This window comes from Pseudomonas sp. KH_024_B2 (assembly GCF_057839965.1).
The window spans coordinates 3,668,157-3,725,827 of the sequence record NZ_CM174502.1 but is presented as its reverse complement, the minus strand read 5'-3'; the positions used below and the strand labels follow the sequence as shown (position 1 = coordinate 3,725,827).

Annotated in this window: 43 protein-coding genes, 1 tRNA gene, 4 pseudogenes and 2 riboswitches (2 of these 50 cut by a window edge); of the genes and pseudogenes, 25 read left to right on the top strand and 23 right to left on the bottom strand. The window is 58.1% G+C overall.

From position 1 onward, the window contains the following. The 5 genes from AC3I0A_RS17260 to AC3I0A_RS17240 form a co-directional block, all read left to right on the top strand. Positions 1-674, top strand: the 3' end of a protein-coding gene (locus AC3I0A_RS17260; RefSeq protein ID WP_489378529.1) for an adenylate/guanylate cyclase domain-containing protein. It extends 2,512 nt beyond the left edge of the window; only the last 674 of its 3,186 coding nucleotides appear in the window; its start codon lies off the left edge, out of view; its stop codon occupies positions 672-674. A gap of 117 nt (positions 675-791) precedes the next feature. Further along, positions 792-1,841, top strand: coding sequence for a patatin-like phospholipase family protein (locus AC3I0A_RS17255; RefSeq protein WP_489373350.1), 1,050 nt, complete (start codon positions 792-794; stop codon positions 1,839-1,841). Between the two features lie 875 nt (positions 1,842-2,716). Then, entirely contained in the window at positions 2,717-3,646 is a 930-nt protein-coding gene (locus AC3I0A_RS17250) for a malate dehydrogenase (RefSeq protein ID WP_258443365.1), read from the top strand. Between the two features lie 984 nt (positions 3,647-4,630). Beyond that, complete coding sequence (locus tag AC3I0A_RS17245) at positions 4,631-4,792, top strand: hypothetical protein (RefSeq protein ID WP_161594810.1); 162 nt, start codon at positions 4,631-4,633, stop codon at positions 4,790-4,792. Positions 4,793-4,829: 37 nt separating this feature from the next. Beyond that, positions 4,830-5,543, top strand: coding sequence for a reverse transcriptase domain-containing protein (locus AC3I0A_RS17240; RefSeq protein ID WP_489373348.1), 714 nt, complete (start codon positions 4,830-4,832; stop codon positions 5,541-5,543). Between the two features lie 164 nt (positions 5,544-5,707). On the opposite strand, the pseudogene AC3I0A_RS17235 reads toward AC3I0A_RS17240, so the two are convergent. From AC3I0A_RS17235 to tnpB, 3 genes and pseudogenes are all read right to left on the bottom strand, one after another. Beyond that, a pseudogene (locus AC3I0A_RS17235) lies at positions 5,708-6,286 on the bottom strand (tyrosine-type recombinase/integrase); the annotation flags it as partial. Between the two features lie 45 nt (positions 6,287-6,331). Then, entirely contained in the window at positions 6,332-7,042 is a 711-nt protein-coding gene (locus AC3I0A_RS17230) for a transposase domain-containing protein (RefSeq protein ID WP_489373346.1), read from the bottom strand. Positions 7,043-7,059: 17 nt separating this feature from the next. Further along, complete coding sequence (gene tnpB / locus AC3I0A_RS17225) at positions 7,060-7,416, bottom strand: IS66 family insertion sequence element accessory protein TnpB (RefSeq protein ID WP_489373345.1); 357 nt, start codon at positions 7,414-7,416, stop codon at positions 7,060-7,062. A 116-nt stretch (positions 7,417-7,532) separates the two neighbouring features. On the opposite strand from tnpB, the gene AC3I0A_RS17220 reads away from it, so the two are divergent. Next, a complete protein-coding gene (locus AC3I0A_RS17220) occupies positions 7,533-7,709 on the top strand; it encodes a hypothetical protein (RefSeq protein ID WP_489373344.1) in 177 nt (58 codons plus the stop codon). A 260-nt stretch (positions 7,710-7,969) separates the two neighbouring features. Beyond that, positions 7,970-8,780, top strand: a pseudogene (locus AC3I0A_RS17215) (DNA adenine methylase). Between the two features lie 68 nt (positions 8,781-8,848). Here the strand turns inward: AC3I0A_RS17215 and AC3I0A_RS17210 are convergent. From AC3I0A_RS17210 to AC3I0A_RS17190, 5 genes and pseudogenes are all read right to left on the bottom strand, one after another. Continuing rightward, positions 8,849-10,102, bottom strand: a complete 1,254-nt coding sequence (locus AC3I0A_RS17210) for a hypothetical protein (RefSeq protein ID WP_489373342.1) — start codon at positions 10,100-10,102, stop codon at positions 8,849-8,851. A gap of 370 nt (positions 10,103-10,472) precedes the next feature. Continuing rightward, complete coding sequence (locus AC3I0A_RS17205; RefSeq protein WP_489373340.1) at positions 10,473-12,887, bottom strand: hypothetical protein; 2,415 nt, start codon at positions 12,885-12,887, stop codon at positions 10,473-10,475. Beyond that, on the bottom strand, positions 12,884-13,813 hold the full coding sequence (locus AC3I0A_RS17200) for a PIN domain-containing protein (RefSeq protein WP_489373339.1): 930 nt from the start codon (positions 13,811-13,813) through the stop codon (positions 12,884-12,886). The genes AC3I0A_RS17205 and AC3I0A_RS17200 overlap by 4 nt, the downstream gene beginning before the upstream one ends. A gap of 282 nt (positions 13,814-14,095) precedes the next feature. Beyond that, positions 14,096-14,316: pseudogene (locus tag AC3I0A_RS17195) on the bottom strand (hypothetical protein). Positions 14,317-14,524: 208 nt separating this feature from the next. After that, positions 14,525-14,612: transfer RNA gene (locus tag AC3I0A_RS17190), tRNA-Ser, on the bottom strand. Positions 14,613-14,736: 124 nt separating this feature from the next. Here AC3I0A_RS17190 and AC3I0A_RS17185 point away from each other — a divergent pair. Next, positions 14,737-15,408 (top strand): Bax inhibitor-1/YccA family protein, encoded by a 672-nt coding sequence (locus tag AC3I0A_RS17185; RefSeq protein WP_489373337.1) that lies wholly within the window; start codon positions 14,737-14,739, stop codon positions 15,406-15,408. 98 nt (positions 15,409-15,506) lie between these two features. Here AC3I0A_RS17185 and AC3I0A_RS17180 read toward each other — a convergent pair whose 3' ends face one another. Further along, positions 15,507-15,944, bottom strand: a complete 438-nt coding sequence (locus AC3I0A_RS17180) for an Lrp/AsnC family transcriptional regulator (RefSeq protein WP_489373336.1) — start codon at positions 15,942-15,944, stop codon at positions 15,507-15,509. Between the two features lie 132 nt (positions 15,945-16,076). On the opposite strand from AC3I0A_RS17180, the gene AC3I0A_RS17175 reads away from it, so the two are divergent. Beyond that, the gene (locus AC3I0A_RS17175) at positions 16,077-16,970 is read left to right on the top strand and encodes a DMT family transporter (RefSeq protein WP_489373335.1); all 894 of its coding nucleotides are present in this window, start codon (positions 16,077-16,079) and stop codon (positions 16,968-16,970) included. 57 nt (positions 16,971-17,027) lie between these two features. On the opposite strand, the gene AC3I0A_RS17170 is transcribed toward AC3I0A_RS17175, so the two are convergent. Then, entirely contained in the window at positions 17,028-18,653 is a 1,626-nt protein-coding gene (locus AC3I0A_RS17170) for an NADP-dependent glyceraldehyde-3-phosphate dehydrogenase (protein WP_489373333.1), read from the bottom strand. A gap of 265 nt (positions 18,654-18,918) precedes the next feature. On the opposite strand from AC3I0A_RS17170, the gene AC3I0A_RS17165 reads away from it, so the two are divergent. The 9 genes from AC3I0A_RS17165 (at position 18,919) to AC3I0A_RS17125 (ending at position 28,456) form a co-directional block, all read left to right on the top strand. Further along, complete coding sequence (locus AC3I0A_RS17165) at positions 18,919-19,806, top strand: Dyp-type peroxidase (RefSeq protein ID WP_489373332.1); 888 nt, start codon at positions 18,919-18,921, stop codon at positions 19,804-19,806. 620 nt (positions 19,807-20,426) lie between these two features. Further along, a complete protein-coding gene (lexA, locus tag AC3I0A_RS17160; protein ID WP_489373330.1) occupies positions 20,427-21,044 on the top strand; it encodes a transcriptional repressor LexA in 618 nt (205 codons plus the stop codon). Beyond that, a complete protein-coding gene (gene imuA / locus AC3I0A_RS17155) occupies positions 21,044-21,661 on the top strand; it encodes a translesion DNA synthesis-associated protein ImuA (protein ID WP_489373328.1) in 618 nt (205 codons plus the stop codon). Before lexA ends, imuA begins: the two co-directional genes overlap by 1 nt. Before the next feature lie 7 nt (positions 21,662-21,668). Then, positions 21,669-23,084, top strand: a complete 1,416-nt coding sequence (locus tag AC3I0A_RS17150; RefSeq protein ID WP_489373327.1) for a Y-family DNA polymerase — start codon at positions 21,669-21,671, stop codon at positions 23,082-23,084. Next, entirely contained in the window at positions 23,060-26,158 is a 3,099-nt protein-coding gene (locus AC3I0A_RS17145) for an error-prone DNA polymerase (RefSeq protein ID WP_489373325.1), read from the top strand. The genes AC3I0A_RS17150 and AC3I0A_RS17145 overlap by 25 nt, the downstream gene beginning before the upstream one ends. A gap of 202 nt (positions 26,159-26,360) precedes the next feature. After that, on the top strand, positions 26,361-27,035 hold the full coding sequence (locus AC3I0A_RS17140; RefSeq protein WP_489378528.1) for a CsgG/HfaB family protein: 675 nt from the start codon (positions 26,361-26,363) through the stop codon (positions 27,033-27,035). A gap of 56 nt (positions 27,036-27,091) precedes the next feature. Then, complete coding sequence (locus tag AC3I0A_RS17135; protein WP_489378527.1) at positions 27,092-27,439, top strand: DUF4810 domain-containing protein; 348 nt, start codon at positions 27,092-27,094, stop codon at positions 27,437-27,439. After that, positions 27,436-28,095, top strand: a complete 660-nt coding sequence (locus AC3I0A_RS17130) for a DUF799 domain-containing protein (RefSeq protein ID WP_489373323.1) — start codon at positions 27,436-27,438, stop codon at positions 28,093-28,095. Before AC3I0A_RS17135 ends, AC3I0A_RS17130 begins: the two co-directional genes overlap by 4 nt. A gap of 127 nt (positions 28,096-28,222) precedes the next feature. After that, on the top strand, positions 28,223-28,456 hold the full coding sequence (locus AC3I0A_RS17125; protein ID WP_489373321.1) for a hypothetical protein: 234 nt from the start codon (positions 28,223-28,225) through the stop codon (positions 28,454-28,456). A 489-nt stretch (positions 28,457-28,945) separates the two neighbouring features. Here AC3I0A_RS17125 and AC3I0A_RS17120 read toward each other — a convergent pair whose 3' ends face one another. The 4 genes from AC3I0A_RS17120 to AC3I0A_RS17105 all read right to left on the bottom strand — a co-directional run bounded on the left by AC3I0A_RS17120 (position 28,946) and on the right by AC3I0A_RS17105 (position 32,523). Then, positions 28,946-30,052: an SMP-30/gluconolactonase/LRE family protein gene (locus AC3I0A_RS17120; RefSeq protein ID WP_489373320.1), complete on the bottom strand. Its 1,107-nt coding sequence runs from the start codon at positions 30,050-30,052 to the stop codon at positions 28,946-28,948. 299 nt (positions 30,053-30,351) lie between these two features. After that, entirely contained in the window at positions 30,352-31,215 is an 864-nt protein-coding gene (locus tag AC3I0A_RS17115) for a LysR family transcriptional regulator (protein WP_489373319.1), read from the bottom strand. 231 nt (positions 31,216-31,446) lie between these two features. Continuing rightward, entirely contained in the window at positions 31,447-31,761 is a 315-nt protein-coding gene (locus AC3I0A_RS17110) for an SCP2 sterol-binding domain-containing protein (protein WP_489373317.1), read from the bottom strand. 51 nt (positions 31,762-31,812) lie between these two features. Continuing rightward, a complete protein-coding gene (locus AC3I0A_RS17105) occupies positions 31,813-32,523 on the bottom strand; it encodes a histidine phosphatase family protein (RefSeq protein ID WP_489373315.1) in 711 nt (236 codons plus the stop codon). Positions 32,524-32,729: 206 nt separating this feature from the next. Between AC3I0A_RS17105 and sohB the strand changes: the two genes are divergently transcribed. Then, positions 32,730-33,752: a protease SohB gene (sohB, locus tag AC3I0A_RS17100; RefSeq protein WP_489373313.1), complete on the top strand. Its 1,023-nt coding sequence runs from the start codon at positions 32,730-32,732 to the stop codon at positions 33,750-33,752. Between the two features lie 313 nt (positions 33,753-34,065). On the opposite strand, the gene AC3I0A_RS17095 is transcribed toward sohB, so the two are convergent. Together AC3I0A_RS17095 and AC3I0A_RS17090 are read right to left on the bottom strand one after the other, a co-directional pair. Next, on the bottom strand, positions 34,066-34,560 hold the full coding sequence (locus tag AC3I0A_RS17095; RefSeq protein WP_489373311.1) for a DUF934 domain-containing protein: 495 nt from the start codon (positions 34,558-34,560) through the stop codon (positions 34,066-34,068). Next, positions 34,544-36,202: a nitrite/sulfite reductase gene (locus tag AC3I0A_RS17090; RefSeq protein WP_489373310.1), complete on the bottom strand. Its 1,659-nt coding sequence runs from the start codon at positions 36,200-36,202 to the stop codon at positions 34,544-34,546. The genes AC3I0A_RS17095 and AC3I0A_RS17090 overlap by 17 nt, the downstream gene beginning before the upstream one ends. Before the next feature lie 470 nt (positions 36,203-36,672). Between AC3I0A_RS17090 and AC3I0A_RS17085 the strand changes: the two genes are divergently transcribed. After that, on the top strand, positions 36,673-37,758 hold the full coding sequence (locus AC3I0A_RS17085) for an ABC transporter substrate-binding protein (RefSeq protein WP_489373309.1): 1,086 nt from the start codon (positions 36,673-36,675) through the stop codon (positions 37,756-37,758). A gap of 8 nt (positions 37,759-37,766) precedes the next feature. Here AC3I0A_RS17085 and AC3I0A_RS17080 read toward each other — a convergent pair whose 3' ends face one another. Together AC3I0A_RS17080 and metH are read right to left on the bottom strand one after the other, a co-directional pair. Next, the gene (locus tag AC3I0A_RS17080; RefSeq protein WP_489373308.1) at positions 37,767-37,982 is read right to left on the bottom strand and encodes a DUF2970 domain-containing protein; all 216 of its coding nucleotides are present in this window, start codon (positions 37,980-37,982) and stop codon (positions 37,767-37,769) included. A 202-nt stretch (positions 37,983-38,184) separates the two neighbouring features. After that, entirely contained in the window at positions 38,185-41,895 is a 3,711-nt protein-coding gene (metH, locus tag AC3I0A_RS17075; RefSeq protein WP_489373306.1) for a methionine synthase, read from the bottom strand. Positions 41,896-42,048: 153 nt separating this feature from the next. Here metH and AC3I0A_RS17070 point away from each other — a divergent pair. After that, a pseudogene (locus AC3I0A_RS17070) lies at positions 42,049-43,685 on the top strand (fatty acid cis/trans isomerase). Between the two features lie 7 nt (positions 43,686-43,692). Here AC3I0A_RS17070 and AC3I0A_RS17065 read toward each other — a convergent pair. Next, positions 43,693-47,802, bottom strand: coding sequence for a dermonecrotic toxin domain-containing protein (locus AC3I0A_RS17065; RefSeq protein WP_489373305.1), 4,110 nt, complete (start codon positions 47,800-47,802; stop codon positions 43,693-43,695). A gap of 207 nt (positions 47,803-48,009) precedes the next feature. Between AC3I0A_RS17065 and nfuA the strand changes: the two genes are divergently transcribed. Next, entirely contained in the window at positions 48,010-48,594 is a 585-nt protein-coding gene (gene nfuA / locus AC3I0A_RS17060) for a Fe-S biogenesis protein NfuA (protein ID WP_489373303.1), read from the top strand. 140 nt (positions 48,595-48,734) lie between these two features. Here nfuA and cobM read toward each other — a convergent pair whose 3' ends face one another. The 4 genes from cobM to AC3I0A_RS17040 all read right to left on the bottom strand — a co-directional run bounded on the left by cobM (position 48,735) and on the right by AC3I0A_RS17040 (position 50,880). Next, a complete protein-coding gene (gene cobM, locus AC3I0A_RS17055; RefSeq protein ID WP_489373301.1) occupies positions 48,735-49,481 on the bottom strand; it encodes a precorrin-4 C(11)-methyltransferase in 747 nt (248 codons plus the stop codon). A gap of 81 nt (positions 49,482-49,562) precedes the next feature. Continuing rightward, on the bottom strand, positions 49,563-49,976 hold the full coding sequence (locus tag AC3I0A_RS17050) for a cobalamin biosynthesis protein (RefSeq protein WP_489373299.1): 414 nt from the start codon (positions 49,974-49,976) through the stop codon (positions 49,563-49,565). Between the two features lie 5 nt (positions 49,977-49,981). After that, the gene (locus AC3I0A_RS17045; RefSeq protein ID WP_489373297.1) at positions 49,982-50,674 is read right to left on the bottom strand and encodes a CbtA family protein; all 693 of its coding nucleotides are present in this window, start codon (positions 50,672-50,674) and stop codon (positions 49,982-49,984) included. An 11-nt stretch (positions 50,675-50,685) separates the two neighbouring features. Beyond that, positions 50,686-50,880 carry a CbtB domain-containing protein gene (locus tag AC3I0A_RS17040; protein ID WP_489373296.1) on the bottom strand — a complete coding sequence of 65 codons (195 nt, stop codon included), beginning with the start codon at positions 50,878-50,880 and terminating at the stop codon, positions 50,686-50,688. Positions 50,881-50,979: 99 nt separating this feature from the next. After that, positions 50,980-51,207: riboswitch (cobalamin riboswitch) on the bottom strand. A gap of 189 nt (positions 51,208-51,396) precedes the next feature. Next, a riboswitch (cobalamin riboswitch) is annotated at positions 51,397-51,613 on the top strand. 93 nt (positions 51,614-51,706) lie between these two features. Here AC3I0A_RS17040 and cobW point away from each other — a divergent pair. From cobW to AC3I0A_RS17025, 3 genes are all read left to right on the top strand, one after another. Next, positions 51,707-52,783 (top strand): cobalamin biosynthesis protein CobW, encoded by a 1,077-nt coding sequence (gene cobW / locus AC3I0A_RS17035; RefSeq protein ID WP_489373294.1) that lies wholly within the window; start codon positions 51,707-51,709, stop codon positions 52,781-52,783. Positions 52,784-52,786: 3 nt separating this feature from the next. Next, complete coding sequence (gene cobN, locus AC3I0A_RS17030) at positions 52,787-56,560, top strand: cobaltochelatase subunit CobN (RefSeq protein ID WP_489373292.1); 3,774 nt, start codon at positions 52,787-52,789, stop codon at positions 56,558-56,560. Between the two features lie 257 nt (positions 56,561-56,817). Then, positions 56,818-57,671: the 5' portion of a magnesium chelatase ATPase subunit I gene (locus AC3I0A_RS17025; RefSeq protein WP_489373290.1), read on the top strand. Its footprint extends 154 nt past the window's final position; 854 of the gene's 1,008 nt are visible here — the first part of the coding sequence; it begins with the start codon at positions 56,818-56,820; the stop codon falls past the right edge of the window.

Here is a 57,671-nt window from a genome sequence, read left to right as displayed (position 1 = left end):
GCCTGGCCTTCACCCTGTCTGCTACGTCGATACTGGGACAGTTTCGGCACGACGTACAACTTGCCGAAGAGTGTGCTGATGCCGCCATCAAGCTTTCACTCGAACAAGGGTTTCCGTTTTATTTGGCGTGGGGGACTATTCTCCAGGGTTGGGCTCGCGCCGAGCAGGGAAACATTGACGAGGGAATCGCTCAGATAACCAAGGGTATCGCCACTTACCAGGCAGCCGGAGCAGAGCTTGGATGCTCTTATTTTCTGGCCCTGCTGGCCGCAGCTCACGGGCGCGCCGGGCAACCGCAGGCAGGATTGGCTGCCGTGACCGACGCTCTGGCGATGGTGAACAGAACAGGCGAGCACTTTTACGAAGCAGAACTGTACCGGCTCAAGGGAACGTTTAGCCTCCAATGTCCGGGCGAAGACAGCCAGGATTCTTCCGTGCAGCAGCAAGCGCAAGCATGCTTTCAAAAGGCGATCTCGGTCGCTCGACAACAAGGGGCAAAGTCACTCGAGCTACGAGCCACAGTGAGCCTTGCTCAGCTATGGGAAACACGAGACAAGGAGGCGGCCAGGCAGATGCTGGCCGACATCTATAGTTTCTTCACCGAAGGCTTCGACAGCGTTGATTTGCTACAAGCCAAGGCGCTGCTCGATGCATGGGCACCAAGCGGGGGGTGAACGATCGATGACGCATGGCGCTCAATGGAGCATCGGCGTGTCGTCGGCAAGCGCGTGACGGGGCGAAGCACCGCGCCAAGCGCCCGATGCGGCTCGGCACCGACGAGGAGACCAGGAATGACCACGAAGAATGGTAATCGTCGGGGCAGTGATGAGCGTAAGCCGGTCGCTCTGGCTTTGCAGGGCGGCGGGATGCACGGGGCGTTCACCTGGGGCGTGCTCGATCGGTTGCTCGAGGACGGCAGGCTTGCCATTGAAGGGGTGAGCGCAACCAGTGCCGGCGCGATGAATGCCGTCGTGCTGGCCCACGGCATGCTGCAGGGCGGCGAGGCCGGCGCGCGCCAGGCGCTGCACGATTTCTGGCACGCCGTGGCGCAGTCCGCCGAGCGTCATAACCCGTTGCGCTGGATGCCATGGCTGAAAGGGACGCACAGCTTCGGACTGGACCATTCGCCCATGTATGCGTTCGCGGACATGGCGCTGCGTATCTTCTCGCCTTACCAGTTCAATCGCGACAACTTGAATCCGCTGCGTGAGGTGCTGGAGAGTCAGGTCGATTTCGCCGCCTTGCGAAAGCAATGCCCGCTCCACCTCTATCTGTGCGCGACCAATGTCGAGACGGGGAAGATACGCATCTTCTCGGGCGAGGACGTCTGCGTCGAAGCGGTGCTTGCTTCGGCCTGTGTGCCGACATTGTTCCAGGCGATCACGATCGACGGCCAGCACTACTGGGATGGCGGCTATATGGGCAACCCGGCCATTTTCCCGTTGATCTACCACTGCAATGCGCGCGATGTGGTGATCGTCCACATCAACCCGCTCATTCGCCCGGGCGTGCCCATTACAGCTGCCGACATCCTCAATCGCATCAATGAAATCAGCTTCAACTCGTCGCTGATGCGTGAGATGCGCACCATTGCCTTTGTCACCGACCTCATTCAGCAAGGCAAGATCGATCGCGACGAGATGAAGGAGATGCTGATCCACTCCATTCGGTCTGACGAAGCGATGTGCGCGCTCAGCGTGTCCAGCAAGTACAACGCGGGCTGGGATTTCCTTTGCGGACTACGCGATAACGGACGACGCGAGGCCGAGGCGTGGCTCACGGAGAACTACCGGAATATTGGCGAACGGTCGAGTATCGACATCCGAAAGGAATTTCTTTGAACGTCGCCATGAGACGGCGCAACGCGCCATGCCTGGCGCACGCAACAAAAAGCCCGCACGTAGCGGGCTCTCTGCCGATGGGGCCAAATCATTTGGCTGGATGTAGCCTGCACCTCAGGTTGTGAAGAAAGCGTGAAAAGGTGCAGATACCAAAAGCCCGGCATCAGGCCGGGCTCTCTATGGATGGGGCCAAATCCTTTTGGCTGACCGCAGTGTGCTTGGCAGGTGTGACGAAGGTATGACAGAGCAGATACGATTGGCGAAATATCGTGAAGAAACCCAAACCCAAGAAACGAAAAAGCCCTGAAAAATCAGGGCTCTAACGTACAAATATGGCGGAGGCGATGGGATTCGAACTCATGGACCTGTTACAGTCGACGGTTTTCAAGTCCGAGATACAAGCGCCCGTAATTCGTGGCCTGTTGCTTGATTTCGTTCTAATACGATCATTTTTTGGCTCCGCTGTAGGCCGCATTCTGCAAGGGGTGGCATCAGCGTTTTGTAACGCGTTTTTTCGTTATTTTGACGGTTTCGCAATGGCGCCGACGCGACGGTAAACACGTTCAGATATGTTGCCCCCGGTATGCCCCAAGAGCAGGCACGCTTCTGGCCGACTACTGCTTGTCACGAACGACCGAGTTCGACCCATTGCGGACGATGGCAAAGGGCTGCGATAGACCTGGAGCAGTCCGCTAAGGCCGCACGGCTTGGCCTATGGGAGTTATCAGAGGCTAAAGTAATGCCGCCATGGGAATGGCGAAAAGCAGGTAAAACAACTACAGGCCACCTTCGGGTGGCATTTTAGCATTAGCGGGTAATACTTCTCTGTATAGGCGGGCGTGTTGCTGGTGGCGCGAGCCGCGGGGAGGTGTGAGGTGAACAAGCTATCAATTGTGGGTGCCGGTATGGTGGGTGAGGCGGCGGCTCAGATCATCGCCCGGGAAGAGTTCTGTCGTGAGTTGATGTTGATTGATGTGCAGGGTGAGTTGGCACAGGGCAAGGCGCTGGACGTCTGGCAGGCGGCAGTTGAGTCAGGTTCTGATACCAGGGTTTACGGCGGGTCCAATGCCGAATTGCTGCAGGATTCTGACCTGGTGGTGATTACGGCGGGTGTGCCCCGCAAGCCTGGTCAGTCGCGTCAGGATGTATTGAGTATCAATCTGCCAATTCTCGATAGCATCATGCTGGATATTAATCGTCATGCTCCGGCGGCGACGGTGTTGGTGGTGTCGAACCCGGTCGACGTGCTGACCTATCGGGCTTGGTGTCTCAGTGGGCTGGGACGCAACAGGGTGTTCGGGCAGGCGGGGGTACTGGATACAGCGCGCATGAAGTGTTTCATTGCCGAGGAGACAGGGTTTTCTGCTCGGGATATCACGGCGCTGGTGCTGGGAGGGCATGGCGATAGCATGGTGCCGCTGATGCGATACTGTGCGGTCGGTTCGGTGCCGCTGTCTCACTTCCTGTCCAATCAGCAGATAGAGCGGATTGTGGAGCGCACACGTCAGGGTGGCGGCGAGATTCTGGGTTTGAAGAAGGTGGGGAGCGCCTGCGATGCGCCGGGCGTGGCAATTGCACAGATGGTGGATGCTATCGCCAATGGGCGAAACCGCATTTTGCCGACGGTCGCGATTCTCGAGGGCGAGTACGGGCGAACAGGTATTGCCATGGGTGTCCCCTGTGTGCTGGCAGAGGAGGGGGTTGCGCGGGTGATCGAGTTGTCTCTGGATGCGCAGGAGCAGGCGATGTTCGACCGCTCTGCAGATCAGGTGGTGCGTGATATTGCTGAAATGAATGCTTTGTGAGCGGGGCTATATGAGGGGGGGCGCAACGGGGAGTGGAGCGCCGGTCCCTGGCGCTCGGGGTCATGGTGTTACCTGGTGTCAGGCAGTGGCACTATGATCTTTTATGGGTCTGAACAGGCGGGAGTGTCTCGTTTCTTCAAACCGGTATACAGCTGGCGCGGACGACCGATGCGTGTTTCGACTGTCCCCATACCCTATCAGGCCAATCCTGTTTGATCGTCCTCGCAGCTCCGGTTTCAATAGTTCAACACCGCTTCGTAGTCTTCTCTAACCTCTGTTCCAAGCGCATCCAGTGCGCGCAAATATGGCGCCCTTGAGCTAAGGGGGCCTGAGTTTCTGCTTTAACTTCAGCACACATTACGGGGGTTCGATGCTCGTCTAGAGTTCTCTGTGGTGCTGACCCTGTGCGGCGCGGCTCGACCAACATAATCCTTCATGATGCAGCGTGGTATGACGATGATCGCCACGGTGTGTGAATCGCCCCTGAGTCAGTGGACATTCGATGGCCGCTTTTGGCCGAGGCTGTGTAAAAACGATTTTCAATCGGTACGGCTGAGCGGAATCACTCGAAAAGTCCTGTTCCTGCGCAAATTTCAGGTCTGCTGAGCATCCGATCGTCAGTAGATTTCGCGTAGGAACGCATGCATCAACACCTGCAGCGCGTTTTTACACAGCCTGGGCCGATTTCTGCCCGTCTCGAAGGGCTGCAACCGACCCACGGCAGCCATTTGAGGTACCTAGAAAACCACGCGTACTCACAGAGCTATGAGCCTGAGTGTTAAGCCATTGCGGCTTATCAGCGCGAGATGATAGGATCCAACCTTCCTGGCGACAGGCTGCCTCGCAGCGTGTCCCTCATCGCGTCACTATGTGATCTCTGGGTTATCCGATATGACTCCTTTTCGTCTCATCGGTCTCCTCGTTGGTTGTAAAGCCATGCGCTTAGCGCTCGGTCAGCCAGGAATTTAGATGAGGTACGTAATCATGAAGAAATTTGATTACAGCCAAGCTCAGAAGCGTATTGAGTTTGCTACCAAGATCTTCACTTTGGCTACGGTCATTTTGAAGTTCGTGGATGCAGCTCTTCCGCTCTTGAGCGTGGCTTTTAACTATTCCGAGTCTATGCCTGATGCAGAACTCTCATAAGTGGCTCAGCAGATTTCGACTAAGATCTAACACTTGGGTGTATATCCCGACTTTAGAAACTGTAAAGGAGGGAAAGCTTTTCAAGAAAGTTATTGAATTCAAATGGCACCCCCCGGCCAACTACTATCACTTAAAAAGTGGCGGGCATGTTGACGCAGTAAAATATCACTTGGGCGGAAAATTTTTTGTTCATGCCGATATAAAAAAATTTTTCAATAGCATAAATAGAAGTCGAATAACTCGCGAACTAAAACCGTATTTTGGATACGAAAAATCAAGAGCTATAGCCATGGAGTCAACTGTTTCGATACCGTCAGACTCAGGGCAGGTTTTCGCTTTGCCATTTGGTTTTGTTCAGTCGACAATTATAGCGTCGCTATGTTTGCGAAAAAGCTCACTTGGAAACACGATTGACATACTGAACAAGACTGAGGGTGTAAGGGTAAGTGTTTACGTTGACGACATTATCGTATCTACTCAATGCCTCAAAAAGGCAGAAACTGCTCTCTTGATGATCCAGAAAAGTGCAGAACGGTCAGGGTTTGCATTAAATAAAGAAAAATCACAAGGTCCATCCGATAAAGTCACTGCATTCAATATAGACTTGAGACAAAGCTTTATTGAAATAACTAGCTGGCGATTCAATGAGCTTTTATCAAATTATAAGAATGCAACAAGTGATAAGCAAAAAAGCGGAATATGGGGGTACGTTAACTCGGTAAATCCTGCACAGGCATCTATGTTGGTGTAGATTTATTATCCCTCTTTAGCAGCACTGAGTCGCACCTGATTTACTAGGAACGGTGCATGACCGGTTGAATCCACAGCCGAAAGTAGTCATTGCGGCGACGACCTGAAGCTGGCGTCACCACCAGCGTTATCTTGATGAACTCAGCGTCTTGTAACGCGTTTCCGCTATTTTGACGGCTTCGCAATTGCGCCGACGCGACGGTATACGCGTTCAGTTATGTCACCCTTGGTATGCCCAAGGAGCAGGCTCGCCTCTCCGATGTCAGTAATTTCCGACGCGGCTTTTGGCCTGATGTCCCGAAACTGAAAGCTGCTGATTCTTCCGGCAAGAAGCGTGTCACCAGTCTCGATCGCTTCTTTCTTGGCCTTTTCCCGGGCCTTATCCCAGCGGTCGCGAAGCATCTTGGCAGTCATACGCTTCCCGCGCGCACTCACAATCAGGTAGCTCGAAACGTGCTGAGTGTTTCGCTCTGCGATTTTTGCGATCAGCATACCCAGGCTGTTTGCCGAGCCGCTGGCAGTTATATGGATACGTAGCTTCTTGTGTGTTTTGTTTTGCTGCACCATCAAATACTCCCCATCGATATCGTCCTTGCGCATAACCAGGACGTCGGCCGGCCGTTGCCCTGTCAGGTAGGCAAGATCCATCGCATCCTTCAGCTCTTGAGCTGCTTTCTTGTAAACAGCATCCCAAACCACATCGTTCGCGTAATAGTCCCGAGGCGTCTCTTTGTTCTTGCGTAGTAAGCGACCCATAAACCACACATGGCAAAAAACCGATGTGTGCATTTAGCGCGAGATAGTCGGCGAGCAGTTCCACGGCAGCAAGGCTTCGAAGTCTTCTACCGAAGTAGCTTGCGGCAGGCGTTCAAGTACGTGGCGCAGCCACGTATAGGGCTCTTGGCCGTTGGCTTTGGCAGTTTCGACCAGGCTATAGATTTGCGCACTGGCCGTGGCGCCCTTGGGCGTGTCGCTGAACATCCAATTTTTGCGACCGATCACAAAGGGTTTTACTGCTCGCTCGGCCCTATTGTTATCAATGGGCAGGAAGCCGGCCTCGATGTAACGCTCGATTTCCAGCTGTTCGCTGACCTCTTCGCCGATGGTGTGTTTGCGGCAGCCGCACGCGCAAGTCAGTTCGTGTTCGGGCAGTTCGTGGATGACTTCAATGCGTGGCAGGTCGGCGGACAGCGGTTTGCGTTTGCCACGGCGCTGGGTCGGGGCAACAACTTCTTCGTCAGACTCATCGGTGACCGGAACCGCGAGGCTTTCGGGCTCATTAAAGAGCGCGAGCTGCGGCGTCTGCGGATCGACTGTTTGTTCTGATTTGCGCCCGAACAAGCGCTGACGTAGCAACTTGATCTGTTCTTTCAAGTCAACAATCTGACCTTGTTGAGCCAGAAGCGCTTCAGCTGTTTTGGCCTGCTGAGCAAGAGACTCAAGCAGCAGTTGCTTGAGTCGTACAGGGTCATCAGGAAGGTTGTCGGGCATCGAAATCATGCCCGGATTATACCCAACTACGCGACAAATCGCGGCGTCAAAACCTGATGTGGGCGGTTGCGCCACAGATCGAAACCGTCGAGCAACCAGTTCAGCTCCTGAACCGTTAGTACAATGGCCTCGTCGGTTGCGTCGGGAGATGTTTTAAAGCGCTCAGACTCAAGGCGCTTCAGCCAGAGGCAGAAGCCGTTGCGCTCCCAGTACAACACTTTGACCCGATTGCGGGTCTTGTTGAGAAAAACGAAAAGCACAGGATCGAACACCGCGACCTTGATATCCAGCTCGACCAAAGCGGTGAGACCGTCGATGGACTTCCGAAAGTCCACAGGCTTGGGGTAGAGGTACACTTTTTCAACTTTGGCGTCGGGACGCATCATGGTGGCTGGCTCCTGAAAAGAGATCGGGAGCCCAGCATCAGGCTTCAACTGGTGGGGTTGAATGTGTACTCGGTGGATCGCTTACCTTGCGTACACCCTGACAGGGATTTTCTTTGGAGGTCAGACCCCACTCACGCGCCATATTGAATGGCGGCACGATTGCAGCATTGGGTATTGCTGAGCAGATGCTGCCTCAGTTGCAGGCGGCACTGCCGCCTGCAGCCTATGGCGTTCTGGGCATCCTGGTGATGCTGGCTCGGGTGATCCTGCAGCCAAAGCTGAGCAACTAAGCCAGGGCGGTGGACGCTCAAAATGTCGCCATTTCCGGCAAGGTGATCAGAGATCGACCGCCTCTGGCGGCATTTCAGGCCTACGTCAAAGAAGTACCAATACGAAGTAAAAAAGAGCGACCGGGTTGGATGCGTCAACATCCAATCCGACCGCCGTTCCTGCAGAATGTCCCTGCAAGTCCAGCCAAGGCTCTTGCTCCGTGCACAAAGCGCGGTGAGCCTAGCACCTGTTTATCCACACAGTAATGGTCTTGCTATCAATGTCTACACCCATCATCCCCTGGATGGGCGGCAAACGCCGCCTGGCCGACCGCCTCATGCCGCTCTTCCCACCTCACGAATGCTACGTCGAAGTCTTTGCTGGCGGTGCCGCGCTCTACTTCATGCGGCCCCAGGCAGCGCCGGTCGAAGTCCTCAACGACATCAACGGCGATCTGGTGACGCTGTACCGCGTCGTGCAGAATCACCTCGAAGAGTTTGTGCGCCAGTTCAAATGGGCGCTCAGCTCGCGCCAAGTGTTCGAGTGGCAGAAGATGACCCGCCCCGAAAGCCTCACCGACATCCAGCGCGCTGCCCGTTTTTTCTACCTGCAGCACCATGCCTTCGCCGGTAAGGTCACCGGGCAGACGTTCGGTACCGCCACTACCGGCCCGGCCATCAACCTGCTGCGGATCGAGGAAAACCTCTCGGCCGCCTGGCAGCGTCTGTCCGGCACCTACGTCGAAAACCTCCCCTGGCTTGAATGCGCTGAACGCTACGACCGTGCCCATACCTTCCATTACATGGATCCGCCTTACTGGCAGACCGCCGGCTATGGGGTGGACTTTCCGTTCGAGAACTACGAGCGCATGGCCGACTTCATGCGTCGCTGCAAAGGCAAGGTGATGGTCAGCATCAACGATCACCTGGATATTCGGCGTGTTTGAGGGCTTCCACTTCGAGACTCTGGACATCCGCTACACCACAACCAACCAGCGCCAAGGAAAAGCTGATGTCAGCGCGGAGCTAATTATCATGAACTGGGAGCCAAATACGTTTGGGGTCTATTTTGAGTTCAATCGGACCTGCTAGGAGATTTCTTTAAATTTGTATAATGCTTTCTAAGTCGAGTGCGTCAACTCTTGCTAGTTAGTAAGATTCTAATTGTTGTCGATGAATTTCTGCACGGTTTTCAAACGAGATATTTGCTCGGATATACTTATCGCATCGGTTGTCAAGGAGATGAATGCTTCAATTTCTCTGGCGGTTTTATGCTTGAATGGGTTTCCCAGAAAAAATCTGAGCAGATGTTCGGTATAAATGCAGATTTGGAAAATTTTCATTTCTATGTTTGTTGGCGATTTTCCAGCGTGGATATATGTGTTGCGTGACTGTCGTAAAGATTTTAATGTAAGTTTATGCAGCGATGGATTGGAGTAGAAGAATGATATTCGTTTTATAAGTTTCTCGGTGTCGTCGGTCATGGCTAGCTGTTCAAGTGTAACCCACAGTTTTAAAAATCGTAGTTCTAGATTTTGGTGGGTGAGGGCAGTGGTGTAGTTTTTAAGGCCATTTTTTAAGTGGTTTTGGTAAGGGAGCTTCTCCAGTTTCTTTAACTGTTTTTTTAGGTGCGATATTGTGTTGTGCTGGTTTTTCAAAGTGGTTGGTTTGCGATCGATGTGATCGGAGTTTTTCCAAAGTGCATTTGGCCAGCAGGTTCCATTTGCTTTATGTATGGTTTGGAAGATGCCATAGTTGATTACGCTGCGTGATGGATATTTTGCGCTGTCGTCCATGGCAAGAAAGTTTATGCTTTTTTTGAACCCAATCTGAAGTAGGGCAATTATTATGTCGAAGGCTTCGTTCGCCTGTGTAATTGCGGCTTCGGTATTTGCGGCTGAAGTTGAAATTGTAGCGATAGTTAGTTCTTTCTCTTTGCTAATCTCCTCTGAGTAGCTAGCGGCTAACTCCGTCTCCCTAGCTTTTCTGTATTTTTTAGGGACTGAGTTGTAAAAATTGATTGTGCAGTTATTTATGAAAAGTCGTGGTAATGAATATATGTTCTTTATAGTGATTGGCGTAACTATGATGAATTTTTCTTTTGTGTTGTATTTGTAGCACAGCTTGTCGAATTCCAGAAGGAGGTTTTCAGGTTTTTTCAGTTGCTCTTTTTTATAGCAAAAAAATATTGATTCTTTGAATAGGCGAAATAATTCTGTGTTGTCTAGATTGTGTTTGTGGTCAATCAAGCCGTATAGGTTGTCGAAGTTAAAATCTGCTCCCATTCGAAAAGAAATTCTTCCGTCACTCGTTAGGCTCAATAATTCGATCGTGTCCTCTATGAGCGCAGTTGGGCATGTCTGAATCCATTTTGATGCCATTTCTCGTTCCTTTTCGCTTTCAAATATATTCATCGTCCTTACCCATCACACGATTATGCGTAAGCTTAAAATGTCTCAACTTCTAAGGATGGATCGAATGTCTGGCCGTATATATGCTTTGCGAGATTTAGGCACGCTCCGATGTCGGTGAGGATTGTCGGTCGCTCTCTAACATACCACCGCTACTGCTGCGATAAAAGGTGATGGCGGTGCTGGATCAATCAACGACCGTTGGGGCAGAGGCACACTCTGTGCAGCCAGCCAGCCAGCCAGCGTGCCAGCGTGCCGAGCCATCCGGATTGGTCCATGCGCCGCGAAATGATGGGCAGAGCTTCCCGACTAACATCAATCAATTATGGGTGGTGCACTGCAAGTAGTATCTTTCAGTGCGCGGGTCCGCTACTTAACTCCAGTCCTTGTCAACACCGTACTGGTATTTGCGAAGAGCTAAATTTTGATCAGTGCGTTGGCGCTCTTGTTCGATCAAGCTCTGCAAGTTTCCGATAAGCCATTCTGCGAATGCTCGAACGCGCTCGTCGTCATCATTAATCCAGCTTGATAGCTCCAGCACCTTGCTCTCATACGCTTCAACCATACCGTACTCGCCCCGAACAACACCAGTCGACTCAAGAGCTGCCGCAACTTCGTTCCAAGTTTGCGAGCGTTCTGGCACTGTTTTAATAATTTCCTTGCAGACGTTTTGAATTTTAGGCAAGCCTTCGTATGTCCGCAAAATGCCAATGACGAATTCAATATTAAGTTCTTCTCTGCTCTCGATGTACTTCAGCAGCAGTATCTCGAGCGAGTCATCAAACTCTGGGAACGCCGATTTGATGATTCGCGCGCCGCGATAGCTGAACATGGTGCTGGATTCCACGTCGAAGTCACGCCGCAGGGCTGCCAGTAACGCATCAGGCACCTGCGCTAGAATTTCGTTCAGCTTATTGAGTTTGTAGGGGATAGGCTCGAATCGGTCATTTTCATTCTTGCCGGTCTGACGGGTTCGCTTTGCCAACACCCTAGCATGCTGTAACCGGCCTACTAAGAAGTCGAGAACAGCGTGTAGGTCATGCTTCGCAATTTCATAGAGAAGGTCTTCGGTTTGGTAGTTCAGTTCAGGCAGCAGTGTCAGAGTGGCGAGCAACTCGGATCGCTCGTCAGCCTCCATCGCATCTATCAGGGCTCGGAAATCCTGACTGAGCCACAAAACGTTCGCCCAGCTAGCATCATCACGCTTGGACATTTCACGCAACGACCGCATGAAAATAGCTTTTGATTCCGAAGCGCCTTCTAAAAAGAGGTTTGTGGCGACGCTCATAGCTTGCACGAGAGCTTCTCGATCATCGACTACTGTAGCGCGGTCGACTACTGCCGCAAGCACGTCCAATCGTGACGTGCCAACTTGGTATAGTGATTTGGCAATTGAAGCCAGGTGCCGCCCATTCTCAATCCAGCATTTGGCGATCGACTCAACATCGGACTGGTCCGCACTGATCCAAAGACCATTCAATAGAGCTATGAGGAATGGTTTCATGAGATCTTCGTGATTGGACAAAAGATCCAAAGCGAGTCGTGGACGTTTCTCGCCGATCGATTTCAGGAAATCGTAATAAACGGGGAACGTAGCTAGATCATTTGATCTGGTACGTGAGAATTCGAGGATCCTGTTAAGCCATGTTGCATAGCTAGTGTCATTGATTTCCTCAAGGTATTTACGGGCAGCTTCACGACGCTTCTGATCACTATAGTCCCACGCTGCTTCGGAGCGGCTTAAGTCTTCCCATTTTCCGAAGATTCCTTCGAATCCGATGAGCTGCTTGTAAATCTGATACTCGGCATGCGCATTCACAGCGTCGCGTATTTCCAACGCTTTGTTTTTAATCGCCGGGGTCGCACCATGGAAATAGATCCAGTAGCTTTGGTGTTCGATCTTTTGAATCAGTGGCAGTGCCTCGGTTGCCACAAGGTCACGCATAAACTCCAACACTATGATCGCGTCCCGCTCGAACATGGCGGACGTTTTTTCATCGCTAGCGGGAGCCTCGCGTCGTGTGGCAGAGTCCAGGGTTTGTAACACATGTCGTCTATGTTCAACGGATGTGTCGAGACTGTAGATCCGCTTCGCTAAGCTGATGGCTTCGGAACGCAAGGTGGCAATGCCGCCGCCACTACCTATTGAGCCTCTACGAATGGTGACACTATCGTACGACCAAGAGTGTCCTTCCATGCTTGGCGAAAGCACAGTGCTTAGGACTCGGAGGATGATGTTTGCGTTGGCTAGCAATGACTCATCTTGAAGCCCTGCGAAGTAGGCAACCATACGAGCCTGCGGTTCTGCACCCAAGGGTGGGTCGCCGTAGAATATGTCTAGGTCGAACGTGGCTAGTGCTACGAGCACTCCCTCAGCCTTGGCTTTGACATCTTTATCAGAGGCTCGTGACATCTCCAATAGGAAGCCTACTACCTGCTCAGTGTGCAAAAATCGAATATTCTCCACGACGTCGATTGTTTCGCGAATCAGACTCTCATTGGAGCGGTAGCGATGCCGGGCACTGGTGATTGGAGAACCGCTTTCGGTTAAAACTCTATTTGGCAACGAGCGTACGAAGGTCTCCAGCAACGGTAGCGTTGCCATATGAAACCGAGGAACCAACACCGAAAGTGTTTTCAAAGCATCTGATAGTTCAGCGTATTCATTACTGTTTTGGAAGATACTCTCGATGCGGCTGAATTCGTCGCTCAGGTGTTGATCCACCGCCGCCGACTTGATGTCCACCAGTTTCGAAAGCGCCGCCAGGCGCACGTCGAGTTGGCTCATAAGGCTATCCTCAAAAGCACATTGGTCACTACATCCATCGCCGCCGCTTGTTGGGCGAGAGTACGGTCCGTCGGAATGAAGTGCGTGCCGGTTTCGGTGAGTCTACCGGACAGCACCATCGTACGGGCTTCATGCTCAGCAATATCGGCATTCAGGCCTGCCTTTGATATTGCTGCGAGTAGATCGTCTTTGGAGGGAGTCCCTAGAGCATCGATCAAGCCCAACACAATAACGTCCATGTCCTTGAAGTCTGGACTACGAAGTTGATCGAGAGAAACGGTTTGGTCCTCGGCGGCGGCCTGTCGAATGGGGATCACAGCGGTAGACTGTTCGATGTCATCGAGCAATATCTGGACGTCCCTGTAGACCTTAAGGCCTTCTGTCTCAAATACATCGGCCAGTTTGTTGTCGCCGACCAAAGCACAATGCTGTCCTTTTCTTGTTTTAATCTCAATCCCGGCCTCAAGTATCCACGAGTCTGGTATGTCCTTACGCCTGGTTTCACGATCTTCTCTTGGGTTGAACGGCGGGGCCGCGTTGAAATATCTGCCCCAAGCCTTGGGAGCGTGCTCCCTCGAAATCTCAATCACCTCGATCTTATTGCTAGCCATGAACAGAGTGAAAGCCGCCTTCGAGCTGCGCTCCACATCTTCTGCATCCCATAATTCAAGATGAGGCTCAGCAAGGCCCTCCACTAACATTCCAAGCATGCCGCGTTGCAGTTTTTCAAACCTCGATTTCATTTCTTCGACAAGCTTCACATGCTCCGCAAGCTTTGCGGTTCGCTCTTCCTCAATGACAATCTGCGGAATGTAGATCTTGAGTTTGCCCATTTGCGACTGGAGCAGCAGGCGCTCGAAGTCTGGATGCTTGAAATGCAGTCTACGCAACATGCTCGTGTCGATAACGAGGTGAAAAACATCCATGATCGGCGAGCCTTGGGATTGACTTGTTAAAGAGGATCACAAATTTTGGCGTTTGGATGATAGCAGGATGAATCATGTCGTGGTTTTGAGAAGTAGGGATTTACAGTGGAAAGTTTAGGGCAAAATTAGGGCATATCCGAGGCCGCTACAGCCCGCAGAGCGCCGAAGGGAAAGGGCGAAATCTCCATTTTTTCTGGTCTGAAGCGGTTTGCACTGTCGTAAGAAGGGGTTCGAATCCCTCTTCGCTATATCAGCAATGCTTCACGAACTCGAGGCTGGGAGTCACTCCGGCGTCATGAGCACTGCCAGCGTCATCTTAATGAACTCCTCATTTTGGCCGAATTTTGGCCGATCGTGTCCAGGGCGCCGCGCACGTTGTCGGCGACGTCGGCCGACCCGCGCTGCTCAACCCAGTTTGAAAGCTCCATGATGGCGGCCTCAAGCGCGAGCTGGTTTTCGTTGATCTTGAATAGCAGGGAAGGGAGCAGGTCTGAGTTTGGCATCGTGAATCCTCCGTGGAGTTTTCAGCGTAGCAGCAGGATTTCTGCATGGGATCAGAGGGTAATCAACAGGACGCCGGAAGGCAGGAAAAACGGGATAGTTTTGTAACGACACCCGAAAAGTTTTGTAACGCTTCGGGTGTGGTCGGATTTTTACCAAAATCCCAGAAACGAAAAAGCCCTGAATAATCAGGGCTCTAACGTACAAATATGGCGGAGGCGATGGGATTCGAACTCATGGACCTGTTACAGTCGACGGTTTTCAAGACCGTTGCCTTAAACCACTCGGCCACACCTCCGTATTGCGTTGCGGGCGCCATAATACCTGAATGAAACACACTGTCAAACTCTCTGCATAGCTAGTTGCAGGGCGTCTGTTATGATCTTTGCGACTGAACGTTTCAAACCTACAGGAGTGTCGCCATGCGCGAACAGGATTACGCAGTTAATAACAGCGTGCAGGCTGGGCAGCTAGAGGTTAGCCGCGTCCTGCGCAACACTTACGGCTTGCTCGCACTCACCCTCGCATTCAGCGGCGTGATGGCATTCGCGGCGCAGCAGATGCGTGTCGGCTACCCGAACATCTTTGTGGTGCTGATCGGCTTCTATGGTCTTTTCTTCCTCACCAACAAGCTCCGTGACTCGGCCTGGGGCCTGGTGTCGGCTTTCGCCCTGACCGGTTTCATGGGGTTCTTGCTGGGCCCGATTCTCAATCGTTACCTGGGCATGCAAGGCGGCGCTGAAGTAGTCAGCTCGGCCTTTGCGATGACGGCATTGGTATTTGGCGGCCTGTCCGCTTACGTGCTGATCACCCGCAAGGACATGAGCTTCCTCGGTGGTTTCATCACTGCCGGTTTCTTTGTCCTGCTGGGCGCAACGCTGGCCAGCTTCTTCTTCCAGATCAGCGGCCTGCAACTGGCGATCAGCGCGGGCTTCGTGCTGTTCTCCTCGGTCTGCATCCTGTTCCAGACCAGCGCCATCATTCATGGCGGCGAGCGTAACTACATCATGGCGACGATCAGCCTGTATGTATCGATCTACAACCTGTTCGTCAGCTTGTTGCAGCTGTTCGGCATCATGAGCCGCGATGATTAATCGCAAGCCTTGAGCACAAAGCCCGCTTCGGCGGGCTTTTTGCTGTCTGGGTGAAAGCTGCTCAGGAATAACGCGGTTCTCTTGCGCAAATGCAGCTTTTACCCCATCGGCGGCAATCGTCGTTTCACCGGGGTCTTCTTGACGATGGCGGTATTGGTTTCTGCATGGCTGTTAAGCCGGTCGAGCAGGGTGTCCAGTTGTTCCATCGAGCGAACGTGCAGGCGGGCGATGAAACAGTCATCGCCGGTCACTTTGTCGCATTCGGTAAATTCGGGGATGGCCTGGATCTGCCGTTCGACTTCCTGCAGCCGGCCGGGCAACGGGCGGATGCGGACGATGGCCTGGAGCTGATAACCGAAACATTTGGGATCTATCTCGACGGTGTAGCCCTTGAGCACGCCGCGTTCTTCGAGTCTGCGCAGTCGCTCCGCAACGCTGGGTGAAGACAGGCCGCTGATCTGCGCCAAGGCTTTGAGTGAGCGCCGGGAGTCTTCCATCAGTGCCGCGATCAATACCTGGTCAATGTCATCGGTCATACAAACCTCATTAGGCAAAGGGTTCAATCTGCCTTGATAAGAAAGGCAGAAATGGATTTTAGCCTGCTATTGGCTCTGGAGCTGCCTCACTGTGGATCGTCATACTTTGGGCACTTGCTGAGGAGCCTGATGATGGACAAGTCGATACGTCGTGGGTCGTTTGAAATGACCGCAGCCATGCTGATTTCGGGAACCATTGGATGGTTCGTGCTGGTTTCCGGGCAGCCGGTGCTGGATGTGGTGTTCTGGCGCTGCGTGTTTGGCGCTGCGACCTTGTTGGTGATCTGCGCGGTACTGGGTTTTCTGCGGCCCGGTATTTTGACTCGCACCACATTCCTCCTCGCAGTGCTCAGCGGTGTGGCGATTGTCGGTAACTGGGTGCTGCTGTTTGCCTCTTATTCCCGAGCGTCGATTGCTATTGGTACTGCGGTCTACAACGTTCAACCCTTTATGTTGGTGGGGTTGGCGGCGTTGTTTCTCGGAGAAAAGATCACTGCGCAGAAACTGTTCTGGCTCGGCGTGTCGTTTCTCGGGATGTTGGCGATCGTCAGCGCTCATGGTGAACAGGGCGCAGGTGGTGGCGATTATCTATTGGGTATCGCTCTGGCGTTGGGCGCCGCGCTGCTTTATGCCTTCGCTGCACTGATCATCAAGCGTTTGACCGGTACTCCACCGCATTTGATCGCCCTGATTCAGGTCTGCACTGGCGTTCTGTTGTTGGTGCCGTGGGCGAATTTTGCTGCCCTGCCGCAGCAGGCGGGAGCTTGGGCCAGCCTGCTGACACTGGGGGTGGTGCACACCGGTGTGATGTATGTGTTGCTTTACGGCGCGATTCAAAAGCTGCCGACCGCACTGACCGGTGCGCTGTCATTTATCTATCCGATTGCGGCGATTTTCGTCGACTGGTTCGCCTTCGGTCATCGCCTTGAATTGATGCAGTGGCTGGGCGTGATCGCGATTCTGCTGGCGGCGGCAGGTATGCAGCAGGGCTGGGGATTTGGTTTTCGCCGAGCGGCGGTGCAGTGATCGATGTTCAAATCTTCCACTGCACCTCGGTCTTCACCAGGCGCTGACGCCGATTGCTCAGAAGATGTAATCAGTGGTCAGAAAGCTCGACTCACGATTACGGATGATGTCGCTGATGAGCTCTTTATTGCTCTCCTGGAATTTCGTCGCGACCAGGGTGCGGATCGAAAATACCCTGAGCGCGTCGTGAACCGAAAGCGTGCCTTCGGCCGAGTTTTTTCGGCCATTGAACGGGTAGGTGTCCGGGCCGCGTTGGCACTGGGCGTTGAGGTTGATGCGTCCGACCTGATTGGCGAAGGTATCGACCAGACGACCGACCTCGGTGGAGTTATTGCCGAAGATACTCAGCTGTTGGCCGAAGTCCGATTCCAGTACGTAGTCGATCACGGTTTCCAGGTCGCGGTAGGGGACGATGGGCACCACCGGGCCGAATTGCTCCTCTTGATACACACGCATCTCGGTGGTGACCGGGTAGAGCACCGCCGGGTAGAAGAATGACCCGCGCGATTCGCCGCCGTTGGCGTTCACCACTTTCGCGCCTTTACTGACGGCATCGGCCACCAGCGAATGCAGGTAATCGACCTTGCCCGACTCCGGAAGTGGCGTCAGTGCCACGCCGCTTTCCCAAGGCATGCCCGGTTTGAGGGACTGGAGTTTGTGGTTGAATTTCTCGATGAAGCGGTCGACCACCTGTTCGTGGACGAAGAGGATTTTCAGAGCGGTACAACGTTGCCCGTTGAACGACAGCGAGCCAGTCACCGCCTCGTTGACTGCGTTGTCCAGATCGACCTCGGGCAGCACGATACCGGGGTTCTTGGCATCCAGTCCCAGCGCCGCACGCAAACGGTGGGGCCTTGGGTGCAGTTTTTTCAGGTCGCTGGCGGCTTTATTGGTGCCGATAAAGGCAAAGATATCGATCTTGCCGCTGGCCATCAGCGCGCTGACGGTTTCCCGGCCGCTGCCGTAGATCACGTTGATGACACCGGCCGGGAAGCTGTCGCGGAAGGCCTCCAGCAATGGACGAATCAACAGCACGCCCAGCTTGGCCGGTTTGAATACCACGGTGTTGCCCATGATCAAGGCCGGAATCAGCGTGGTGAAGGTCTCGTTCAACGGATAGTTGTAAGGCCCCATGCACAGTGCCACGCCCATCGGTACGCGGCGGATCTGGCCGAGGGTGTCCTGCTCGAGTTCGAATCGGCTGGAACGACGGTCCAGTTCCTTTAGGGCATTGATGGTGTCGACGATGTAGTCGCAGGTGCGATCGAATTCCTTTTCCGAGTCTTTCAGATTTTTGCCGATCTCCCACATCAGCAGTTTGACCACCGCTTCACGCTGTTCGCGCATGCGGCCGAGGAAGGCTTCGACATGCTGAATACGTTCGGCAACACGCATCGTCGGCCAGATTCCCTGACCTTTGTCGTAGGCACGAACGGCGGCATCCAGAGCGGTCAATGCAGTGTCGGCGTCCAGCAGCGGCGTGCTGCCGAGGATGACTTGTTCATCAGTATTTCCATTGACCAGATAGACCGGGCTGCGCACCAGCGCGAGTGGGCCGGACCAAATTTTTAATACGCCATCGACGAGATATTCGCGTTGTTCGATCTGGCCATTGAGGCGGTACTTTTCCGGGATATCCGCGGCGCTGGGGAACAGGTTGTCGAGAATGTTATCTGTGGTCATGGCGCTACCCCGTATGGATTGGGTGATGCAGATAAGGTTGGTTATCACGGAGCGTTGCCAGACGGTCAAGGCCACGCACCATGATCAGCATTGCTGAATCGTTTTACCTGATTGCGGCAAGGGTTGTCATGCTCTATCCATCGAACGATGTCCGCCCTGGAATCCTGGTCGCGGTTTTTTGTCGTGGATTGCTCATTGCCCTTGAAACCGCAAGCACATACTCCCGTATGCCGGTTAAACTTTGTGCTTTCTAAAAGGAGTTCTCATGAGTTACTACCAGCCGGGCATCCTTGCCACTCCCGTACCGCCTCAGGCACGCCATATGTTTTTCGCGCTCGAATCCGCCGAGGCATTGCCGGCCGCGATCGATAAGCTGGTGCAACTGGTAGACGGGAAATCGGCGGTAGTCGGTTTCGGTGAGTCGCTGGTACAGGCGCTGGGCGGTCAGATTGGGGGGCTGCGCACGTTCCCTGCGTTGGCCGGCGTCGGCGTGGACAACCCTTCGACCCAGCACGCACTCTGGTGCTGGCTACACGGTGAGGACCGCGGCGAGTTGCTGCATCGCAGCCGCGCTATCGAAGCTGCATTGGCCCCGGCGTTACGCCTGGTGCAGATGACCGAGGCCTTTCGCTACAAGACCGGGCACGATTTGACCGGTTACGAAGACGGCACTGAAAACCCCCACGATGAAGCGGCCGTGGCGGCAGCGTTGGTGGGCGAGGGCACAGATGGCCTGCACGGCGGCAGCTTCGCCGCGATTCAGCAGTGGCAACACGATCTGGATGGCTTCGCCGCGATGCCTGCCCAGGAGCAGGATCACATCATCGGTCGGCGCAAGAGCGATAACGAAGAGCTCGAAGACGCGCCGGAGTCTGCCCACGTCAAACGCACCGCTCAGGAAAGCTTCGCGCCTGAAGCCTTTGTCGTGCGCCGCTCCATGCCGTGGGTGGAAGGTGATCGGGCCGGTCTGATGTTTCTGGCCTTCGGGTATTCCCTTGACGCCTTCGAAGTACAACTGCGGCGCATGAGCGGCCTGGAAGACGGCATCGTTGATGGTATTTATCGGATGAGTCGGCCGATTACCGGTGGCTATTACTGGTGCCCGCCGCTCAAGGATGGCCGGCTCGATTTGCGGGCGCTGCGGATCGGCTGATTGGCGCAGCTGGCATATCTGGCGGGTATGTAGGAGCCGAGCTTGCTCGCGAAGGCGGCCTGACAGCCGACCTGGCTCTTGCGGATGTACACAGATTAAATGTGGGCTGGCTTGCCTGCGAAGGCGGCCTGACAGCCGGCCTGTCTTTTGCAGATGTACACAGATCAAGTGTGGGAGCTGGCTTGCCTGCGAAGGCGGCCTGACAGCCGACCAATCTCTTGCGGGTGTACATATCCATTCCTGCGGTAACGGCCACTTAGGGTTCCGCCCTTACGGCGTGTCACTTTTTCAGACGCCAAAAAGTAACCAAAAGGCTTTGCCCCAAGCGTTCGGCACCTCGCCAAGGCTCGGTGTTCCCTCGCTCCGGTGTCCATCAGGGGTGCGCCCTCCGGTCTGCTGCGCGACGACCTCCATGCGATGTCCTCGGCTTCGCCGAGGGGCGCTGCGCGCCAGTCCCCTGATGAACACCTCCGCTCGGCCTGCCGAAGGGGCGGGCAGATCAAAAGCACAGATCAAAAGCAAAAGCGAGGCGGCCTGCCGGCCGGCCTGTGCAGTGGTCTCGCCCGCGCCGATGTTGACGGACTGGCGGCTCTTGTCAGAAAAACCCGACAGGAGTACAAATGTACTCCATGACGACTTTAAGCCCCCGCCGTACTGCCATCCTGACTTTTATCCGCGACCGCATCGCGCAGCAAGGTCAGCCCCCGAGCCTCGCCGAGATCGCCGAGGCCTTTGGTTTTGCTTCGCGCAGCGTGGCGCGCAAGCATGTGGTGGCCCTTACCGAAGCCGGTTTTATCGAGGTCAATCCCAACCAGGCGCGGGGCATTCGCTTGCTGAATCAGCCACCTCGGCCCGAATTGCTGGATATTCCGGTGCTGGGCCGGGTAGCTGCCGGTGCGCCTATCGGTGCGGATGCCGAGGTTCACAGCCGCTTGATGCTGGACCCGGCGATGTTCTCGCGGATTCCGGATTACCTGCTGCGGGTGCAGGGTGATTCGATGATCGAGGATGGCATTCTCGACGGTGACCTGGTGGGCGTGCGGCGCAGTGCCGAAGCTGAAAACGGTCAGATCGTGGTGGCGCGGCTCGACGGTGAAGTCACGATCAAACGCTTTGAACGGGTTGCAGGGGCTGTGCGTTTGCTGCCGCGCAACCCGGCCTATGGGCCCATCGTTGTGCACGCCGATCAGGACCTGGCCATCGAAGGGGTGTTCTGCGGTCTGGTGAGGCAAGGATGATGGGCGCCGTCGTTGCTCTGGACACGCTGTTCAATGGCGGTCAGGTCTGGAAGGGCCGGCCCGCCGCACCACCGGTCAGCCCTCAACCGACGGGTCATTCGGCCCTGGACGCGGCGTTGCCCACGGGGGGCTGGCCGGAGTCGGCCTTGACTGAAATTCTCATCGCCGGGCAGGGCGTCGGCGAGTTGCAACTGGTGTGGCCGACGTTGGCGCGGTTATCCGCCGAGGGCGAGCGGATTGTCTTGGTGGCGCCGCCCCATGTGCCGTATCCGCAGGCCTGGCAGAACGCCGGTGTGGATCTGCGTCAGCTGTCGGTGATCCAGGCCAGCGAACGCGATGCCCTGTGGGCCGCTGAACAATGCCTGCGTTCGGGTAGTTGCGGCGCGGTCTTGTGCTGGCCGCAGAAGGCCGATGACCGTGCCTTGCGCCGCCTGCAAGTGGCCGCCGAAACCGGTCAGACCCTGGCGTTCGCCTATCGCTCGATCAAGGAGGCGATCAATCCTTCGCCGGCCGCCTTGCGTATCGCCATCGACGCCCGGCCCGCGCAATTGCGGATACTCAAGTGCCGTGGCGGCCTGGCCCGATCGGCGCCGATTGCCTTCGCGACAGGGCATTGAGGTTGGCATGCGCTGGGTCTGCATACTCTTTCCGCAGCTGGCGCTGGATGCTGCGCTGCGTCAGCGGCCCGATCCCGAAGAACCGCTGGCGCTGCTGACGGGCTCTGCGCAGCGCCGGGTATTGCAGGCGGTGAACGCTTCCGCTCGGGCGCTCGGCCTGCGGCCGGGGCAATCGCTGACTGCCGCCCATGCCTTGAGCAAAGCCTTTGCCAGCGCCGAATACGACCTTGTCGAGATCGAGCGCTGGCAGCAATTTCTCGCGGCCTGGGCCTACCGTTTCAGCTCCCAGGTCAGCGTGTTTTATCCCCGCGCCTTGTTGTTTGAAATCGAATCGAGCCTGGGCCTGTTCGGGCCCTGGCCGCAGTTCGAGGCGCGGCTGCGGGCGGAACTCACGGAACTGGGCTTTCGCCATCGCATCGTCGCCGCGCCCAATCCGGCAGCTGCGCGGGTCCTGGCTAACGCTTGTGACGGCTTGGCGGTGGCGGACAATGAAACCTTGCGCCGGGTCTTGGGGCAGATGCCCATCGACCGGGTCGGGCTGGCGCAGGAGGTCGCCACGGCCTTATCGCGCATGGGCTTGCGGACCTTGAGGCAGGTACAGGCGTTGCCGCGTCATACGTTGGCGCGACGCTTTGAGGCTCAGGTGCTCAAGCACCTCGACACGCTGCTGGGGGACCGCTCGCTGGCCCTGGCGTTTTACTTGCCGCCGGATCGTTTTGACGTGCGCATCGAGTTGAATTTCGATGTCCTGTCCCATCAGGCGCTGTTGTTTCCGTTGCGCCGGCTCACCGGTGATCTGTCGGCGTTTCTCTGTGGGCGCGATAGCGGCGTGCAACGCTTCGATCTGCTGCTGGAACATGCCGGGTTGCCTGATACGCAGATCAAGGTCGGCTTGCTCAGCGCCGAGCGCGATCCGGCGATGCTTTTCGAACTGGCTCGCGGTCGACTGGAACAGGTGCAAGTCGAGTCGCCGGTACGGGGTTTTCGCCTGGTGGCCCATGACTTGCCGCGGTTCGTCCCGCAGCACCGCGAACTGTTCGACGAGCGCCCGCAGCAATCCTTGCCCTGGGAGCAACTGCGCGAACGCTTGCGGGCGCGACTTGGAGATGATGCGGTGCAGGGTCTGCGCTGGCAGGCTGATCATCGGCCGGAGCACAGCTGGCAGCCGAGCGCCGATAGCCAGGCGTGTCCGCCGAGCCTTGGTCTGCAACGTCCGGGCTGGCTGCTCACGGAACCGCAGCAGCTGCACGAAGGTGCGGCGCGGATCCTCATGGGACCGGAGCGGATCGAGTCCGGCTGGTGGGATGGCGGCGATGTGCGTCGCGATTACTACCTGATCGAAACCCGTTCCGGTCAGCAGGCCTGGGCCTGGCGCACGGTGGGCGAGACCGGGCCTTTGTGGCTGCAAGGCTGGTTCGCATGAGCGTCGACTATGCCGAACTGCACTGCCTGTCGAACTTCAGTTTCCAGCGCGGTGCCTCCAGTGCCCGCGAGCTGTTCGAACGGGCCAAACGTCAGGGTTATCAAGCGTTGGCGATTACTGATGAATGCACGCTGGCCGGTATCGTCCGTGCCTGGCAGGCCGCTAAAGAACTGGAGTTGCCGCTGATCATCGGCAGTGAAATACGCATCGAAAATGGCCCGAAACTGGTGCTTCTGGTGGAGAACCTCGAGGGTTACCAGACGCTTTGCCGACTCATCACCCGAGCCCGCCGTCGGGCGGACAAGGGCCAGTATCAGGTGCTGCGCGAGGACCTCGACGAGCCGTTGCCGGGGCTGCTGGCGTTGTGGATGCCCGATAGTCTCGAGGTTGACGGGGAAGGGCGCTGGTTGCGCAAGGTCTTTGCTGACCGGCTGTGGTTGGCCGTCGAACTGCACTGCGGCCAGAACGATGCCCGACGGCTGGCGGGGTTGCTGGCCTTGGCCGCTGCACTGGATATTCCGGCAGTGGCCAGCGGCGATGTGCACATGCACGCCCGTGGGCGCCGGGCCTTGCAAGACACCATGACCGCGATCCGTCATCACGTGCGTGTCGCCGAGGCCGGGCAACGCCTGCACCCCAACGGCGAACGACACTTGCGCAGCCTTGATGCCTTGCAGGCACTCTATCCGCCGCCACTGCTTGAAGAATCCGCGGGCATTGCCCGGCGCTGCACCTTCGACCTCGGCCAATTGCGCTACCAATACCCGCGTGAACTGGTACCAGAAGGTCAGGCGCCGGCCTCCTGGCTGCGCGAACTGACTGAACGGGGCATGCGCTGGCGCTGGCCTGAAGGTGTGGAAGACAAGGTGCTGGCGCTGATCGAAAAGGAACTGACGCTGATCAGCGAGATGGGTTACGAGAGTTACTTTCTCACTGTCCACGACATCGTGCGCTTCGCCCGCAGCCGCGACATCCTCTGCCAGGGGCGCGGTTCGGCGGCCAACTCGGCGGTGTGTTATGCCCTGGGCATCACCGAAATCAACCCCAGCCTGATGAACATGCTGTTCGAGCGTTTCCTCTCCAAAGAGCGCAACGAGCCGCCGGACATTGACGTCGACTTCGAGCACGAGCGCCGTGAAGAGGTGTTGCAGTACGTGTTTCAGCGCTACGGCCGGACCCGGGCGGCGCTCACGGCAGTCGTCAGTACCTACCATGGCGCCGGAGCGGTGCGCGATGTCGCCAAGGCCCTTGGCTTGCCGCCGGATCAGGTCAATGCACTGGCCGATTGTTGCGGTCACTGGAGCGACGAACCGCCCTCGGTGGAGCGCCTGCGTGAAGGCGGTTTCGACCCGGACAGCCCGGTGTTGCGCCGGGTGCTGAGCCTGACCGGACAACTGATCGGCTTCCCCCGGCATCTGTCCCAGCACCCGGGCGGTTTCGTGATTTCCGAGCAACCGCTGGACACTCTGGTGCCGGTGGAAAACGCCGCCATGGCCGAGCGTACGATTATTCAGTGGGACAAGGACGACCTGGACATGGTCGGCCTGCTCAAGGTCGATATTCTCGCCCTTGGCATGCTCAGCGCCATTCGCCGCTGTTTCGACCTGCTGCGTCGTCACCGTGGCCTGGATCTGAGCCTGGCGCAGGTGCCGAAAGAGGACCCGAAAACTTACGAGATGATCGGCCGTGCCGACACCATCGGCGTCTTCCAGATCGAATCCCGGGCGCAGATGTCGATGCTGCCAAGGCTCAAACCCGTGAAGTTTTACGACCTGGTGATCGAGGTGGCTATCGTCCGTCCCGGTCCGATTCAGGGCGGTATGGTGCATCCGTACCTGCGACGGCGTAATAAAGAAGAACCTGAAACCTATCCGTCGGAAAAACTGAAAACAGTCCTGGAGCGCACTTTGGGGGTGCCGCTGTTTCAAGAGCAGGTCATGCAGATTGCGATCGTTGCCGCCGATTACAGCCCCGGCGAAGCCGATCAATTACGTCGCTCCATGGCCGCCTGGAAACGTCACGGTGGTCTGGAGCCGCATCAGAAACGCCTCAAGGACGGCATGCTGAAAAATGGTTACACAGAAGCATTCGCCGCGCAGATCTTCGAGCAGATCAAGGGCTTTGGCAGCTATGGTTTTCCCGAGTCCCACGCCGCCAGTTTTGCCTTGTTGACCTACGCCAGTTGCTGGTTGAAATGCCACGAACCGGCGGCCTTTGCCTGTGCGCTGATCAACAGCTGGCCGATGGGTTTCTACAGCCCGGATCAGATTCTGCAGGATGCCCGTCGGCATCATTTGCAGATCCGTCCGGTGGACGTGCGCGCCAGCGATTGGGATTGCAGCCTGGAACCGATCCACGGTGAGCAGCCGGCGATTCGCATGGGTTTGCGGATGATCCGTGGTTTTCGCGAGGACGATGCCCGACGCATTGAAACGGCACGCCTGGCCGGTAAGTTTGTCGATATCGCCGACCTCGGGGCGCGGGCGCGGCTCGACTCCCGGGCTCAGGAGCAACTGGCCGACGCCGGAGCTTTGCGGGGTTTGGCCGGGGATCGCCATCGGGCGCGCTGGGAGGTGGCCGGGGTGCAGAAACAGCTGGGCTTGTTTGCGGGTTTGCCGAGTCAGGACGAACCCCCGGTGTCCTTGCCCAAGCCAACTGTGGGTGAAGACCTGCAAGCCGATTACGCCAGTGTCGGCACGACCCTGGGCCCGCATCCGCTGGCCTTGCTGCGCAGCGAATTGAAAGCCCGGCGCTGTCGCAGTTCGCGGGAATTACTCGAGGTCGAGCATGGACGCAATGTCAGCGTCGCCGGATTGGTGACTGGCCGGCAACGACCCGGGACCGCCAGCGGCGTAACCTTCGTCACCCTGGAAGATGAGTTCGGCAACGTCAACGTGGTGGTCTGGCGTGACTTGGCCGAGCGTCAACGGCAGGTATTGGTGGGCTCGCAATTGTTGAAAGTCGACGGCACGCTGGAGACCGAGGGCGAGGTGCGGCATTTGATTGCCGGGCGGTTGAGTGATTTGAGTTCGTTGCTGACGGGGATCAGTGTTCGTAGCCGGGATTTTCGCTGAGATGTAGGTCATTAGGGCTTGTCCCGTTTTACTCCTGTTCGCAATGATGGCATTTTGTCATAATCGCCGGCAGTGACATCCAGGACGTCAACTTCGATTCAATTCCCACGCACATTCAATGGCCGCGCTTCGCACTGTTGTCTGTGCCATGGCTGAATAAAAAATCGCTATTCATTGGGTTTCAGGAGAAATGCAAGTGAGAATGATCTCGCGAATCGTGTTGTCAGGAATGACAATTGCAGTATTGGGTGCGATCGCCGGGTGTGCGACGGAAAGTTCCAGGGCACTGCCTGTGACACAAGTCGAAAGTGCCAGTCGCGCCTGGTCCGGTGTGCGGGTTCCGATGGCGGTCGGCAAGTTCGATAACCGTTCGAGCTATATGCGCGGGATATTTTCCGATGGTGTGGATCGCCTCGGCGGTCAGGCGAAGACCATTCTGATCACCCACCTGCAGCAAACCAATCGGTTCAGCGTGCTCGACCGCGACAATATGGGCGAGATCCAGCAGGAGGCGGCGATCAAAGGCCAGGCCCAGCGACTCAAGGGCGCTGATTATGTGGTGACTGGCGATGTCACCGAGTTTGGCCGCAAGGAAGTCGGCGACCATCAGTTGTTTGGCATCCTTGGTCGTGGCAAGACCCAGGTGGCCTACGCCAAAGTGAACCTGAATATCGTCAACATCAGTACCTCGGAAGTCGTCTATTCCACTCAGGGCGCGGGTGAATACGCCCTGTCCAACCGCGAGATCATCGGCTTCGGTGGCACCGCCAGCTACGACTCGACACTCAACGGCAAGGTGCTCGACCTGGCCATGCGCGAGGCGATCAATCGTCTTGTCGGCGGAATTGATTCAGGATCCTGGAAACCAGGCAACTGACGAACATCGTTTACAGGGAGAAGTAACGCATGATCAAGGCGCTTGAGTCACGGGCAATGATGGCGGCAATGCTGGTCGGGAGCGGGTTGCTGGCTGGATGCAGCAGCGGTCCGAAGACGCTTTACCAGTGGGAAGATTACCAGCCACAGGTTTATGAATACTTTAAAGGAGAAACGCCCGCGCAGGCTCAGGTCGAGGTGCTCGAGCGTGATCTGCAAAAGATCGATGCCACCGGCAAGACCCCACCTCCGGGCTACCACGCTCATTTGGGAATGTTGTATTTGAGCATGGGCAAGGATGACCAGATGGTGCAGCAGTTCAAAACGGAGAAGGTGTTGTTTCCTGAGTCGACGCCTTACATGGATTTCCTGCTCAAGAACGCTAAAACCGGAGACAGCAAATGACCCCGCGCACTGTTAAAACGCTGCTCGGGTTGTGTGCGCTGGCATTGCTCGCTGGCTGTGTGGCACCCAGGACGGTCGATTATTCGGCATTCAAAGAGAGTCGGCCCCGGACCATTCTGGTATTGCCAGCGCTGAATGAGTCACCGGACGTCAAGGCCTCCTACAGCTTGCTCTCGCAGGTCACTTTCCCGCTGGCCGAGGCGGGTTATTACGTTTTGCCGGTTGCCTTGGTCGATGAGACCTTTCGGCAGAACGGTCTGACCACGCCAGCGGATATCCATGAAGTGGCACCCGGTAAACTGCGCGATATCTTCGGTGCTGATGCGGCTTTGTACATCACGGTCAAGGAGTACGGCACCCGCTATATGCTGATCTCCAGCGAAACCGCGGTGACCGCGAGCGCGAAGCTGGTCGATCTCAAGACCGGGACCGCGCTGTGGACAGGTACCGCCAGAGCGTCGAGCGAAGAGGGTGGCAACAGCAATGCAGGCGGCCTTGTCGGCATGCTGATCACCGCTGCGGTCAAGCAGATCATCAACAGCTCGACAGATGCCGGTCACCCGATTGCCGGTGTCACCAGTCAGCGTCTGCTGTCGGCTGGGAAACCTGCCGGACTTTTGTATGGGCCGCGCTCGCCGAAATACGGCACAGACTGAGCAGGCATGAGTCGGGAGCACCACTGGTCTGATTGACGGTCGACAGAAGGGCATAGGCGAGGCCATGCTGATACTTGGTAATTGCGATAAAACGCGGTTGCCACCGATCAACAAACGGAGGTGTTCCATGCCGGTGAACCATGACCTTTATCAGGATTTGCACTTCACGAAGGAAGAGATTCAACAAAAGCGCGCCAACGACCCCCATCTCCACTCGTTGCTCGATCAATACTCACGCCTCGATACCGAAGTGCTGAAGGCTGAGGCTGCGGCGCTCGCTGATGATGAACTGAGGAAGCTCAAGGAGAAGCGTGTGTTTATCAAAAGAGAGATTTCCAAAAAGTTGATGACCAAGTCCTGAATCTGCGAAGCCCTGAGCGGGGCTGCACAGGCTCCTGCGCACCCCGCAAGATTGGCTCGATGACCGATGAACAAGTAAATGGAACGGCCATAAATGCTAACGCATCAGGGACTGATTCTTCAGGTTCCATGGGAGGTGCTTATGAGCAATCCAAAACTCCCCAGCGAAGAGCAGGGGGGCTATGATCCGATGCAGAAATCCCCTCAACCCTTGAGTCCAGGACGCACGACGGTTCATCCGGACAACGAGCCGGATATTGATGAACTGCCGGACGATGAAGCGCTGCTTGAGCTGGATGAGGACGATGACGCGGCGAGCGATGCGGATGTGTGGCGAGGGAGCTTGCTCCCGCTCGGCTGCGCAGCAGTCGTAAAATCGGTGAATGCGGTGTGTCTGATACAACTCCTTTGCAGTTTTAGGGCCGCTCCGCGCCCCAGCGGGAGCAAGCTCCCTCGCCACAAGGTTCTGCGTTCGACGTTTCTACATGGCCTATTCCGCGCTCTGCATCGCCCGACTCAGCGGCAGACGCGCCATATTGCTGGCCTTGAGCGACCCCAGATACAGCCAGTCACCGTACTCACGGACTGTGGTAATCGGTGAGTAATTGCCTTTGCTGCTGTCCTGCAAATTGGCGATGACTTTGCCTTCGGTGTCCAGGCCAAGCGCGAATGCCCGTTTCTCTATCGGTTTGGGAAGGACCATCATGGCCCGCACGATCATCTTGCGCAGGTACGGATGGCCGGCCGTGCCATCGAGCAGCGCACTGCGCGGGGCGTAGAGGGCTACCCAAAAGCGGTCGCGGCCGTTGAAGCTGAGGTTGTCGGGCAGGCCTGGCAGGTTGTCGATGAACACATCATGGGTGCCGGCCTTTGCGCCGGTAAGCCAGTAGCGGGTGATGCGGTAGGCACCGGTTTCGTTGACCAGCACAAAATCCTCGTTCGGCCCCAGTGCCACGCCATTGGCGAACTCAAGCCTGTCCAGCAACTGCTCGGTTTTTCCGCTCTGGAAGTCGTAGCGCAGCAGTCGTCCGTCGCCGTCGTGCTCGATGATCGCCTCGCCATCCTTGCCATAACCCCAGCGGCTGGAGGCATCGCTGAAATACGCATAACGACCGACCGCATCCACCGTGACGTCGTCGGTGAAGCCAAATGGAAGACCGTCAGCCGTGCTGGTCAGGGTGGTCAACTGGCCTTGAGTGTCCAGTGCCAGCAGACCCTTGATCCCGTCGGCGATAATCAACCGGCCGTCCGGATGCCGGGCCAGGCCCAGTGGACGACCGCCGGTGTCGGCCAGCACTTTGAGTATTTTACCATCGAGGCTGGTGCGGATAACCCTGCCATCGTGCAGGCCGGTGATCAGAGCGCCATCCTCCAGCAACAATGCTTCAGGCCCGGCAATATCCAGGGTGCCCACCGGCTCCACACCTTTGAGCTTCTGGTTTTCGGCGTAGACGCCGGTAGTCAGCGACGGCGCGGCGGAAGGTGTCCAGCCGACTGGTTGCACCTTGGTGGGCACCAGTAGCAGAAAAGCTGCGATGGCAATCATCAGAAGCAGAACAATGTGGTGAAATTTGACTCGACGGGGGGAGCGACTCATCAAGCGATAACTCCTGTCTGGACCGCAATGGCACGCTGCGCCATTTCACACAATGCCAGCATGGACGCTGCCGACTCGCGCTCTATTGACAGAAGATTAACCCCGGCCGAATTATTCAGCTAATGGATATTCGGAATGGGCGTTCAAGCGCAATGATTCAAGGTGCTGGCCGAGTGGCTGGAATACGAACTTGATCGGGGTGGGGACTGTGGGAGCCGAGCTTGCTCGCGATAGCATCACCGCGGTGAAACAGACAGACCGCGCTGCCTGCATCGCGAGCAAGCTCGGCTCCTACAGAATCAAATCATCGGATCCCAGCGCTGAGACCAGTCACTGTCGGCCTTGACCACTTCTCTGAGCAAGTCGAACGCCAACTGCAAGGTGGTCGAGTCACGATCCCGTGAGTAGACCAGATAAGTCGGGTAACTGAACTCCGGCGCTTTGGGCACCCGCTCCAGCACGCCGCTGTCGAGATAGCTTTGCACCACTCGGGTCCGGAAATAGCCGCAGCCGCCATTTTCGAGGATGTACTGCAACGCCAATGGCCCAAGGTTGAAACTGATGGCAGCCTTCGCCTTGTCTGGCAGCGCGGCGTCGTGTTGCCGCCGAAAGTCTTTGCCCCAGTCGACATAGACATAGGGTTGCGGATTGGCCACCAGGCGAATCTGAATGAGCTTTTCTTCCAGCAATTGCTCGACTTGCAGGCGTGGCCAATATTCGGGTTGATAGACCAGGGCTGCATCCAGCACACCCAGCTCAAGCTGGCGCAGCAGATGTTCGCCGTCGCGAATTTCCGTGCGCAACGCATGGCCAGGAATCTTCTCGCGCAACTCGCGAGCCCAACTGAGCATCAGCGGATTGCACAGGCTGACCTCACCCCCGATATGCAGCACGTTACGGTAACCGTCAGGCAGCGGCAGATCGCGACGGGCCGCCTCCCATGTCTGCACCAATTGATTGGCATAGACCACAAAGGCTTCGCCATCCGGGGTCAGCCTGGCACCGGCGCGATTGCGCACGAACAAGGTGCTGGAGAGCTGGCTCTCGAGCTTCTGGACCCGTGCGGTGATGGCAGTCTGAGTGACATGCAGCTTCTCGGCTGCCAAAGCGAGACTTCCGTGGCGAACGATCTCCAGGAAGGTTCGGGCCAGATCGATGTCCATGGGCATCCCGGTATTCAAAGGGGGGTGCAGTGTAGAGCAACAGGCGCTGTTTCGGTTTGCCTGACACAACTCAGTGTCCGATTTGGGGCTGCTTCGCAGCCCAGCGCGAGCAAGCTCGCTCGCCACAGGTGAAACGTTTGGAGTGGAATCCTTGAAAACACGAATCCCGCCATAAAGGCGGGATTCGTTTGCAGCCGCAAGACGTGCTCCCGAATGTCGGGAGCCGCGTGCTTAGGCCGGGAACAGTTCGCTCAGCTTCATCGCCAGCATCATGTCGCCTTCAGCGCGCAGTTTGCCGCCCATGAACGCCTGCATGCCGTCGGTCTCGCCGCTGACGATGCCTTGCAGGGTTTCGCTGTCCATGACCAGGGTCACGCCAGCATCAGGGTTCACGCCTTCTTGCAGCTCGCAGGTGCTGTCTTTGACGACCAGCGAGAAATTCTTTTCTTCGTCGATGCGAAAACCGAAAACCAGATCCAGGCCCGCAGCAGCGGCTGGGTTGAACTTGGCTTTCATTGCTTGTACGGCATCAGCTACGGAGGTCATGGTTCGATCCTTTTATGGGTGATTGCAACAAGGGTCACAGTTAGCCGGCACTCAACGATAGGTGATGAGCTCCGGGGCCTTCAGCAGTTGCAAGTGCGCATGACTGTTGAAGGAAGCCAGGGCCACCTCGCGACCACGAAACTTGAGCAGGTTGAGCGAGGTGTTGACGATTTGCCAATTCAGTTCAAAGGCCTGTGCGGCAGGCATTTGAGTAATCAGGTGGAGCAGGGCGGTGATGGTGCCGCCGGAAGTGAACACGGCGATCTTCTGGGTGTTGTCCGCCTGTTCGAGAATGCGCTGCAAACCGGCCTGGACACGACCGACAAACCCCAGCCAGCTTTCCAGCCCCGGTGTGTCATAGGTGCCGCTGAGCCAGCGTTCGATGATCAAGGCGAAGATCCGCTGAAACTCCGTGCGGTTCTGTGTGGCATTGCGCAGGATGTTCAGCGCTTCGGGTTCGTCCGGCAGCAGGCCTGGAAGCAGGGCACGGATGATGGCGTCGGCATCGAACTCGTTGAAGGCAGAATCGATCTCCAGGGGCGGCACCGGCATGCCGACTGCGCTGAACTGTTCCAGCGCCGAGTTGGCGGTGTGCTGTTGTCGACGCAAGTCGCCAGACAGGCAACGATCGAAGCTCAGGCCCAGTTCAGCCAGGTGGCTGCCGAGCACTTGCGCCTGGCGAACACCGGTCGGCGACAGCACGTCATAGTCGTCTGCACCGAAGGAGGCCTGGCCATGTCGAATCAAGTAGATGCTGCCCACGTCCGCGTCGTCCCGGTACGTTGTAAGTTTTGCGAGGTTATGAGGATGCCGGTGGGCTGTCAATGAAAAAACATACGCTTGTTTGAAATGTTCGTTGGAGGCCCGTTACAACAGGTTTCTCGGCTGGCCGCGAGGCGGGCGCATGGGTATGCTGGAGATATCCCGCGACCGATTGTCCAGCGGCGCACAGTATTTAAGGAGTCCCTGTGGAGTTTTTTGCGGAGTACGCAAGTTTTTTGGCTAAAACCATCACCCTGGTCATCGCTATTCTGGTGGTCCTGGCCAGTTTCGCGGCATTGCGCAGCAAAGGCCGGCGCAAGACTGCGGGCCAGTTGCACGTCAGTAAACTCAACGATTTTTATAAAGAGCTGCGTGAGCGACTTGAGCAGACCTTGCTCAGCAAGGATCAGCTCAAGGCCCTGCGCAAATCCCAAAGCAAGCTCGAGAAAAAACAGAAGAAACAACCTGAGGCCAAACCACGGGTGTTCGTGCTGGATTTCGACGGAGACATCAAAGCCTCTGCCACTGAAAACCTGCGCCACGAAATCACCGCGCTGCTGACCCTCGCGACGCCCAAGGATGAAGTGGTGCTGCGTCTTGAGAGCGGCGGCGGCATGGTCCACAGCTACGGTCTGGCCTCTTCGCAACTGGCGCGGATCCGCCAGGCTGGCGTGCCATTGACCATCTGCATCGACAAGGTCGCAGCCAGCGGCGGCTACATGATGGCTTGTATCGGCGAGAAGATCATCAGCGCGCCGTTTGCCATCCTCGGCTCGATTGGTGTGGTAGCCCAGTTGCCCAACGTCAACCGTCTGCTGAAAAAGCACGACATCGACTTCGAGGTGCTGACTGCCGGTGAGTACAAACGCACCCTGACGGTGTTTGGCGAAAACACCGAGAAGGGCCGGGAGAAATTCCAGGAAGAGCTGGACATCACCCATCAACTGTTCAAGAACTTCGTCTCGCGCTATCGCCCGCAACTGGCCATCGACGAAGTGGCGACTGGCGAAGTCTGGCTCGGCGTCGCGGCGCTGGACAAGCAACTGGTCGACGAACTGAAGACCAGCGACGAATACCTCGCCGATCGCGCCAAGGGTGCCGAGCTGTACCACTTGCATTACAGCGAGCGTAAAAGCCTGCAAGAGCGTGTCGGCCTGGCAGCGAGCGGCACGATCGATCGCGTATTGTTGGGTTGGTGGAGTCGTTTGACTCAGCAGCGGTTCTGGTAAGTATCCCCACAGGCTGATGTGTCATTGGAAGATGGCCAGCCTGCCATTTCGAAGTTGTCATCAAGCCCTGGACTCAAGCGTTAACTCTTGGTTCAGGGTTTTTTTCAGGGCTTGCGACGAATTGTGGGGTCAATTAAGCAGGGATGTCGGCCTCTTGGCCCTTGATGCCGGTGAGCTTCACGCGTCTGGAGAACAGAGTCAGGTTGTACAACGACTGGGTACAGATGGGCAGACCCATTCCGATAGCTGATCTGCAGGATTGATGGGTGCAGCAAGCCTTGAACCCAAGGCCGGGTTCAAGGCTTTTGATCATTTAACGTCGACGAAACAGCGGCAGCGGTTCGTCGGCGGCGGCCTGATAGGTCACCGAGAAGTCCTTGAGGCTTTCCAGGGCTTCATACGGGTCTTTGTCTGCGCGCAGGGCGTAGGCATCGAAGCCGCAACGGTGCAGGTAGAACAGCTGGTCACGCAGCACATCGCCGATGGCCCGCAGTTCACCCTTGTAGCCGTAACGATCACGCAGCAGGCGCGCGTTGGAGTAGTTGCGACCGTCGGTGAAGGCCGGGAAGTTCAGGGCAATCACCTGGAAGTGCGCAACGTCGTCGCCGATTTCTTCGGCTTCTTCGTCTGCATCCAGCCATACGCCCAGACCGCCGTCGCGGGCCTTGAGGGCGTGAGCGTGCTCACGCCACAGGGCCAGCGGAACGATCAGGTCGTCGCAGTTGGAAATGCCGTCGAGGGTCGAGTCCTTGGGCATCAAGTGCCAGGTTTCGTCGACGACCTCGTTGTTCTTAATTATTCGCTGCATAGACGCGCTCCTTGAAGAGGTCAATGCCAATACGTTGGTAAGTGTCGATGAAGCGCTCGTCTGGAGTACGTTGTTCCAGATACACGTTGATCAGCTTCTCGATGACGTCAGGCATTGCACCCTGGGCAAAAGATGGACCGAGGATCTTGCCCAGGCTGGCATCGCGACTGCCGCTGCCACCAAGGGAGACCTGGTAGAACTCTTCGCCTTTCTTGTCCACCCCGAGAATGCCGATATGGCCGACGTGGTGGTGACCGCAAGCGTTCATGCAGCCGGAAATGTTCAGGTCCAGCTCGCCGATGTCGAACAGATAGTCCAGATCGTCGAAACGCCGCTGGATCGATTCGGCGATCGGAATCGACTTGGCGTTGGCCAGGGAGCAGAAATCGCCGCCCGGGCAGCAGATGATGTCAGTCAGCAAGCCGATGTTCGGCGTGGCGAAACCTTGCTCGCGCAACTCGCCCCACAGAGTAAACAACTGGCTCTGCTCGACGTCGGCGAGAATGATGTTCTGCTCGTGGGAGGTGCGCAGCTGACCGAAGCTGTAGCGCTCGGCCAGGTCGGCCACGGCGTCGAGCTGCTTGTCGGTGATGTCGCCCGGTGCAACACCGGTCGGCTTCAGGGACAGGGTCACGGCCACATACCCCGGCTTCTTGTGCGCCAGGGTGTTGCGGGTACGCCAGCGAGCGAAGCCCGGGTGCTGCTTGTCGAGTTCGGTCAGTTCGCCAGCCTGGTTGTCCAGGGCCTTGTAGTCCGGATCGACGAAGTGTTTGGCAACGCGATGCACTTCAGCGTCGGTCAGCGTGGTCTGGCCACCGCGAAGGTGTTCCATTTCCGCGTCGACTTTTTGCGCGAAGACTTCAGGGGTCAAGGCTTTGACCAGAATCTTGATCCGCGCCTTGTACTTGTTGTCACGACGGCCGTAGCGGTTGTAGACACGCAGAATGGCGTCGAGGTAGCTCAACAGGTCCTGCCACGGCAGGAACTCATTGATAAAGGCGCCAACCACCGGGGTCCGGCCCAAACCGCCACCGACCAGTACCCGGAAGCCCAGTTCGCCCGCGGCGTTGTGCACCGGCTCCAGGCCAATGTCGTGGACTTCAATGGCTGCGCGGTCCGAGGTCGAACCGTTGATGGCGATCTTGAACTTGCGCGGCAGGTAGGCGAATTCCGGGTGGAAGGTCGTCCACTGACGAACGATCTCGCACCAGGGGCGCGGGTCGATCAGTTCGTCGGCAGCGACACCGGCGAACTGGTCGGTGGTGACGTTGCGCAGGCAGTTACCGCTGGTCTGAATGGCGTGCATTTGCACGGTGGCCAGTTCAGCCAGGATATCCGGAATGTCTTCCAGCGCCGGCCAGTTGAACTGGACGTTCTGCCGGGTGCTGATGTGGGCATAGCCCTTGTCGTAGTCGCGAGCGACCTTGGCCATCATCCGCGTCTGGCGCGAAGTCAATTGGCCATAAGGCACGGCAACCCGCAACATCGGGGCAAACCGTTGAATATAAAGGCCATTTTGCAGGCGCAGGGGGCGGAATTCTTCTTCGCTCAGCTCGCCTGCCAGATAGCGTCGGGTTTGATCACGGAACTGCTTGACGCGGTCCTCGATGATCCGCTGATCGTACTCGTCATATACGTACATATAAGTCCTGTTCTCAGGCTGCTACAGCAATTCTGCGCGCACGGCCGCGCACTCCCAACGGAGCCGGCGCACGATACCAGTTTGCAGTTATGCGCAAAAGTGATGTTTGAGTATATGCAAAGAACTAAAACGACTAATGAGGTCGGTTATTGTCTTACCCACATTTGTGGTGCGGGCAATTCTGGACTTAACTGTGGCCGAGTCTTTATGCAATCACCGATAAAACCGACAAGAGGCGATGCAATGAGCAACCCGACCAAAGCAAGGAAAAGCGACAGCGCTGTCGATGCATGGGCGATTCTTTTTATGATCATCCTGGTGGTCTCGACCGCTGTGTTCTGGGTCAGCCATCAATAAGTAACCCTGTCCGGGCCCTGATCCGATGATTGTCGGACAAAACGGTAATTAAACGCAGTTGGCTTGGCCTTTCGCTAGCTATAATGCGCGGCTAATTTCCGGGGCTCGGATTCATGTTGAAGTTTCTCTGCGGTGTGTTGCTGGTGCTTGGCTCGGTCATCGGGCCTGCTGCGCAGGCGGAATCAGTGTTGTTCCTGAATCCGGGAATCAGCACGGAAACCTTCTGGGTCAGCTATTCGCAATTCATGCAGGCAGCGGCCAAGGACCTTGGCATGGATCTGCAGATCCTCTATGCCGAGCGAGTGCCCGAGACCAATCTCAAGCAGGCCCGTGAAGCCCTGCAGGGGCCAAAACGTCCGGATTATCTGGTTTTCGTCAACGAGCAGTATGTCGCTCCGGAAATTCTGCGCCTGTCACAGGGCAGCGGCGTGAAGCTGTTTATCGTCAATAGTGGCCTGACGCCCGACCAGCTCAAGCTGTTGGGTGAGCACGACAGCAAGTATCCCGACTGGATCGGCAGTATGGTGACCAATGATGAGGAAGGCGGTTACCTGATGCTCAAGGAGCTTATCCGTCAGCACGGACCTGTGGCGGCGGGCCAGGGCATCGATCTGTTGGCGTTCTCCGGGATAAAAATAACCCCGGCCGCGCAATTGCGCGAGCGGGGCCTGCGGCGGGCCCTGGCCGAGCATCCTGAAGTGCGGTTGCGCCAATTGGTGTATGGCGAGTGGAACCGTGAGCGAGCCTATGAGCAGGCCAGTCAGCTGCTCAAGCGCTATCCGCAGACGGCATTGATATGGTCGGCGAACGATCAAATGGCCTTGGGGGCGATGAAGGCGTTGGAGGAGGCGGGAGGCCGGCCGGGCAAGGATGTGTTTTTCAGCGCGGTCAACAGTTCGCCAGAGGTGTTGCAGGCGCGGGTCGACGGTCGTCTGAGTGCCTTGACCGCCGGGCATTTCACCATTGGCGGCTGGGCCATGGTGTTGTTGCATGACCACGCCCGGGGAATCGATATCGCCCGTCATGGCGGCCGGGACCGGCAAGTATCTTTGTTGCAGCTGATCGGCCGGCAGCAGGCGCAGCGCTTGTTGGGACTCAAGCAAGCCAGCGATTACAAGGTCGACTTTCACGCGCTCTCGGCACAAGGGAAGTCGTCCTCATACCGCTATCCGTTCAGCCTGCAACTGTTGATGCACTGATCAGCGCTTCAAATCCCCGCCAGATGCAGGACCAGCTTCACGATACCAAACAGCGTCAGGGCGAAGACCGCCGTGAACAGGATGCCCAGGATCACGAAATGACTGGGCTTGCCGTGGGTGAAATCCCGGGCGCGATTCTTTCCGCTTTGCACGCCAAATGCAGCGGCCACGACGCTGTGGAGCATCTGCCACAGGGTCGGTGGTTTGTTGTCAGGGTCGTCCATAAAGCCCTCGGCGCAGGTGTGTGAAGAGAGCATAGACGCCCAAAGATCGTGTGGCGAGGGAGCTTGCTCCCGCTGGGTTGCGCAGCGACCCCAAAATCGGCAAACGCATTTTGTCAGATAAAACGCGTCTATCGGTTTTACGGCCGCTGCGCGACCGAGCGGGAGCAAGCTCCCTCGCCACAGGGGTGCCCGGCGCTATTTCTTAGTTGTCGTAACCCAGGTTAGGCGCCAGCCAACGCTCACTCACAGTCAAATCCTGCCCCTTGCGTGCGCTGTAGCTTTGCACCTGATCCTTGTCGATCTTGCCCACGGCGAAGTACTGCGCCTGCGGGTGGGCGAAGTACCAGCCGCTGACGGCGGCGGCCGGGAACATCGCGTAGTGCTCGGTGAGGAACACACCGCTGCGCCCGGCCTTGAGTTCGCTCGCAGCAGGGTCCAGCAGTTTGAACAAAGTGCCTTTCTCGGTGTGATCCGGGCACGCCGGGTAGCCGGGGGCAGGGCGGATGCCGGTGTATTGCTCTTTGATCAGCGCTTCGTTGTCGAGCTGTTCGTCCTTGGCATAACCCCAGTAGTTTTTCCGCACTTGCTGGTGCAGCCACTCGGCACAGGCTTCGGCCAGACGGTCGGCCAGGGCCTTGACCATGATCGAGTTGTAGTCGTCGCCAGCGTCCTGATAAGCCTTGGCCACTTCTTCGGCGCCGATCCCGGCGGTGGTGATGAAGCCGCCGACATAGTCGGTGATGCCGCTGTCTTTCGGCGCGACGAAGTCGGCCAGCGAGAAGTTCGGCTTGCCATCGGTCTTGATGATTTGCTGGCGCAGGTGATGCAGTTTGGCGATTGGCTGGCCGTCGTCGCCATAGACTTCCAGGTCGTCGTCCTGCACCTGATTGGCCGGCCAGAAACCGAACACCGCGCGGGCGCTGATGAGTTTTTCGTCGATCAGCTTGGCGAGCATTTCCTGGGCATCGGCAAACAACGAGGTGGCCGCTTCTCCCACCACTTCATCGGTGAGAATGCGCGGGTACTTGCCGGCCAGGTCCCAGGAGATGAAGAACGGCGTCCAGTCGATGTACTCGGCCAGCACCTTGAGGTCGATGTTGTCCAGGACCTTGGCGCCGGTGAAGGTCGGCTTCACCGGCTGGTAGCTGCTCCAGTCGAACTGCGGCTTCTTGGCGATCGCCACCGGGTAGCTCAGGCGCTCGGTACGGGCGCTGCGGTTGGCGGTGCGCTCGCGGACTTCGATGTATTCCAGGCGGGTCTTTTCGACAAAAGCAGGTTTCAACTCTTTGGACAGCAATTGCGTCGCCACGCCCACGGCGCGGGAGGCGTCGGTGACATAGATCACCGCGTCGTTGCTGTACTTGGGCTCGATCTTCACCGCCGTGTGGGCCTTGGAAGTGGTCGCGCCGCCGATCATCAGCGGCAGATAGAAATCCTGACGCTGCATTTCCCGGGCGACGTGGACCATCTCGTCCAGCGACGGAGTGATCAGGCCGGAGAGACCGATGATGTCGCACTTCTGCTCTTTGGCGACCTGGAGGATCTTCTCCGCCGGCACCATCACGCCGAGGTCGACGATGTCGTAGCCGTTACAGCCCAATACCACGCCGACGATGTTCTTGCCGATGTCGTGCACGTCGCCCTTGACCGTGGCCATGAGGATCTTGCCCTTGGCTTGCGGTTTGTCGCCTTTTTCCAGCTCGATGAACGGGATCAAGTGGGCCACGGCCTGCTTCATTACCCGCGCGGATTTCACCACCTGTGGCAGGAACATTTTGCCGGCGCCGAACAGGTCGCCAACGATGTTCATGCCGGACATCAGCGGACCTTCGATCACTTCGATCGGGCGGGCGAACGACAGTCGGGATTCTTCGGTGTCTTCAACAATGTGCGTGGTAATGCCTTTGACCAGCGCATGCTCCAGACGCTTGTTGACGTCCCAGCTGCGCCACTCGCCGGTTTCGGCTTCCTTGACGCTGCCGTCGCCCTTGTATTTGTCGGCGATGGCCAGCAGGGCGTCGGTGCCGTCCGGCGTGCGGTTGAGCACCACGTCCTCGACGGCATCGCGCAGCTCGGCCGGGATCTGGTCGTAGATCTCCAGCTGGCCGGCGTTGACGATGCCCATGCTCAGGCCATTGCGGATCGCATACAGCAGGAACACCGAGTGGATCGCTTCACGCACCGGGTTGTTGCCACGGAACGAGAACGACACGTTGGACACGCCGCCACTGGTCAGCGCGTGGGGCAGGTGGTCACGGATATAGGCGCAGGCGTTGATGAAGTCGACGGCGTAATTGTTGTGCTCTTCGATACCGGTGGCGATGGCGAAGATGTTCGGGTCGAAGATGATGTCTTCCGGCGGGAAGCCGACTTCGTTGACCAGAATGTCGTAGGAGCGTTTGCAGATTTCCTTTTTGCGCGCTTCGGTGTCGGCCTGACCGGCTTCGTCGAAGGCCATCACCACCACCGCGGCACCGTAGCGCTTGCACAGCTTGGCGTGATGAATGAACTGCTCGATGCCTTCCTTCATGCTGATGGAGTTGACGATGCCCTTGCCCTGGATGCACTTGAGGCCGGCTTCGATCACTTCCCACTTCGAGGAGTCGATCATGATCGGCACGCGGGAGATGTCCGGTTCGCCGGCGATCAGATTGAGGAAGGTCACCATGGCCTTCTTCGAATCGAGCATGCCCTCGTCCATGTTGATGTCGATCACCTGCGCGCCGGCCTCGACCTGCTGCAGGGCGACTTCCAGGGCTTCGGTGTAGTTGTCTTCGCGGATCAACCGGGCGAAACGCGCGGAACCGGTGATGTTGGTCCGCTCGCCGACGTTGACGAACAACGACTCGCGATTGATGGTGAACGGCTCCAGACCCGACAGGCGGCAGGCCTTTGGAATGTCCGGAATCGGCCGCGGTGCGTAGTTGGCCACTGCCTTGGCGATCGCCTCGATGTGACCGGGTGTGGTGCCGCAGCAGCCGCCGACGATGTTCAGGAAGCCGCTTTGGGCGAACTCTTCGATGACCTTGGCGGTCTCGGCCGGCAGCTCATCGTACTCACCGAACTCGTTGGGCAGGCCGGCGTTCGGGTGGGCGGAAATATAAGTGTTGGCCTTGTCCGACAGCTCTTCCAGGTACGGCCGCAGTTCACGGGCGCCAAGGGCACAGTTCAGACCGACGGAAATCGGTTTGGCGTGACTGATGGAGTTCCAGAAAGCTTCGGTGGTCTGGCCGGAGAGGGTACGGCCGGAGGCGTCGGTGATGGTCCCGGAAATCATGATCGGCAGTTCGAAACCCAGCTCCTCGAACACGCCTTGCACGGCGAAGATCGCGGCCTTGGCGTTCAAGGTGTCGAAGATGGTTTCGATCAGGATCAGGTCGGCGCCGCCTTCGATCAGGCCTTTGGTGGCTTCGCTGTAGTTTTCCACCAGCTCGTCGAAGGTCACGTTACGGTAGCCGGGGTTGTTCACGTCCGGCGACAACGAACAGGTACGACTTGTAGGGCCGAGCACCCCGGCGACGAAGCGCGGCTTGTCCGGGGTTTCCAGGGTCTTGGCGTCGGCTACCTTGCGCGCCAGGCGTGCGCCTTCCACGTTCAACTCGTAGACCAGCGCTTCCATGCCGTAGTCGGCCTGGGATACCTGAGTGGCGTTGAAGGTGTTGGTTTCGAGAATGTCGGCACCGGCGTCCAGATACGCCTTCTCGATCGCCCCGATCACGTCCGGACGGCTGAGAATCAACAGGTCATTGTTGCCTTTGACATCGCTCGGCCAGTCGGCGAAGCGTTTGCCACGGTAGTCCTGCTCCTCGAGCTTGTAGCTCTGGATCATCGTGCCCATACCGCCATCGAGAATCAGGATGCGCTCTTTGAGAGCTTGATGGAGGGCTTGAAGGCGAGCGCTGCGATCGGACATAGGACTACCTGGGAAGGCCAATACAAAGAGGCGCGATGATAGCAAACCTGTGCGCCTTTAGAGCATGACAAGGTTTTGCATGAATATCGCTCATGTTGGTGGTGGGGCTGGACCGGTAGAATCGCGACGTTTTCTATCAATAGGACCAGGGACATGTTCTATCGCGTTGTCATCGGCAGTGTTTTGCTGCTTTTAAGCTCTGCCGCCACAGCGCAAGGCCCGGCGCCGGCGATTTCCTACACTCGCGACATTCAACCGATCTTCACCGAAAAATGCGTGGCCTGCCATGCCTGTTACGACTCCGCCTGTCAGCTCAACCTGGGCAGCGGTGAAGGCGTGACGCGAGGCGCGACGAAAGTTCCGGTCTATGACGGCGAACGCAGTAAAGCCTCGCCGCCGACGCGTTTGTTCTACGACGCTTTTGGCAAAACAGCTTGGCAGCGCAAGGATTTCTATTCAGTCCTCGATGCTCAGGGCAGCCAGGCGGCGCTGATGGCGCGTATGCTTGAGTTGGGCCACAAAACCCCATTGCAATCCAATGCCAAGTTACCCGGTGAAATTGTTCTGGGGCTGAATAGGGAAAACATGTGCCCGATGCCGGGCGAGTTCGATGGCTATGCCGGCGCCCATCCGAAAGAGGGCATGCCGCTGGCCGTGACCGGTCTCACCGATCAGCAGGGCAGACAACGCCGTTGCTGGCGATGCCGGGGCAGAATGACGATGTCGGCAGCGTCCTGAGCCTGTGGCACGACTATCGGGACAAGCGCAACGAATATGAAATCTTGCGCCGGGACAGCTACGCCGATTTGCCGGCACCGAGCTGGTCGACCCTATGGGCCGGCAATGACAACGCCTTGCTGAGCATCTTCCGGCACTTCGACAGCGCCTCGGTGAACAAAGGCCTGATCGGTGACGTGCCGCAAACGATGTGGCTGTTCGACTATCCGTTGCTAGAGCGCACCTATTACCAGTTGGCGGTCAATTTCGATGTGTTCGGCAACCTGTCCCATCAGGCCCAGACCCGTCTGTATTTCGACCTGATCCGCAACGGCGCCGAGCAGAACTTCTTGCGCCTGATGCCGGCCGATTCCCGCGATGATTACCTCGACGATTGGTACCAGAACAGTGGCAAGTTCAAGATGTGGCTGGACTATGAAAGCATCGACAACGACAAGCCCAGCGCACTGAAGCTGGATGAGAAAGACCCGAAACGCGATTTCGCCCATCAGCTGCTGATGCGCTACGGTGACCTGAACGCCAGGCCTGACCCGATCAATCGCTGTGACGGCGCGTACTGTTCACGGCCGAACATCGATCCGGCCCTGCAAGACGCCGAGCAAGCCTTGAGCAGCCTGGCTTCGCGCCCGGCCGCCGGGCTCAGGGTCATCGATCAGCTGCCGGAAGCCACGCTGCTGCGTATCGAAACCAAAAGCGGTAAACGTGAGGTCTATAGCCTGCTGCGCAACCGGGCCCACAGCAATGTGGCGTTCCTGCTTGGCGAGTCTTTGCGCTATCAGCCGGGGCTGGACACACTGACCCTCTACCCGGGCGTGCTCAGCAGCTACCCGAACTTCATCTTCAACATTCCTGCCGAGCAGGTCCCTGAGTTCGTTACGCGGATGGAAAACGCCAGGGACGCCGATCGCTTCGAGAAAATCGTCGACCGCTGGGGCATCCGTCGCAGCCATCCGCAGTTCTGGCAGTACTTCCATGACCTGACCCAATACATCCGCGAGACCGAGCCGGTGGAAGCGGGCGTGCTGGACATGAACCGCTACGAGAATCTCTAGGGCCTGTTTAAACCTCGATCATCTGTAGTTCATCAGACAGTGCGTCAGCCAGTGCAGCCAGGTCGATGAAGCGTCGATTGCTCACCGGGCCAAACTCGAGGTGGTTGACATAGGCTTGAGTGCCATCGGCAAAGACCGGAACATCAATGCGTCGACCCCGGGCGTTCATATAGTGCACAAGAGCCTGTCCGGGAGGTGGGTTGATGATCGTGAACAGGTTGGGTCGGTAGACTAGAGAGGCAAGAGAGTGACTGCCTGCCTGGTCACTCAGGCTGAGCAGCACGTCACATTGGAGTCTGATCTGGTGAGTTCCGGAAGGGGAATTGATCATGACGCCCGGATCACTTTTGATTCGCGAAGGCAGCGTCGGGATCCGTCCTCCCAGACGGATGCCGGAAGCACCGGTCAGTTCCGCCAGGCCCGGAATACCTTGAAGGGTGTTGCAGTGTGCCTCTCCCACAAACGCTACCCAGCGATGCGGGCCATGGGTCAGTTGATCGAAAGAAATTTTTTTGTGAGCGAAAAAATTGAACATGACCACCCGATCGAGTTGATCGGCCAGTGTCGGCACGGCTCCCGGCGGGATGAGGTCTGTCGAAGTAAACAGTGAACTGGCGGTAGTATCGAGGGCCATGACGTGGAGCCCTTGGGCATGGGCCTCTTCTACCAGACGCGTGTAGCTATAGGGACCTGTCTGGGCATGCAGAGTATCCATCAGCTGAAGTCTGTCTCTCAGCGGTGCAGGCAGTGCAAGCGTTTTTGATGCATTAAAGCGGTCCAGATGCACCTGGTGAAGGTCTGTGGTGAGTACCTCAAGGTAGAGACTCCTCAGGCCCTGTCTTTCCAGTGTCGCCATGTTTTCGATCAGTAATTTACGCGCCTGCGCAAAGATATGGGATTCGCCTATCACCAGCCCGTTGTGTCGGTTGAACAGATGATTGAACAGTTGCTCGGGTAGCAGGTCCCGCGCCGGTAACACCAGCGGCCTGGCAGGCGCAGTGAATGCCTTGAAGTAGCGTCGGGCATGCCGGCACAATCTTGATTGGATGGCAAAGAGGTGCAGCACGCCTGCCGACGTATCCAGCGGCAGGACCAGGTGCAAAATACCCAGGCTCAAGGAGCCAGGGCTCGCCAGATTTTGCGCCGGGAGCGAGGCCAGGTCCGCGGCCGGCAGCTCATAGTCCAGGTAGGTGGTTTCCAATGGGCCTTTTTCAATCGGATCCATGCCTCCCAGTAATCGAGGGCGAGGCTGGGGAGTCCAGTTCTCCAGGGTTGCATCCAGGGCTAACGGGTAACGCCGGGTTTCAGCGCCTCGGCCAGGCGGGTAAATGAAGCGCTGCTGTTGAGCCACATTGCAGAGATAGTGTTTGTCATTGAGCACGACATATTGCTGGGGGGACACCTTGCTTTGAAACAGATTGCCTTTGAGTCGATCCAGCTCAAGGGGATTGACTGTCACCTCCAGGCCTGAGAGGTCCGGCCCACGCAGCAGCGATGGAATGGCGCGGGGCCTGGGTTGCAGAAGGATTCGGCCCCGGGCGCCGGTCATCGACCACAAGGCCCTGGCCGCGGAGGTCGAGCTGCCCAGTTGCTTGAGGAGCAACAGCGTGCGGGTGACACTGCTGGCCGCCCTGAAAGCTGCCGTTATGGGGACGAAGCTGATCAGCTCCATCGCCAGCTCCACGCCGAACGTGATCTTGTTCCAGAGCGACTGTTGTTCGACCTCGGCGTTACTGGTCGATTCATGGTCGGCATTGCGCCGCAACGTATGGACTTGTTGCTCGTACAAGGCGTCGTGGAGGGGGGCGGTAATCGCGAATACATGAAGGGTGTCGAATGGATTGCCGATTCTGCTTCGGGCGCCAAGCACCAGTTCACTCAACAACACTGTGCGTGACAGCTTGCGTTCGGTCAGCGACGCCTGTCCTGGCGTTGACAGGCGTTGCATGAAGTAGCGTTGCCAGGCGGGGGATGAGGCCCATTGCTGCTTCAGGAAGTCTTGCATCGCATCCATATTGGCAAACTCCTTGAACACCTGTGCAGTGGGTGCTCCGGGGGTATATAGGACGACATTCGGTACGGATTGGCGTTGTTCGACGCTGATCATCAAGACGTCATTGAGCTCGTAACCGTTTCTGGTGCCACTTGAACTGGCAATTACCAGTGCGCTCGCGACGATCCTGTGGCCACCCACCGTTTTGCGTCGAGCCTGGATGTCCGCGTCGATGAGTGTCTTGATCCATTGAAATCCACGGTTTTCCCGGTCTTCGATAAAACAGTTGTTGTCCAGTCGGGCCACCAATGCATGGGTCGCCATGCTTGCCCGGTGGCTATCGGTCCAGGCACGACGCAGTGCTGCGCCGTCATCAATCAGGCGCTTTTGCAGCAACTGGTCGTAGCCCTTGCTCATGTCCAGGTCTTTGATCAAGGACGTCAGGTAGCGCTGGTCAAATACGGTAGTGTTCCCGGCCTTGTCCGTGATGGAGGCAGACATCGAGGTTTCTTCTCCGGTGTACAGCTTGTAAAAGCTGAAATCCCAGGGATTGCTGTTTCTTAATGCCAGCTCTGTCAGTGACAAGGTTGATGTGTAGCTGATCCTGGATGTCTGGTCGTCCGAGACGGGGACGTGGTCGGGCCCAATACCACCGCCCATGCTGGCGGGGTTGAGGCTGGTAACCATCTTGACGGTCACTTGATCCGGGTTGATGGCCCTTTGCGGATAGTCGATGCCCAGTTGCCTGGTCAGTTCCTGGTGAGCAAATACGCGCAGAGAGGGAATGGCTGCCTGCTTGAGTCGGGTCATCAGAATGTTGCTGGACTGCTGTTCGGCCTCCAGCAAACGGCTCAGTGCCTGCTGCTCCTGGGTACTCGCGTCCAGATACCACACGGGCAACGTCGCGCTGACGAACCGCCTGCTGCGCTCGACCATCAAGTCCTGGATATCCAGGAATGAACCGATATGCGCCAGGCGATTGAACCGTTCATCTATCTGTTCCAGGTCGACCGAGTCTTGTGGCAGTAAACGCCAGATGTGTTCGATGTCCTGCTTTTGCAGGTCCAGCAGCGAGCGCACGCTGTTCTCGAGCAGGTTTTCATGGATCTGTGTGTAACCGATACGGGGGGCTGCCTCCTGGTATCTTTGGGCGCGCGCCTGGTCTTGCCAGGCAATATTGAGCCGCAGGTATTTACCTGAGTCGATGTTGGCGAGCCTGACGCGCAGTGCTTGATCGAGGGCCTGGAGCGAGGCGAAGGGTTCAATGCCACTGTTAGGTGTATAGAGCGCAACCGCACCGATATTGGCACTGGCATCAATCTCCCCGGGCGGGGTTTTGCAGGAAAAGACCAGGATCCTGGTTAACGGGATATCAGATTCGTTGTTCTGGCCCTTGAGGCTCAGGGCGAAAGCGGCCGGCCTTTGCGCGGCGGGCAGGTGCGCGCGTGAGTCGCCTGACGGGCTGGCAACCAACTGGCCGATCAAGACCTTGCAGGGTTCGTCGAGGGTGCGATCCTCCACACGCAGGGAGGCTTCGGCCAGCAAGGCCTTGCCCAGTTGATCGGCCAGCCATTGGCTGCGGGTCATCGGGCTGCCGGGGGCAAAGGCCCCGCTCCAGAAACGGTCAAGTTGGTCCTGGTAGTGGCGATCCGGTCTTTGCATCAGTCCTTCCATGAAGGTTTCGAACCCGGGAGTGCTGCCGGTCGTGCGGTTGATCGTGCGCATCCCCTTGGGACTGGACGCATCTTTCACCTGGTAGGTGGCTTTGGTGTAATAGCGGTAGAACCGGTTGGGCGCCTCGAAACCTTCTCCTCCCCAGGGTTTTTGTTTGAACAAATCGGACAACAGGCGCTGCGGCGTGTGAGGCAGTACCTGCATATTTGAGCCTGATAGGGTGGTGATCCGGATGCAATCTTCATAGGTCACCGCATCCAGGGCAATGGGCAGGGGCTGGTCGGAGAATGAGCGCTGAATCGTTGCATGGAGCAGGTCCGTCAGCACCTTGCCAGCCTTGGGCTGCTGGTCGAGCAGTTGCTTGAGCGCCTTCTGATATTCCAGCAGTTGGTCAAGAAAGTGTTGCTGTCGAGCCTCGGTTGAAGATGTTTGAGTAGTGGAAGGGGTCATGCTGCCTCCTGGGGGCAAATACGCTGGATAGGAGGAGGCTAGCGACAATGCTTACATCAGCGGTTTTACATATATACCGCCATGAAACTGATGGGTATGGCTTCAGCTGTATGGGCACAGGCAATGGTTCTTTCCCGACAAAAGTACTAGGACTTTGTCCGGCGCGATGATTGGCGTAAACTGCGCCCAAGCCTGCGAGGAGTTTCCATGACCGCCATAACCATTACCGACGCCGCCCACGATTATCTGGCTGATCTGCTCTCCAAGCAGAACACCCCAGGCATCGGCATCCGCGTCTTTATCACCCAGCCTGGCACCCAATACGCCGAAACCTGCATTGCCTACTGCAAGCCGGGCGAAGAAAAACCGGAAGATACCGCGCTGGGGCTCAAAAGCTTCACCGCTTATATCGATGCCTTCAGCGAAGCCTTCCTGGACGATGCCGTGGTCGATTACGCCACTGATCGCATGGGTGGCCAACTGACCATCAAGGCGCCAAACGCCAAAGTCCCGATGGTCAACGCTGACAGCCCGATCAACGAGCGCATCAACTATTACCTGCAAACCGAAATCAACCCGGGGCTGGCCAGCCACGGCGGTCAGGTCAGCCTGATCGATGTGGTTGACGACGGTATCGCCGTGTTGAAATTCGGCGGCGGCTGCCAGGGCTGCGGCCAGGCTGACGTCACTTTGAGGGAAGGCATCGAGCGCACGCTGCTTGAGCGAGTTCCTGAGCTCAAAGGTGTACGCGACGTGACCGACCACACGCAGAAAGAAAACGCCTACTACTAAGGCGTTCGCTGCGAACAAAAAAACGGCGCCCGTGAGCGCCGTTTTTTTATGGGTGAAATTCATTGGCCCCATCGCGAGCAAGCTCGCTCCCACAGTTGACCGCATTCCAATGTGGGAGCGAGCTTGCTCGCGATAAGGCCCTATGGTCTGTACAAATGCGCATGCCCGGCGCGATACAGCGACGACTCACTGAAACTGTCACTGGCCAGCACCCGACCCACCAGAATCAGCGCCGTACGGCGAAATCCCTTGGCCTGAACCTTTTCCGCGATATCCGCCAGCGTACCAATGGCCCAGTCCTGATCCGGCCAGGTGGCGCGATGAATCACTGCAATCGGGCAGTCCACACCATAGTGCGGGACCAGTTCGGCAATGATCTTTTCCAGATGATTGACCCCCAGATGAATCGCCATGGTCGCTCCATGCTGCGCCAGGCTGCCGAGTTCTTCCCCGGCCGGCATCGCGGTTTTGTCGGCGTAGCGGGTCAGAATCACGCTCTGGGACACATCCGGTAGCGTCAGCTCCGCGCCCAGCAGCGCCGCGCAGGCGGCCGTCGCGGTCACGCCGGGAACAATTTCAAAGGGAATATCCAGCTCGCGCAAATAGCGAATCTGCTCGCCAATCGCACCGTACAGGCCCGGATCGCCGGAATGCACCCGGGCCACGTCCTGGCCTTTGCCGTGGGCGGTCTTGATCAGGTCGATGATCTGCTCCAGGTGCAGCTCGGCGCTGTTGACCAGCTGTTCTGCCTGGTGGCCTTCCAGTACGGCAGCGGGCACCAGGGAGCCGGCATAGATGATGACCGGGCAACTGCGGATCAGCCGCTGGCCTTTGATGGTGATCAGTTCCGGGTCGCCGGGACCTGCGCCGATAAAGTAGACGGTCATGGCGGTTTCCTGTGCAAAGTCGTGGCGGCAGCTCTTCAGATGAAGATTGCTCATGATCAAGGGCGGGGATTATCGAGGATTTTACTGAGCAGACGCCAATGCAAAGGTGGCCTGGGCGTATTTTTGTCGCGTGATCAACAGTTTGGCCGGGTTTTGCGCCAGCTGTTCGGCGAGTGCCAAAGCCGCGCTTTCGGCCACGCCGTAGCAGCCGGTGCGTTCAAAGGCGATCTCTGAGCGGTGACTGAGTTGGGGTTCGTAGGCAGCGAGTTGCGCACTAGTGAAGATCGTCAGCGGCAGCGCCAATTGCTCGGCCAGCTGAAGCAGGCCAGGTTCATCGCGTTTCAGGTCGATGCTGGCCAGGGCCCGGATCGCTCGAAGCTCGATGTTATAGGCCTGCAACGCCTGATCGAGCAGCGCCCGCAGCGTGCTGGCGGGGCAGCCACGCTGGCAGCCCAGGCCGACCACCAGGGTCGGCGCTGTGCTGATCGGCGTCATGCGCGTTACTGACCTGCGCTTTTGCGGCGGAACAACCAGGCGCTGATCAGGCCCAGGGCCAGCCAGAACGCCGCGTTGGTCAGCTGCGAAGCGATTTTGAATTGGGCTTCGAGCGCTTCCGGGGCGAGCATCGAATGCACTTCGGGCTGTGGTGCACCAATGATGTGCGGCACGGCCAGAGTCGCCACGCCGAGAATCTTCAGCGCCCAATGCTTGCCGAACACGATCAGCGCGATACCGACGGCGGTGGATGCCGCGGTACCGATCCACCAGATCTGCCGCTGCGCCAGGTCAGCTGCGGCAGTACCCGGCAGCTCGGGCGGCAAGCCCATGGTCGGCGCCAGGCAGAAGGTCGCGTAACCGGCCAGACCCCAGAGCAAACCCTGAGAGGTACGGTTCGGTGCGCGCAGGGTATAGAGGCCGGCGAGCATCAGGGCGAAACCGACCGCCACCACCAGATTGCCACCGGTGGTCGACAACACGCGCTGCCAGCCGTCTTCCGGCCCCCAGGCTTCGGCGTCATGGCTGTGAGCGGCAACAGCGCCTTCAGCATGTTCGTGAACTTCGGCAGCCGGAGCATTTTCGTAGGTTTCCGCCTGGAGAATCAGCGGCGCGACCCAGAAGCTTTGCAGCAGGGTCAGCAACAAGGCGGCGAGCAGCCCGGTGAAACCTGCGGTTTGCGCGATTCGCTTGATCATGTCAGCAGGTCTCAATGGCACGGAAAGGCGGAGCTGTGACGGGTGTCGTGGGCGGCGTTGTGCACCGCTTCGATGTGCGAGAAACCGGCGAAGTACACAAGGCACGCGCCCAGAATCGATGCGCCGATAGCGGCAACCAGGCGTTGGCTCAGGGTGGATGTAGTGCTGCTGGCGTCTGTGTGGCGGGTGCTGGTGATGATCGACATGGCGCTTCCCTCTGATGTGTCAGCGGGTGAATGGAGCGCATGGAAACCCCGCAAGACAGGCATGCAGAGGTCTGAACAGCGCCCGCCCACCGCGGGTTTGTTATGTGTGTGTAGCGGGCCGGTCTCCGGGCTCGCGAGGGGCAGGGCTTGCACCCGAACCTGCAGGAGTCGCCTTCCCATGCCGTACTGCTGGCACAGTGGATCTGACTCTTCACTCGCTTACCGTTGCGGGGGCAGCACCGGACTGATCAAGGCTTTGAGTAAAGCACATGACGCACCGGTTTCCCGTTTCACCCTGTGAAGGGCACCCGTAACAAGGTGTGAAGGAGAACATGAGCAGGGGATGGGCGTCAATTGGCAAGGGTTCTCACCTGTTAGACCGAGGCGTCCCCTTCGCGGGCAAGCCCGCTCCCACAGGGATACTCGGTCAACATGTGGGAGCGGGCTTGCCCGCGAAGGGGCCAGTACAGTCACCACAGATCTCAGCTTGAACATTGACCCGCCCCCCAGCACTGCGTAGCCTTGCGCTTTCGAGGTTCTTCGGTGCTCGATCCGAAGCTAAGAAGGGAACGCGGTCAATGCCGCGGCTGCCCCCGCAACTGTGAACGGTGATGTTCGCTGCCACGCCACTGCAAACCCCGTCCAAAGGGTTCGCGGGAAGGCGCAGTGAATGCCAGGTCAACAAGACCGGCACACCGTCAGCCAGGAGACCTGCCTCGTCCAGATTCTCACTACAACCGGGCGGGGTGATCCGGTGGCGAACTCTTGCGCCCCTATGCGCGCGGTTGTCGTCCCGTATGCCCGCCACCTTGCCAAAGGGCATCCGATGAAAACACTGGCCAAACTTCCCGTCACCATCGTTACCGGCTTCCTCGGCTCGGGCAAAACCACCTTGCTGCGGCACATGCTCGATAACGCTCAGGGTCGGCGCATCGCGGTCATCGTCAATGAATTCGGCGAGCTGGGCATCGACGGCGAGATCCTCAAGCAATGTTCCATCGGCTGCACGGAAGAAGAAGCCAGCGGCCGCGTCTATGAACTGGCCAACGGTTGCCTGTGCTGCACCGTCCAGGAAGAGTTCTTCCCGGTGATGCGTGAACTGGTTGCCCGTCGCGCCGACCTGGACCACATCCTCATCGAAACCTCTGGCCTGGCCCTGCCGAAACCGCTGGTGCAAGCCTTCCAGTGGCCGGAAATTCGCAGTGCCTGCACCGTCGACGCGGTGATCACCGTGGTCGACAGCCCGGCTGTAGCCGCCGGCACCTTCGCCGCGTTCCCGGATCAAGTCGACGCCCAGCGCAAGCTCGATCCGAATCTGGACCACGAATCGCCGCTGCATGAGTTGTTCGCCGACCAATTGGCCAGCGCCGACCTGGTGATCCTCAACAAGGCTGACCTGATCAGCCCTGAAGATCTGGCCAAAGTGCGCCTGGAAGTCGCCGAAGAACTGCCGCCGGCGGTAAAAATCATCGAAGCCAGCAGCGGTCGTCTGTCGCTGGACGTTTTGATCGGTCTGGGCGCCGGCTCCGAAGAGCACATCGACAGCCGTCACAGCCATCACGACCATCACCACGGCGACGCCGACAGTGAAGGGCATGATGATCATGACCATGACGCTTTCGACTCCATCTCCATCGAACTGCCTCAGGCCGACGAAAGCCTGCTGCTGGACGCCCTGACCCAACTGGTGGTTCAGCACGGCATTCTGCGGGTCAAAGGCTTCGCGGCGGTCCCGAACAAGCCGATGCGCTTGCTGGTCCAGGGCGTGGGCACGCGTTTCGACAGACACTTCGACCGTGCCTGGCGCGCCGATGAGCCGCGGGCAACGCGCCTGGTGCTGATCGGCCAGGAGCTGGACGCGGTGCTGATCGAAGCGCAGTTGCGCGCTGCACTCAGCGTCTAAGCCATGCATCTGCTCAGGACCCAGCCCGGCGGTTTCGTGTCGGATGACAACATTGCCGACCTTGGACAAACGCCCGCCGAGCTGGTGATCCTGTGCAGCGGCGACTCCAGCCTGGCGCTGCTCGCCGAAGCTGCGCAGCAGCTGCCGGACGACTATCCAAGCCTGCGTCTGGCCAACCCGATGCAGGTGCAGAATCACGCTTCGGTCGACCTGTATGTCGATGAGGTGTTGCGTCACGCCAAAGTCATCCTGATCTCGCTGCACGGCGGGATCGGTTATTGGCGTTACGGCATCGAGCGCCTGGTGGAGCTGGCCGAGCAGGGCGTGCAGCTGATTCTGGTGCCGGGTGATGATCGTCCCGACCCTGAACTGAGCGACCTGAGTACGGTGGCCGCCGAAGACCGCGATCGGCTTTGGCACTTTCTGCGTCAGGGTGGCATGGGCAATGCGCTGGATCTGTATCGCTGCCTGGCCAGTCGCTGGCTGGGCCGCGATTATCCATGGGCCGAACCACAAGTCCTGCCGCGCACGGCGATTTACCATCCCCACAGAAGCAACGCCGCACTCAGAGATTGGCAGGCCGACTGGCACGCCGATCAGCCAGTGGCGGCGGTGTTGTTTTACCGCTCGCACTTGCAGGCGGCGAACACCGCTTTCATCGATGTTTTCTGCCAGCGCTTGCAGGCGGCGGGGCTTAACCCGTTGCCGATTGCGCTGGCCAGTTTGAAAGAGCCCGGTTGCCTGGCGGTGGTCGAGGACTTGCTGGATGAAGTCTCAGCTTCGGTGATTTTGAACACCACCGGTTTTGCCCAGTCCAGCCCTGAAGCGCCGCATCTGCGGCCGTTCCGGCGCAATATTCCGGTGATCCAGGCGATCTGCGCCCAAGACAACGAGCCCGGCTGGCGCGCCAGCGAGCAGGGCCTCGGGCCGCGCGATCTGGCCATGCACATCGCCTTACCGGAACTGGACGGGCGCATCATCAGTCGCCCCATCAGCTTCAAGGACCTGGCCTGGCGCAGTGAGCGCAGCCAGTCGGATGTGGTCTGCTACCGACCGCAACCGGAACGTATGGACTTCGTCGCCGAACTGGCGCGGCGCTGGATCGAGCTGGCGCGAGTGCCGAACAGCGAAAAGCGTATCGCGCTGATTCTGGCCAACTACCCGACCCGCGACGGCCGAATCGGTAATGGTGTGGGTCTCGATACCCCGGCCGCTGCGTTGAATATCCTGCGGGCGCTGCACGCCGAGGGTTATCCGCTGCCGGCTGATTTGCCGGAAAGTGGCACGGCACTGATTCAAGCGCTGCTCGGCGGAGTCAGCAACGACCTGGAGACCATCGACCAGCGACCGTGCCAGCAAAGCCTGGCGCTGGACGACTATTTCTCGATGTTCAACGCCTTGCCTGAAGCCAATCGCAACGCGGTGCTGGAACGCTGGGGCTCGCCTGACAGTGACCCGATGTTTCGCGGCGGGCGGATGATGATCGCTGGTCTGCGCTTCGGCCTGACCTTTGTCGGTATTCAACCGGCGCGGGGTTATCAGGTCGACCCGAGCGCGGTCTATCACGACCCGGACCTGGTGCCGCCCCACGGTTATCTGGCGTTCTATTTCTGGTTGCGGCAAACCTATGGCGCCCACGGGGTGATTCACGTCGGCAAGCACGGCAACCTCGAATGGCTACCGGGCAAGGGTGTCGGTCTTTCGGAAAACTGCTGGCCGGACGCGCTGCTGGGGCCGTTGCCGAATATCTATCCGTTTATCGTCAACGACCCGGGTGAGGGCGCCCAGGCCAAGCGGCGCACCCAGGCGGTAATCATCGATCACCTGATGCCGCCGTTGAGCCGCGCCGAAACCTACGGCCCGCTGCGCAATCTCGAACTGCTGGCCGACGAGTATTATGAGGCGCAGATGCTTGATCCGCGCCGCGCCCGTGAGTTGCAGCGCGATATTCTGAAACTGGTGCGCGAAACCCACATCGACCGCGAACTGCAGCTGGACGAACAGCTCGACAGCGACGCCGACGCCGCAATCTGGCTGCCGCGCCTCGACACCTATCTGTGCGACCTGAAAGAGTCGCAGATCCGCGACGGCTTGCATGTGTTCGGTGAGTCGCCCGTTGGCCGGCTGCGCATCGATACCCTGCTGGCGTTGTTGCGCATTCCCCGTGGCGATGGACGCGGTGCGCAGTCGAGTTTGCTGCGGGCCTTGGCCAAAGCCTTCGAACTGGGCTTCGATCCGCTGGACTGTGCGTTGGCCGAGCCCTGGGTCGGGCCGCGACCGGTTGCGCTGCAAGCACTGAGTGATGAGCTGTGGCGCACCGCTGGAGACAGTCGCGAGCGTCTTGAGCTGTTTGCCGCGCAGTTGATCGAGCGAGCGTTAAGCGCGGATGTCGACACCTTGAACGAACCGGGCTGGACCGAGGTAAAGGCGATCGTCGACAGCCTGCGCGAAGTCGTCGCCCCGCGTCTCGACGCCTGTGGCCCGGCAGAAATGCGCGGGCTGCTGGATGCCCTGAGCGGGTGTTTCGTTCCGGCCGGTCCCAGCGGTGCACCGAGTCGTGGACGGCTGGATGTGCTGCCCACCGGGCGCAATTTTTTCTCGGTGGACGTGCGCAACCTGCCGACCACCACGGCCTGGCGTATCGGTTTTCAGTCGGCGAACCTGATTCTTGAGCGGCATTTGCAGGATCACGGCGACCACTTGCGTCAGCTCGGGCTGTCGGTCTGGGGCACGGCGACCATGCGCACCGGTGGCGACGATATCGCCCAGGCCATGGCGCTGATGGGCGTGCGCCCGGTGTGGGCCACTGGCAGCCAGCGGGTCGATGACTTTGAAATCCTGCCGCTGAGTCTGCTGGACCGGCCGCGGGTGGACGTCACCTTGCGGGTTTCCGGGTTCTTCCGTGATGCCTTCGCCAACCTGATCCGCCTGTTCGATGCGGCGGTGCAAGCCGTGGCCGCGCTGGACGAACCGGATGACATGAACCCGCTGGCGGCCAAGGTCCGCAGTGAGCGTGAGGCGCTGGTGTTGTCCGGGCTGGACGAGGACGCTGCAGCGCGTCAGGCCGGTTGGCGGATATTCGGTGCCAAACCCGGTGCCTACGGCGCGGGCGTGCAGGGTGCTATCGACGGGCGTCTGTGGCAAAGCCGCGAGGATCTGGCCGAGGTTTATCTGAACTGGGGCGGCTACGCCTATGGCGGTTCCGATGAAGGCACGGCGGCGCGCGAACAGTTCGCCCAGCGTTTGAGCCAGGTCCAGGCAGTCCTGCAAAACCAGGACAACCATGAGCATGACCTGCTCGACTCCAATGACTATTACCAGTTCCAGGGCGGCATGCTCGCCGCCGTGGAAAGCCTCAGTGGCGAGCAGGCTGCCAGCTACCATGGCGACCACAGCCAGCCCGACCTGCCGAAGATCCGCACCTTGAAGGAAGAGTTGAACCGGGTGATCCGCTCCCGGGCAGCCAATCCCAAGTGGATCGAAGGGGTTAAACGCCACGGCTATAAAGGTGCTTTCGAACTGGCGGCGACCGTGGATAATCTGTTCGCGTTCGACGCCACCACGCAATTGATCGACGATCATCAGTACGCCTTGCTGGCCGATGCCTATTTGCTCGACCCGTCGACCCGCGAGTTCGTTCGGCAGCACAACCCCCACGCCTTGCGCGACATGACCGAACGCCTGCTCGAAGCCCAGCAGCGCGGGATGTGGAGTGAACCGGGCGAGTACCGCGAGGCGCTGGAGAATTTGTTGCTGGATATCGAGGAAGAGGGATGAGCGCTGGATAATGGCGGGCGCTGACTGTGGCGAGGGAGCTTGCTCCCGCTCGGCTGCGAAGCAGTCGTAAACCGGCAGCTGCGTTCTATCTGAGGAATCGCGGTGACTGATTTTAGGGCCGCTGCGCGACCCAGCGGGAGCAAGCTCCCTCGCCACAGGTTCTGCGCTCGGCGCATATTTTTCTTAACCGACCGTCATTAGGGCTTGCCCGCGAAGACGTAATAACAGACACCGCCGATCACGACCGAGACCCGAACATGAGCGATACCCCACATTTCCCGCTGTCCGCCGTGGTCGGCGCCGACGCCTTGAAGCTGGCGCTGTGCCTGACCGCCATCGACCCGAAGATCGGCGGCGTGCTGATCGAAGGTCCGCGGGGCATGGCCAAATCGACCCTGGCCCGTGGTCTGGCGGATCTGCTGGCCAGCGGGCAGTTCGTCACCTTGCCGCTGGGCGCCACTGAAGAGCGTCTGATAGGCACGCTGGACCTTGACGCCGCACTGGGCGAAGGTCGGGCGCAGTTTTCTCCTGGCGTGTTGGCCAAGGCCGATGGCGGCGTACTCTATGTCGATGAAGTGAATCTGCTGCCCGACCATTTGGTTGACCTGCTGCTCGACGTGGCCGCCAGCGGCACCAACCTGATCGAGCGTGATGGCATTTCCCATCGGCATTCGGCGCGGTTCGTGCTGATCGGCACCATGAACCCGGAAGAGGGCGAATTACGTCCGCAATTGCTCGATCGTTTTGGTCTGAACGTGGCCTTGAGCGGGCAGACGCCACCGACAGAGCGCGGCCAGATCATTCGTCGCCGACTGGATTTCGACAGCGACCCACAAGGGTTTTGCGCCGAGTGGGAAGACCAACAGCATGCCCTGCGCGAACGTTGCCAACAGGCGCGCTTAGCCTTGGCGAGCATTCCCCTCGACGATCAAGCCCTGGAGCAGATCACTGAACGCTGCTTTGCTGCCTGCGTCGACGGGCTGCGTGCCGATCTGGTCTGGCTGCGGGCGGCTCGCGCCCATGCTGCGTGGCGAGGTGCGCAGGCGATTGCCGAGGAAGATATCGACGCAGTAGCGGAATTCGCCTTGCGCCACCGGCGTCGCGAGCAGTC

Bases quoted from the DNA above. Each gene is read 5' to 3' on its own strand.
- AC3I0A_RS17255 (WP_489373350.1), top strand. From the start codon at position 792: ATGACCACGAAGAATGGTAATCGTCGGGGCAGTGATGAGCGTAAGCCG.
- AC3I0A_RS17245 (WP_161594810.1), top strand. From the start codon at position 4,631: ATGAAGAAATTTGATTACAGCCAAGCTCAGAAGCGTATTGAGTTTGCT.
- AC3I0A_RS17230 (WP_489373346.1), bottom strand. From the start codon at position 7,042: ATGATTTCGATGCCCGACAACCTTCCTGATGACCCTGTACGACTCAAG.
- tnpB (WP_489373345.1), bottom strand. From the start codon at position 7,416: ATGCGTCCCGACGCCAAAGTTGAAAAAGTGTACCTCTACCCCAAGCCT.
- AC3I0A_RS17210 (WP_489373342.1), bottom strand. From the start codon at position 10,102: ATGAATATATTTGAAAGCGAAAAGGAACGAGAAATGGCATCAAAATGG.
- AC3I0A_RS17205 (WP_489373340.1), bottom strand. From the start codon at position 12,887: ATGAGCCAACTCGACGTGCGCCTGGCGGCGCTTTCGAAACTGGTGGAC.
- AC3I0A_RS17200 (WP_489373339.1), bottom strand. From the start codon at position 13,813: ATGGATGTTTTTCACCTCGTTATCGACACGAGCATGTTGCGTAGACTG.
- AC3I0A_RS17185 (WP_489373337.1), top strand. From the start codon at position 14,737: ATGCGCGAACAGGATTACGCAGTTAATAACAGCGTGCAGGCTGGGCAG.
- AC3I0A_RS17180 (WP_489373336.1), bottom strand. From the start codon at position 15,944: ATGACCGATGACATTGACCAGGTATTGATCGCGGCACTGATGGAAGAC.
- AC3I0A_RS17175 (WP_489373335.1), top strand. From the start codon at position 16,077: ATGGACAAGTCGATACGTCGTGGGTCGTTTGAAATGACCGCAGCCATG.
- AC3I0A_RS17170 (WP_489373333.1), bottom strand. From the start codon at position 18,653: ATGACCACAGATAACATTCTCGACAACCTGTTCCCCAGCGCCGCGGAT.
- AC3I0A_RS17165 (WP_489373332.1), top strand. From the start codon at position 18,919: ATGAGTTACTACCAGCCGGGCATCCTTGCCACTCCCGTACCGCCTCAG.
- lexA (WP_489373330.1), top strand. From the start codon at position 20,427: ATGTACTCCATGACGACTTTAAGCCCCCGCCGTACTGCCATCCTGACT.
- imuA (WP_489373328.1), top strand. From the start codon at position 21,044: ATGGGCGCCGTCGTTGCTCTGGACACGCTGTTCAATGGCGGTCAGGTC.
- AC3I0A_RS17150 (WP_489373327.1), top strand. From the start codon at position 21,669: ATGCGCTGGGTCTGCATACTCTTTCCGCAGCTGGCGCTGGATGCTGCG.
- AC3I0A_RS17140 (WP_489378528.1), top strand. From the start codon at position 26,361: ATGATCTCGCGAATCGTGTTGTCAGGAATGACAATTGCAGTATTGGGT.
- AC3I0A_RS17135 (WP_489378527.1), top strand. From the start codon at position 27,092: ATGATGGCGGCAATGCTGGTCGGGAGCGGGTTGCTGGCTGGATGCAGC.
- AC3I0A_RS17130 (WP_489373323.1), top strand. From the start codon at position 27,436: ATGACCCCGCGCACTGTTAAAACGCTGCTCGGGTTGTGTGCGCTGGCA.
- AC3I0A_RS17125 (WP_489373321.1), top strand. From the start codon at position 28,223: ATGCCGGTGAACCATGACCTTTATCAGGATTTGCACTTCACGAAGGAA.
- AC3I0A_RS17120 (WP_489373320.1), bottom strand. From the start codon at position 30,052: ATGAGTCGCTCCCCCCGTCGAGTCAAATTTCACCACATTGTTCTGCTT.
- AC3I0A_RS17115 (WP_489373319.1), bottom strand. From the start codon at position 31,215: ATGGACATCGATCTGGCCCGAACCTTCCTGGAGATCGTTCGCCACGGA.
- AC3I0A_RS17110 (WP_489373317.1), bottom strand. From the start codon at position 31,761: ATGACCTCCGTAGCTGATGCCGTACAAGCAATGAAAGCCAAGTTCAAC.
- AC3I0A_RS17095 (WP_489373311.1), bottom strand. From the start codon at position 34,560: ATGCAGCGAATAATTAAGAACAACGAGGTCGTCGACGAAACCTGGCAC.
- AC3I0A_RS17090 (WP_489373310.1), bottom strand. From the start codon at position 36,202: ATGTACGTATATGACGAGTACGATCAGCGGATCATCGAGGACCGCGTC.
- AC3I0A_RS17085 (WP_489373309.1), top strand. From the start codon at position 36,673: ATGTTGAAGTTTCTCTGCGGTGTGTTGCTGGTGCTTGGCTCGGTCATC.
- AC3I0A_RS17080 (WP_489373308.1), bottom strand. From the start codon at position 37,982: ATGGACGACCCTGACAACAAACCACCGACCCTGTGGCAGATGCTCCAC.
- metH (WP_489373306.1), bottom strand. From the start codon at position 41,895: ATGTCCGATCGCAGCGCTCGCCTTCAAGCCCTCCATCAAGCTCTCAAA.
- AC3I0A_RS17065 (WP_489373305.1), bottom strand. From the start codon at position 47,802: ATGACCCCTTCCACTACTCAAACATCTTCAACCGAGGCTCGACAGCAA.
- nfuA (WP_489373303.1), top strand. From the start codon at position 48,010: ATGACCGCCATAACCATTACCGACGCCGCCCACGATTATCTGGCTGAT.
- cobM (WP_489373301.1), bottom strand. From the start codon at position 49,481: ATGACCGTCTACTTTATCGGCGCAGGTCCCGGCGACCCGGAACTGATC.
- AC3I0A_RS17050 (WP_489373299.1), bottom strand. From the start codon at position 49,976: ATGACGCCGATCAGCACAGCGCCGACCCTGGTGGTCGGCCTGGGCTGC.
- AC3I0A_RS17045 (WP_489373297.1), bottom strand. From the start codon at position 50,674: ATGATCAAGCGAATCGCGCAAACCGCAGGTTTCACCGGGCTGCTCGCC.
- AC3I0A_RS17040 (WP_489373296.1), bottom strand. From the start codon at position 50,880: ATGTCGATCATCACCAGCACCCGCCACACAGACGCCAGCAGCACTACA.
- cobW (WP_489373294.1), top strand. From the start codon at position 51,707: ATGAAAACACTGGCCAAACTTCCCGTCACCATCGTTACCGGCTTCCTC.
- cobN (WP_489373292.1), top strand. From the start codon at position 52,787: ATGCATCTGCTCAGGACCCAGCCCGGCGGTTTCGTGTCGGATGACAAC.